Origin of the sequence: Pseudomonas sp. A-RE-22 (assembly GCF_019956035.1) — a bacterium.
GTDB classification, from domain to species: Bacteria; Pseudomonadota; Gammaproteobacteria; order Pseudomonadales; family Pseudomonadaceae; genus Aquipseudomonas; species Aquipseudomonas brassicacearum.
The window spans coordinates 1-56996 of the sequence record NZ_JAHBCZ010000031.1 but is presented as its reverse complement, the minus strand read 5'-3'; the positions used below and the strand labels follow the sequence as shown (position 1 = coordinate 56996).

Below are 56996 nucleotides of genomic sequence, written 5' to 3'. Positions count from 1 at the left end.
AGCTTTGTTCCCACAGGCTCGCTCCCACAGTTTTTTCAGAACTTCACTTCAGGGGCTTTTTCGGCATTGGGGCTGGTGGCCTCGAAGGTTTCGCGGATCGGCAGGTCGCTGTACATCACGCTGTGCCACAGGCGCCCCGGGAACGTGCGGATCTCGGTGTTGTACTTCTGCACAGCCAGGATGAAGTCGCGGCGGGCCACGGCGATGCGGTTCTCGGTGCCTTCAAGCTGCGATTGCAACGCCAGGAAGTTCTGGTTGGCCTTGAGGTCCGGGTAACGCTCGGACACCACCATCAGCCGGCTCAACGCGCCGGTCAGCTGGTCCTGGGCCTGCTGGAACTGCTTGAGTTTTTCCGGGTTGTCCAGGGTGCTGGCGTCGACCTGGATCGACGTCGCCTTGGCCCGCGCTTCAATCACTGCGGTCAGGGTTTCCTGCTCGTGCTGGGCGTAGCCCTTGACGGTTTCCACCAGGTTGGGAATCAGGTCGGCGCGGCGCTGGTACTGGTTCTGCACCTGGCCCCAGGCGGCCTTGGCCTGTTCGTCCAGGGTCGGGATGTTATTGATGCCGCAACCGGCCAGCAACGTAGTGAGCAGCATCAGGGCCAGCATCGGCAAGCTGCGAAGGTGGTTCAGTCGTGGATTCATCGGGTGGAGCTCTCCGTTGCATGACATTGGAAAAACACGGCCACCTATCTCACCGGCGCCTGGGGCATAATCTGCCGCCGCACTGGATTGAAACGGGTCGATGGGCTAAAAGATGCGCAGTGCGAAACTAAGTTCAGCCCAATGGGTTCGAAAGTGTGCTGCATTTAACTGAACAACAATAGCCGCTCCTCACATTTTGGCTGACCGGCGTGTCCTGATCACCGCCCTTTAGGCTTGCGAGAAAATTATTCATGAAGAAGCTGTGTTTGCTGGGCCTGTTTGTCAGTCTGGCCAGTCACCCCGTATTTGCCGACAACCTGCCAGCCCCCATAGAGAACAAGGACGCCTTCATCAGCAACCTGATGAAGCAGATGACCCTCGAAGAGAAGATCGGCCAATTGCGCCTGATCAGCATCGGCCCGGAAATGCCCCGGGAGATGATTCGCAAGGAAATCGCCGCCGGCAACATCGGTGGCACGTTCAACTCCATCACCCGCGATGAAAACCGTCCGATGCAGGACGCGGCCATGCGCAGCCGGTTGAAGATCCCGATGTTCTTCGCCTATGACGTGATCCACGGTCACCGCACGATTTTCCCGATTCCCCTGGCCCTGGCCTCGAGCTGGGACATGGACGCGATCTACCACTCCGGCCGCATCGCGGCCAAGGAAGCGGCCGCCGACAGCCTGGACATCACCTTCGCGCCGATGGTCGATATTTCCCGCGACCCGCGCTGGGGCCGCACCTCCGAAGGTTTCGGCGAAGACACCTACCTGGTGTCGCGCATCGCCGGGGTGATGGTCAAGGCGTTCCAGGGCAACGGCGCCAACGCGGCCGACAGCATCATGGCCAGCGTCAAGCACTTCGCCCTGTACGGCGCGGTGGAAGGCGGCCGGGACTACAACACCGTGGACATGAGTCCGCTGAAAATGTACCAGGACTACCTGCCCCCCTACCGCGCCGCCATCGACGCGGGTGCCGGTGGGGTGATGGTCGCGCTGAACTCCATCAACGGCGTGCCGGCCACGGCCAACACCTGGCTGATGAACGACCTGCTGCGCAAGGAATGGGGCTTCAAGGGCCTGGCGGTCAGTGACCACGGCGCCATCTTCGAACTGATCAAGCACGGCGTCGCCAAGGACGGTCGCGAAGCGGCGAAACTGGCGATCAAGGCCGGCATCGACATGAGCATGAACGACTCGCTCTATGGCAAGGAACTGCCAGGCTTGCTCAAGGCCGGTGAAATCGAGCAGAGCGACATCGACAACGCCGTGCGCGAAGTGCTCGCGGCCAAATACGACATGGGCCTGTTCAAGGACCCGTACCTGCGCATCGGCAAGGCCGAGGACGACCCGGCCGACACCTACGCCGAAAGCCGCCTGCACCGCTCCGATGCCCGTGACGTGGCGCGCCGCAGCCTGGTCCTGCTGGAAAACCGCAACCAGACCCTGCCCCTGAAGAAGACGGCGAAAATCGCCCTGGTCGGCCCGTTGGCCAAGGCACCGATCGACATGATGGGCAGTTGGGCTGCGGCCGGGCGGCCGGCGCAGTCGGTCACCCTGTTCGACGGCATGACCCGCGCCCTGGGCGCTGACTCGAAGCTGATCTACGCCCGTGGCGCCAACATCACCGGCGACAAGAAGGTGCTCGACTACCTGAACTTCCTCAACTTCGATGCCCCGGAAGTGGTAGACGACCCGCGTCCGGCCCAGGTGCTGATCGACGAAGCGGTAAAAGCCGCCAAGGATGCCGATGTGGTGGTGGCCGCCGTAGGCGAGTCCCGTGGCATGTCTCATGAATCGTCGAGCCGTACCGACCTGAACATCCCGGCCAGCCAACGCGAGCTGATCAAGGCCTTGAAGGCTACCGGCAAGCCTCTGGTGCTGGTGCTGATGAATGGCCGTCCGCTGGCGTTGCTGGACGAGAAGCAGCAGGCCGATGCGATCCTGGAAACCTGGTTCAGCGGCACCGAAGGCGGCAACGCCATCGCCGACGTGCTGTTCGGCGACTACAACCCATCGGGCAAACTGCCGATCACCTTCCCACGCTCGGTGGGGCAGATTCCGACCTACTACAACCACCTGAGCATCGGCCGGCCATTCACGCCGGGCAAGCCGGGCAACTACACCTCGCAGTATTTCGATGACACCACCGGCCCGCTCTATCCGTTCGGTTACGGCTTGAGCTACACCGAGTTCAGCCTGTCGGACATGGCCCTGTCGTCGACCACGCTGAACAAGACCGGCAAGCTCGATGCCAGCGTGACATTGGAAAACACCGGCAAGCGTGACGGCGAAACCGTGGTGCAGCTGTACATCCAGGATGTGACCGGCTCGATCATTCGCCCGGTGAAGGAACTGAAGAACTTCCGCAAGGTGATGCTCAAGGCCGGCGAGAAGAAAGTCATCCACTTCACCATCACCGAGGACGACCTGAAGTTCTTCAATGCCCAACTCAAGTACGCGGCGGAACCGGGCAAGTTCAACGTACAGATCGGCCTGGATTCCCAGGACGTGAAGCAGCAGAGTTTTGAGTTGCTCTGATCCCCAGGCAACACAAGAACCATGTGGGAGCGAGCTTGCTCGCGATAGCGGCTTAACATTCAACTCAGATGTTGAATATCAGACCGCCATCGCGAGCAAGCTCGCTCCCACAGTTGTATCTGGGTGTTCGGGCTAGCCGCGTCGATCCAGCAAGTTCACCACCACCCGATCCACCAACCCCCACACCCGCTGCTTGAAGCGCTTCCACAATGGCCGGCGCTGCCAGGCGTCGAGGCTGACTTGCAGGCTCTGGGTGAAGTCCCGCTCGAAACTGGCCGCCACTGCACTGCTGAGCCTGGAATCCAGGGCTTCGAGGTTGGCTTCCAGGTTGAAGCGCAGGTTCCAGTGATCGAAATTGCAGGAGCCGATGCTGACCCAGTCGTCCACCAGCACCATCTTCAGGTGCAGGAAACACGGCTGGTATTCGAAGATTTTCACGCCAGCCTTGAGCAATCGCGGGTAGTAACGGTGCCCGGCGTAGCGCACGGACGGGTGATCGGTGCGCGGGCCGGTCAGCAGCAGGCGCACGTCGATGCCGCGGGCGGCGGCCTTGCGCAAGGAACGGCGCACGTTCCAGGTCGGCAAAAAATACGGCGTCGCCATCCAGATGCGTTTCTGGCCGCTGTTCAATGCCCGCGACAGCGATTGCAGGATGTCGCGATGCTGGCGGGCGTCGGCATACGCCACCCGGCCCATGCCCTCACCCACCGGTGGTACGCGCGGCAGACGCGGCAAGCCGAAGTTGGACGCCGGTTTCCAGGCTCGCCGATGGCGGTTGGCGAGCCACTGGCGGTCGAACAGCAACTGCCAGTCGAGCACCAGCGGGCCGACTATTTCCACCATCACCTCGTGCCACTCACTGCGGTCGTCGAGGGGGTTCCAGAATTCATCGGTCACCCCGGTGCCGCCAACCACCGCCAAGCGTTGGTCCACCAACAACAGCTTGCGGTGATCCCGGTAAAGGTTGCGCACCCAGCGGCGCCAGCTCAGGCGATTGTAGAAACGCAACTCCACCCCAGCCTCGGTCAGACGCTTGCGCAGGGCCAGGGTAAACGCCAGGCTGCCGTAGTCATCGAACAGGCACCGCACGCGAACGCCACGCTCGGCGGCCTGCACCAGCGCCTGGACCATCGCCTCGGCGCAAGTACCCGCCTCCACCAGATAGAGTTCCAGCTCGACCTGTTCCTGGGCACGGGCGATTTCCACCAGCATGCGCGGGAAGAACTGCGGGCCATCGATCAACAGCTCGAAGCGATTGCCTTCTCGCCAGGGAAAAACCGCGCCGCTCATGTCAGCGCGCCGTGAAAATCAGCACCGCATTCACCGGCACCGAGAGGCTGATGGCCGACAACCCGGCCAGGTTTCGCAGCTTTTCCAGCCCCGGCGCCAGATCGAAATCCGCCGCGTTGAGCACCACCGGTTCCAGGGTCACCACTTGGAAGCGGCGTTCGTCCAGGCGCGTCGCCAGCAGTTCGACGTTGTATTCGTGCTGCTTGCCGTGCAGGTTCACCGTCAGCGGCAGGCGCAATTCCAACTGCGCGCCGCTGGCCAGGTCCTGGATCGGCGCCAGGTCGATCTTGGCGGTGACGGTGGCTTCGGCAAATTGTTTGATCTCGAACAGCTCGGCCCGCATGCGCTCATCGCGCAGAGGAATGCCGCTGTTGATGGATTCCAGCTCCACTTCCAGGCGCGCCAAGCCCTCGGGCTGGACTTGACCGTGCAGCACCAGGAAACGCTGGACCTCGGAAACATTGCCGTTTTTGCTGCTGATAAACGACAGCCGCGACGACTCGCCGTCCAGGTACCAGTCGGCCTGGGCTGGCAACGCGGCGCAGGCCAGCAGCAAGCTGGCGGCAGCGTGAGGGAAAAACCGCTTGAACATACACACTCGCAGGGCACATAAACCTGTGGCGAACCTTAACCGGGCCGAGGGCGCTTGCAAACTGTCTGTTTCAACAACTGCCCAGGAATACAGAGAACCTGGGGTGAAGGGGTTTATCTATGGGAGCAGGGCTTGCCAAAGGTTGGTTCAGGGCTCCAACCGACACCCCTGCCGCTCCCCCATCCACCGCGCGCTGTTGCTACGCCCCAACCCGCTGACGGTGATGCGTTTCGCTTCAGCGGTCTCGAGAAAGTCGCTGATGGGCACCGACTGCTTCACATAGCCACGGCAGTAGTCCGCCGATTGCTCCATCACGTAGCGGCACGAGCAGTATTCCTTGGCGGTGTAGGCACTGATGATGTCGGGGAAGGCCCGCAATGCCACCCGCTCCAGCCAGACCCAACTGAACAGGGCGATGAGCAGCACCGACAACAGGGTGAGCAACACTTTGCGCTTCATGGTTGCACCGTCCCGGCGAACGCCGCCATGGCGCGCTTGAGCAGTTCGTTATGGCGATAGCTGCCGTCGCGGTCGTCGCCGTAACGCACGATCACCAGTTTGGCGCTGGGGATGACGTATAGCGCCTGGCCCCAATGGCCCAGCGCAGCAAAGGTATCCGGCGGCGCATCGGGCCAGGGGTGGATTGCCGGATCGGCGGCGTGGTTGAGCCACCAATGCCCGCCGGGCACGGCTTCGTCCTGGCCGGCCTGGAAGTGGGCAAAAGGCTGGCGATTGAACGCGACCCACGCCTTGGGGATCAGTTGCCGTTCGCCCCAGCGACCGTCCCGTTGCATCAACAACCCGACACGCGCCAGGTCTCGCGCGGTGAGGTAGGCATAGGACGATCCCACGAACGTGCCGCTGGTATCGGTTTCCCAGGTGGCGTGGCGGATGCCGAGGGGCTCGAACAAGGCCGTCCAGGGGTAGTCGGGGTAGCGCACCGGGCCGACGATGGTTTTCAAGGCCACCGCCAGCAAGTTGCTGTCACCGCTGGAATAACGGAACGCCTGCCCCGGCGGACTGGCGCTTTCATGCTGCGCAGTGAACGCCGCCATGTCATGACGCCCACGGGTATAAAGCATCGCCACCACTGAAGAGTTGAGCGGCGCGTATTCGTAGTCTTCCTGCCAGTCCAGGCCTGAGGCCCAGTGGAAAAGATCGGCCAGGGTCAGGCCCGGGTGCCGGCTCAGTGGCGGGTAGTACTTGGCGGCCGGGTCTTGCAGGCCAAACAGTTTTTCACCGTAGGCCACGCCAAACACCGTCGCCAGCAGGCTTTTGCTGATGGACCAGGTCAGGTGCGGGGTCTGGGCGCTGGTCGGCCCGGCGTAGCGTTCGTAGACCAGCCGACCGTCCTGGATCACCAGCAGCGCGTCGGTGCGAATGCCCTCGCGGCTCGCATCGTCCCGGGGTGGGAAGGCGTATTGCTCCAGGGCTTCGATGGCTGGCCCGCTCGGGGTCGAGCCAATTGGCCATTGCTCGCCGGGCCAGTCTTCGGCGTGGGCGCCCAGGTTGAGCAACAGCAGCGGGATCAGGAACCAGCCTTTGGACATGCTTGGGGCTCGCAGGATTGAACCTTCAGAGCCTATTCAGACTTGATGACAATTTCGAGGCTTGTGTGCTCCCCTGTGGGGGCGAGCTTGCTCGCGATGGCGGTTTGTCAGTCGCCATATGCTTAGCTGACACTCCGCTATCGCGAGCAAGCTCGCTCCCACAGGGGGCAGTCGCTTGAGGGACTAGCCCAACGCCTTGGCCAGCCGCTTGGCCCGCGCCCCCGCCCCAATCTCCATCACGCCTTTATCCCGCGTCCACATCTCGCGCCACGCCGCAGGCCCGGCGGCCAGGGCAGCGTTGAGTTCGCCGTCGAGCCCCTGGAACTGGGCGAACAACCCGCCCAGCAGCACATGCCCGACCGCACTGGACGGGTTATGCCGACTCACCTCCGCGCAACCGGCGAGCAACGCCAGCAGGCGCAATTGCAACGCCTGGGGCCAGGCAGATTCCTGCCCGACGCCATACAACCAGGCAGTCATCGCACTGAGCACATAAAGGTCTTCCAGGGTGCGGAACGGTTTGACGTAGGCATCCCAACCGTCGCCTGCCAGCAACTCGCACAGCGCGCCGTCGAGCAGGACGCGGCCATGGCTGATGTCCGGCATCAGGGCAATGGCGGGCAGTTTTTCCAGGGTTACGCCGGGCTCACCCGCATAGGCCACTGCCAGGTTAAGCCGTGGCGTTTCACCGGGTGCTTCGCAGCGAGCGGCAATCAGCAGCCACTCGGCGGCATCTCCGGCGGTGACGAAATCCTTGCGTCCGCTCAGGCGCAAGTCGTCGAGACGGGTTTGCATGTCCGCCGGGCGCAGGCTGCGCTGTTCGGTGGCACACAAGGCGCCGAGGCTCTGGGGCGCGCTGGGCCAAAGCACCCGCAGCGCCGCCTGATACCCCACCAGAAACGCCAGCCCCGGTGTCGCCATCAACCGCGCCCCGGTTACGGCCAGTTCGAACGGCGTCACCGGCCCCAAGCGTTGCAACAACGCAGCATAACCTTCGGCCAGGTCCGGATGGGCGGGCAGGCGTTCGCCGCGTTCGATCAGGGTGTGCCAGGGCATGGGGGCTCCTCGAGGGCTGTCATATAAGCATCACCAAAGCTTCATGGCGATGACACCGGGGCTACATAGCCTGACTTTGCACAACATGGCTGCATAAAGAAAGTCGACAGGCTGCAACTGAACAGCCCGCACGGAGATTCGCTATGACCCAGATCGCCCGCATCAGCGACACCGGCAATGAACGCCGCCTGCAAGCCGAACGCCTGATCGGCGCCCAAGCCTTGCAAGAAGCACAGGCCCTGCGTTTCAACGTCTTCAGCGGCGAATTCAACGCCAAGCTCAAGGGCGCGGAAATGGGTCTGGACATGGATGACTATGATGTTCACTGCGCCCACATCGGCGTACGCGACCTGAACACCGGCCGCCTCGTGGCGACCACTCGCCTGCTCGACCACCAGGCCGCCAGCAGCCTGGGCCGGTTCTACAGCGAAGAAGAATTCAGCCTCCACGGCCTGGTCCACCTCAAGGGCCCAATCCTGGAAATCGGTCGTACCTGCGTCGACCCGGCCTACCGCAACGGCGGCACCATCGCGGTGCTCTGGGGCGAACTGGCCGAAGTCCTGAACGAAGGCGGCTACAGCTACCTGATGGGCTGCGCGAGCATTCCGATGCAGGACGGCGGTATCCAGGCCCAGGCGATCATGCAGCGCCTGCGCGAACGCTACCTGTGCACCGAACACCTGCAAGCCGTGCCGAAAAAACCCTTGCCGACCCTGGACGTGCCGTCCAACGTCATCGCCGAGATGCCACCGCTGCTCAAGGCCTACATGCGCCTGGGCGCGAAGATTTGCGGCGAACCGTGCTGGGACGAGGATTTCCAGGTGGCCGACGTGTTCATCCTGCTCAAGCGCGACGAGCTCTGCCCGCGCTACGCCCGCCACTTCAAGGCGGCGGTCTGATGAGCCGGCTGCGGGTGTACGCGCGAATCGCGCGAGTATTGCTGGTGGTGGCGCTGGGCCTGAGCATGGCCAGCGTGTTCGGCCTGTTCGAACGTGCAGGAATCGCCAACTCGATGGTCCGTCGCCAGCGCTGGTCACGGTTCTTCATGGCACGGCTGAGCCGTGCCCTGCCCTTTTCAGTCACCGTCCACGGTCAACTGCCGCAACGGCCGATGCTGTGGGTCAGCAACCATGTTTCCTGGACCGACATCCCGTTGCTGGGGATGCTCACGCCGCTGTCGTTCCTGTCCAAGGCCGAAGTGCGCACCTGGCCGGTCGCCGGATGGCTGGCAGCCAAGGCCGGCAGCCTGTTTATCCGGCGCGGTTCGGGTGACAGCCAATTGATTCGCAAGCAAATGAGCCGCCACCTGGAACAAGCCCATCCGCTGTTGATGTTCCCGGAAGGCACCACCACCGATGGCCGCACCCTGCGCACCTTCCACGGCCGCTTGTTGTCGGCGGCCATCGATGCCGATGTCGCGTTGCAGCCGGTGGCGATCCGTTACCTGCGCAACGGCGAGCCGGATTCGCTGGCGCCGTTCATTGGCGATGATGATTTGCTGTCGCACCTGATGCGCTTGTTTGCCAATGATCGGGGTGAGGTGGAAATCCATCTGCTGGAACCGATTGCCTGCCACGGCCAGGAACGCGCGGCACTGGCATTCCAGGCGCAGCAGGCGGTGCACAAGGCGTTGTTCGGGGCGCTTCCAGAGAAACAGCAAGCGCCGATGCGACCTGCTGCGATTGCGGCCTGATTCGGATCGCTACGCAGCCCCTTGTGGGAGCGAGCTTGCTCGCGATAGCGGCTTAACATTCAGCAGATGTGCTGGCTGATACACCGCTATCGCGAGCAAGCTCGCTCCCACAATTAGTCCTGCAGCGTGACTTGGTTTTGAGCAAAATCCTGCAGTTGCGGGTAGAACAACCGAAAATCTTCGCTCAACGGCTCATAGAGCCTGATCAACTCCGGCATCGCCCCGGCCAGTTCCTCGGGCCGGGACAAACGGCGGGAAATGCCGCGCAACACCTGCCCAAGCACCTCGAACTCTTGATAAGACCCCAGCCAGTCATCCGCCGCCATATGCGGCGCGATGTGCGCCAGGCGCCCCGGCAGCTGCGGTTCGGTGCCGAGTACCTGGTACACCCGGGAAGTGAACTCCAGCAGCGGCCCTTCGCTGTACAACGTCCAGTCCCGGGCCAGGCAGTGGTCGAAAAACACGTCGAGCACGATCCCGGCATAGCGCCGTCGCACGGTGGAAAAGCGCGACAGCGCGATGTCCACCACGGGATGGCGGTCGGTGTACATGTCAATGCGCCGATGCAGGGCAATCGCCGCTTCGATCCGTGGGTCGTAGAGCCCTTGCAGCGGTCCCTTGACGAAATCACCGTAGAGGCTGCCGAGCAGTTGTTCCCGGCCAGGGCCGCCGAGGTGCAGGTGCGCGAGATAGTTCATGGCCGCAGCTTAGCACCACCCTGCCAATATCGTTATAACCCGATATAGCGATTTGTTCGGCATTCAGATCAAATCCATATTTGTATATCGCGAAATAACGATTTAAGGTTCGCTCCATCGCGATATAGCGTTTTATCAACCCCGAGCTTGCCAACCATGACCCTCGACCTCGACGAAATAATAAAAGCCCTGGCGCACCCAGTACGGCGAGACATCCTCAACTGGCTCAAAGACCCCAAGGTCCAGTTCCCGGAACAGTTGCACAACCACGAATTCGGCATTTGCGCCGGACAGATCGACCAGCGTTGCGGCCTGTCGCAATCCACGGTGTCTGCGCACTTGGCGGTGTTGCAACGGGCGGGGCTGATCACCAGCCAGAAGGTCGGTCAATGGCACTTCTTCAAACGCAACGAGGAAGTGATCCAGCAGTTCCTCAAGCAAATGAGCCAAGAGCTCTGACCTGACAAGGACCTCATCATGCCCCTCTCACTCCTGATCCTGGCCCTGAGCGCCTTCGCCATCGGCACCACCGAGTTCGTCATCATGGGCCTGTTGCCCGACGTGGCGGCCGACCTGGGTGTGTCGATTCCTGGCGCCGGCTGGCTGGTGACCGGCTACGCCCTGGGCGTGGCCATCGGTGCGCCGTTCATGGCCCTGGCCACCGCCCGGCTGCCGCGCAAGGCCGCCCTGGTGGTGTTGATGGGGATTTTCATCGTCGGCAACCTGCTCTGCGCCATCGCCAGCGACTACAACGTGCTGATGTTCGCCCGGGTCGTCACGGCCCTGTGCCACGGTGCGTTCTTCGGTATCGGTTCGGTGGTGGCCGCCGGCCTGGTGGCACCCAACAAGCGCGCCTCGGCCGTGGCCTTGATGTTCACCGGCCTGACCCTGGCCAACGTGCTCGGCGTACCGCTGGGCACCGCACTGGGCCAGGAAGCCGGCTGGCGCTCGACCTTCTGGGCGGTGACTGTGATTGGCGTAATTGCGCTGATCGGCCTGATCCGCTTCCTGCCGGCCAAGCGCGATGAAGAAACACTCAACATGCGCTCGGAACTGGTAGCGCTCAAGGGGGCCGGCCTGTGGCTGTCCCTGAGCATGACCGCGCTGTTCTCCGCCTCGGTGTTCACCCTGTTCACCTATGTCGCCCCGCTGTTGGGTGAAGTGACCGGCGTATCGCCCCGCGGCGTGACCTGGACCCTGGTGCTGATCGGCCTGGGCCTGACCCTGGGCAACATCATCGGCGGCAAGCTGGCGGACAAGAGCCTGGCGAACACGCTGATGGGCGTCTTCCTCACCATGGCCGTGGTGTCCACCGTATTGAGCTGGACCAGCGTGGCGCTGATCCCCAGCGAAATCACCCTGTTCCTCTGGGCCACCGCCTGCTTCGCCGCCGTGCCGGCCCTGCAAGTCAACGTGGTGACCTTCGGCAAAGATGCGCCCAACCTGGTGTCCACCCTGAACATCGGCGCCTTCAACATCGGCAACGCCCTGGGCGCCTGGGTCGGCGGCAGTGTCATCGACCATGGCCTGGGCCTGACCTCCGTGCCCCTGGCCGCCAGCGCGCTGGCTGTGCTGGCGCTGCTGGTCACCCTGATCACTTTCCGCCAGGGCGGTAATGCCGACCTGGCGCCGGCAACTCACTGAGTTTTAACCCTTCCACTTTCGAGGTTGTATTTCATGGCGACTATTTTCGACCCCATCAAACTCGGCGACATCGAGTTGAAGAACCGCATCATCATGGCCCCGCTCACCCGCTGCCGCGCCGACGCAGGTCGCGTGCCCAACGCGCTGATGGCCGAGTACTACGTGCAACGCGCCTCCGCCGGCCTGATCCTCAGCGAAGCAACTTCGGTCACGCCGATGGGCGTGGGCTATCCGGACACCCCGGGCATCTGGTCCAACGACCAGGTACGCGGCTGGTCCAACGTCACCAAGGCGATCCACGGCGCTGGCGGCAAGATCTTCCTGCAACTGTGGCACGTGGGCCGGATCTCCCACCCGTCGTACCTGAACGGCGAAACCCCGGTGGCGCCCAGCGCGATCCAACCCAAGGGCCACGTGAGCCTGGTCCGTCCGCTGGCCGACTACCCGACCCCACGTGCACTGGAAACCGCTGAAATCGCCGACATCGTCGAGGCGTACCGCGTCGGTGCCGAGAATGCCAAGGCTGCCGGGTTCGATGGCGTGGAAATCCACGGCGCCAACGGCTACCTGCTCGACCAGTTCCTGCAAAGCAGCACCAACCAGCGCACCGACAGCTACGGGGGCTCCCTGGAAAACCGTGCCCGCCTGCTGTTGGAAGTGACCGACGCGGCCATTGAAGTCTGGGGCGCCGGCCGGGTTGGCGTGCACCTGGCACCGCGCGCCGACTCCCATGACATGGGTGACGAGAACCGCCTGGAAACCTTCAGCTACGTGGCTCGCGAGCTGGGCAAGCGTGGCATCGCCTTCATCTGCTCCCGTGAGAAGGAAGGCGACGACAGCATCGGCCCGCAACTCAAGCAGGCTTTCGGCGGCCCGTACATCGCCAATGAACGCTTTACCAAGGACAGCGCCAACGCCTGGCTGGCCGAGGGCAAGGCCGATGCCGTGGCCTTCGGAGTGCCGTTCATTGCCAACCCGGACCTGCCGGCACGCTTGAAAGCCGATGCACCACTGAACGAAGCGCATCCGGAAACCTTCTATGGCAAAGGGCCGGTGGGGTACATCGATTACCCTGTGCTCTAATTAATAGCCGGTAAAAAAGCCCTGCCTCGAAAGAGCCAGGGCTTTTTATTTACCTTTAAATATCCGGTCAAACTTCCAAACTTTCTAAAAACCGTTCAACTCATCATATTATCGCCAACAACAAAACAAACCGAGCTGTCGCAGCACAGCCACTAGCAACCAACATTGAAAAGGAATTCAAAGTGAACAACCTCACTGAAAACACTCAACCGGCCAGCAGCAGTATTTACGAAGACCTACTCTCCCAATTCAACTACGCGCCACTGACGACCCTGTATGAATACATCAAGTCGCTCGACACGCAAGACTATACCCAGATGCTCAAGGCCTTGATGGAAAAGGCCAGGCAGAACGACGATGTCAACAGGCAGCTTCAAGCCTGGAGACAGGAAAGCGTGCGCCCAAACCGCAGCCGTTTCCTGGTGAAGTTAATCAATCATACCGACCAGGCCCTTGAAGTCGGCGAAAACGATCTCAGCTTGAATGCCGACGAGCAAGCGTTCATGAATATTCTCCCCTGGGATATCCAAGCCCTGAAGTTCGACTTCTTTTATTCCAGACCACTGGGCAGTCGCAGCAAGGATATATTCAAGCGCTTTATTATATTTGGCGACCAGGCTCTCGGCTTTCGCTTCGACTTCGGTTTACGCGTCAATACTTCTTTCGGTGTTATTTCACCAACGCTGACACCCGTCCGAACAAACAAGGTGGCCTCTATCGGCACAACCCCCATCAAATGCGTGACCCGGATCATTCATTCGTCCAATGAGGAACCGTATGGTTTTACCGTGGAGATCACACTGAGCTGAACAGGCGACCCCGTCAGATCGGTCTGACGGGGCATCTACCTACCGCTTCAGACGCCCTTGCCTGAGCGGAATTTCCATCCGTTTTGACAGGCGCGAAACAAATTTCCTACAAAATTCGCCGCTGATTGCCTATCAACCGCGCCAGTGTCGGTTTATAAAAGCATCCTTACGTGGACGTATTGACACAAACCGACGCAATTACGCATTTTGTTTCATTTGCGCAGGCTAGGGCTCAAGTGCAGCATGTCCAGCCCGATCTCCACCCAGCGCTCGGCCTCAGCCGCCAGGGCGAAGCTGTCGGGGGCCAGTAGCCATTGGTACAAGATGCCGTCGATGTAGGCATGAATGGCAACTGCCGCCCTTTCGGGATCCAGATCATCCGGCAACTGGCCGCGTTTCATCGCATTGCGCAACGACAGGGCGATGCGCACATTGCAGTCGAGGCTGACCTCGCGTCGCTGCTGGCGCAAATCGCACATTTCATCGGTGAATTCACACTTATGGAACAGAATCTCATTAATGCGCCGGGTTTTCGGGTCCAGGGCCACCTGCTGGAACAACCGTACCAGCAGCTTGCGAATACAGCCCAGCGGATCAAGCTCCTCTTCATTCTCACTGGCACGGGCCAACTCATCGAGCGGCTCGTGCAGGGTATCGAGCATGGCCTGGAGCAGGTCCGCCTTGTTGCTGAAGTGCCAATAGATGGCGCCGCGCGTCACTCCGGCCAGTGTCGCGATGTCGGCCAGGGTCGTACGCGCCACGCCTCGCTCGAAAAACGCCCTTTCGGCGGCTTCGAGTATCTGGCTGCGAGTCTCCTGGGCTTCCTCTTTGGTACGACGGACCATGGCAGTAAACACCTCAATCAGGATGCGTCAGCAACGCGTCAGCAATGCGTAAGAATCAGTTGGACAAATATGAGGCGACGTCTCTTGGAACGCGTCCCCGATCTACGCTGGCCTTTGTCAGGCTTTTGTAAATCCGGATATTACGCAATTTGGCTGTTTACAAACAACCGTGTACGTAAGTATATTTCTTAGCATCCTACTAATTGAAATAGTGCGCCTTTTATCTTTCCACCTTTCGAGTGCGCCAGTTGCGCGCCTGGACCCGAGGATTTCCATGCAATTCAAGCCAGCTGTTACTGCCCTGGTTACTGCCATCGCCCTGGCATCGCTGCTCAGCGGATGCAAAAAGGAAGAGGCTGCACCTGCTCCTCCGCCTCCTCAGGTCGGCGTCGTAACCCTCAAGACCCAGCCTTTCACCCTGACGTCGGAGCTTCCGGGGCGCACCAGCGCATTCCGCGTCGCGGAAGTACGGCCACAGGTCAACGGCATCATTCTCAAGCGCCTGTTCAAGGAAGGCGCCGACGTCAAGGCCGGCCAGCAGTTGTACCAGATCGACCCGGCCGTCTATGAAGCGACCCTCAAGAGCGCCGAGGCCAACCTGCGTTCCACCAAGTCGATTGCCGACCGCTACAAGCAACTGGTGGACGAACAGGCGGTGAGCCGTCAGGAATACGACACCGCCGTGGCCAACCGCCTGGAGTCGGAAGCCAACCTGCAGACCGCCCAGATCAATGTGCGCTACACCAAGGTCTACGCGCCGATCTCCGGCCGTATCGGGCGTTCCTCGGTGACCGAAGGCGCGTTGGTAAGCAATGGTCAGACCGACGCCCTGGCGACCATCCAGCAACTGGACCCGATCTACGTCGACGTGACGCAGAGCTCGGTCGAGCTGCTGCAACTGCGCCGCGAGCTGCAGAGTGGTCGTTTGCAGAAGGCCGGTGACAATGCAGCCATGGTCAAGCTGACCCTGGAAGACGGCAGCCAATACCCACACGAAGGCAAGCTGGAATTTTCCGAAGTGTCGGTCGACCAGACCACCGGTTCGGTGACCTTGCGCGCCGTATTCCCCAACCCTGACCACACCCTGCTGCCGGGCATGTTCGTCCATGCGCAACTGCAGGCCGGCGTGAACAGCGCGGCGATCCTCGCCCCGCAACAAGGCGTGACCCGCGACCTCAAAGGCATGCCGACTGCCCTGGTGGTGGGCCCGGACAACAAGGTCGAGCTGCGTCAGCTCAAGGCCAGTCGCACCGTCGGCAGCCAGTGGCTGATCGAAGATGGGCTCAAGGCCGGCGACCGCCTGATCACCGAAGGGTTGCAATACGTACGGCCCGGAGTGGAAGTCAAAGCCACCGAAGCCACCAATGTCGATGCCAAGAACCCGGCCCCCGCTCAGGCAGCTGATAAAGCAGCCGGCGGCAAAGGGGAGTAAACCATGTCGAAATTTTTTATCGACCGTCCGATTTTCGCCTGGGTAATTGCCTTGGTGATCATGCTGGTCGGGGCTCTATCGATCCTCAAATTGCCGATCAACCAGTACCCGAGTATCGCGCCACCGGCCATTGCGATCCAGGTGACCTACCCGGGTGCGTCCGCGCAAACCGTGCAAGACACCGTGGTGCAGGTCATCGAGCAGCAACTCAACGGCATCGACAACCTGCGTTATGTGTCCTCGGAAAGTAACTCCGACGGCAGCATGACCATCACCGCGACCTTCGAACAGGGCACCAGCTCCGATACGGCGCAGGTCCAGGTCCAGAACAAGCTGAACCTGGCCACCCCGCTGCTGCCGCAAGAAGTGCAGCAGCAGGGTATCCGCGTGACCAAGGCCGTGAAGAACTTCCTGATGGTCATCGGCGTGGTGTCGCGCGACGGCAGCATGACCAAGGACGACTTGGCCAACTACATCGTGTCCAACCTGCAAGACCCTATCTCGCGTACCGCCGGTGTCGGTGACTTCCAGGTCTTCGGTGCCCAGTACGCCATGCGCATCTGGCTCGACCCGGCCAAGCTGAACAATTTCAACCTGACTCCGGTGGACGTCAAAAACGCCATTGCCGCGCAAAACGTCCAGATCTCGTCCGGCCAACTCGGCGGCTTGCCTGCCCTGCCCGGCCAGCAACTGAACGCCACCATCATCGGCAAGACTCGTTTGCAGACCGCCGAGCAGTTCAAGGCGATTCTGCTCAAGGTCAACCCGGACGGCTCGCAAGTGCGCGTCGGCGATGTTGCCGAAGTGGGTCTGGGTGGTGAGAACTACAGCGTCAGCGCCCAGTTCAACGGCGCCCCGGCGTCGGGCCTGGCGGTAAAACTGGCCAACGGTGCCAACGCCCTCGACACGGCCAAGGCCCTGCGCAAGACCATCGACGACCTCAAGCCGTTCTTCCCGCAAGGCGTGGAAGTGGTGTTCCCGTACGACACCACGCCGGTGGTGAGCGAATCGATCAAGGGTGTGGTTGAAACCCTGGTCGAAGCGGTCGTGCTGGTGTTCCTGGTGATGTTCCTGTTCCTGCAGAACTTCCGCGCGACCATCATCACCACGATGACGGTGCCGGTGGTGTTGCTGGGTACCTTCGGGATCCTCGCGGCGTTCGGCTTCAGCATCAACACCCTGACCATGTTCGGCATGGTGCTGGCCATCGGCTTGCTGGTGGACGACGCCATCGTCGTGGTGGAAAACGTCGAACGGGTGATGAGCGAAGAAGGCCTGTCACCCAAGGAAGCCACCAAGAAATCCATGGGCCAGATCCAGGGCGCCCTGGTAGGTATCGCCCTGGTGCTTTCGGCGGTACTGCTGCCGATGGCGTTCTTCAGTGGCTCCACGGGGGTGATCTACAAGCAGTTCTCCATCACCATCGTCTCGGCCATGGCCTTGTCGGTCATGGTGGCCTTGATCTTCACCCCGGCCCTGTGCGCCACCATGCTCAAGGCGATCCCCAAGGGTGAGCACGGCACGCCGAAACGCGGCTTCTTCGGCTGGTTCAACCGCAACTTCGACCGTGGCGTGCGCAGCTACGAGCGTGGTGTGGGCAATATGCTCAAGCACAAGGCCCCGTACCTGCTGGCCTACGTGCTCATCGTGGTTGGCATGATCTGGCTGTTCACCCGCATCCCGACTGCGTTCCTGCCCGAAGAAGACCAGGGCGTACTGTTCGCCCAGGTACAAACGCCGGCGGGCTCCAGTGCCGAGCGTACCCAGGTGGTGGTGGACAAGATGCGCGAGTTCCTGTTGCGCCCCAGCAAGGACGGCGGTGAAGGCGATGCGGTGGCCTCGGTATTTACCGTGACCGGCTTCAACTTCGCCGGTCGTGGCCAGAGCTCCGGCATGGCGTTCATCATGCTCAAGCCATGGGAAGAGCGTAACGCCGACAACAGCGTGTTCAAACTCGCGGCCCGCGCCCAGCAGCACTTCTTCACGTTCCGTGATGCGATGGTGTTCGCCTTTGCTCCGCCAGCGGTACTGGAGCTGGGTAACGCCACTGGTTTCGACGTGTTCCTGCAGGACCGTGCCGGCATTGGCCACGATAAGTTGATGCAAGCCCGTAACCAGTTCCTGGGAATGGCATCCCAAAGCAAGATCCTGTCCCAGGTGCGTCCAAACGGCCTGAACGACGAGCCGCAATACCAACTGGAAATCGATGACGAGAAGGCCAGCGCGCTGGGCATCACCTTGTCGGACATCAACAACACCCTGTCGATTGCCCTGGGCAGTAGCTACGTGAACGACTTCATCGACCGTGGTCGGGTGAAGAAGGTGTATGTACAGGGTCAACCCGGCGCTCGCATGAGCCCGGAAGACCTGAAGAAATGGTACGTGCGCAACAGCGCCGGGACCATGGTGCCGTTCACGGCATTCGCCAAGGGCGAGTGGGTCTATGGCTCGCCGAAACTGGCCCGATACAACGGCGTGGAAGCGATGGAAATACTTGGCGCCCCCGCCCCGGGCTACTCCACTGGCGAAGCCATGGCCGAAGTCGAAGCCATCGCCAAGAAGCTGCCGGCCGGGGTTGGTATTTCCTGGACGGGCCTGTCCTACGAGGAGCGCCTGTCGGGCTCCCAGGCACCTGCGTTGTACGCCCTGTCGCTGCTGATGGTGTTCCTGTGCCTGGCGGCGCTGTATGAAAGCTGGTCGATTCCGATCGCGGTCATGCTCGTGGTGCCGCTGGGGATCATCGGTGCCCTGATGGCGACCAGCCTGCGCGGCCTGTCCAACGACGTGTACTTCCAGGTGGGCTTGTTGACAACCATCGGTTTGGCGGCGAAAAACGCCATTCTGATCGTCGAGTTTGCCAAGGAACTTCATGAGCAGGGCCGCACGCTGATGGAAGCCGCGATCGAAGCCTGCAGGATGCGTCTGCGGCCGATCATCATGACGTCCCTGGCATTCATCCTCGGGGTAGTCCCGTTGGCCATCTCCACCGGTGCCGGTTCGGGCAGCCAGCACGCCATCGGTACCGGCGTGATTGGCGGTATGCTCACCGCTACCATCCTGGCAATCTTCTGGGTGCCATTGTTCTTCGTGACGGTGTCGTCAATGGGTCGTCGCAAACCTATCGACCAGGACGACACTCCTGAAACTTCTAAAGAGGCTGGCCAATGAGCAAGTCGCTACTCTCCCTGACCATCGCCGCCGTCGTGCTCAGCGGTTGCTCGCTGATCCCCGACTATCAGCGGCCCGAAACACCGGTCGCGGCGCAATACCCGCAAGGGCCGGCCTACGAGGCGGCCAATGCGCCCGGACAGGCCGCCGCCGAGCAAGGCTGGAAGCAGTTTTTCCATGATCCGACCCTGCAACAGCTGATCCAGGTCGCGCTGGAAAACAACCGCGACCTGCGCGTCGCGGCACTGAACATCGATGCCTATGCCGCGCAATACCGCATCCAGCGCGCGGACCTCTTCCCGGCGGTCTCGGCCACCGGCTCCGGCAGCCGCCAGCGGGTACCGGCACGGGCTTCGCAAAGCGGTGAAGCGGCCATCAGCAGCTCCTACTCGGCCACCCTGGGCATCAGCGCCTATGAACTGGACCTGTTCGGTCGGGTTCGCAGCCTGAGCGAGCAAGCGCTGCAAAGCTACTTCGCCACCGAAGAAGCCCGTCGCAGCACCCAGATCAGCCTGGTGGCCAACGTCGCCAATGCCTACCTGACCTGGCAAGCCGACAAGGAACTGCTCAAGCTGACCCAGGAAACCCTCGGAGCCTACGAGCAAAGCTTCAAGCTGACCTCGCGCAGCGCCGAAGTCGGCGTGTCCTCGGCCCTGGACCTGAGCCAGGCGCGCACCGCCGTGGAAAACGCCCGTGTGCAACTGGCCCGCTACACCCGCCAGGTCGCACAGGACGAAAACAGCCTGACCCTGCTGCTGGGCACCGGCCTACCGGCGAACCTGAGCTCGCAACCGTTGAACGATGACCTGCTCAGCGAAGTGCCGGCCGGGCTGCCGTCGGACCTGCTGCAACGTCGTCCGGACATCCTCCAGGCCGAACGCAACCTGCTGGCCGCCAACGCCAACATCGGCGCCGCGCGGGCCGCGTTCTTCCCGAGCATCAGCCTGACGGCCAACGCCGGCACCCTGAGCCCGGACCTGTCCGGCCTGTTCAAGGGTGGTTCGGGCACCTGGACCTTCGCGCCGCAAATCAACCTGCCGATCTTCAACGCCGGCAGTCTGCGTGCGAGCCTGGACTACGCCAAGATCCAGAAAGACATCAACGTCGCGCAGTACGAGAAGTCGATTCAGACGGCGTTCCAGGAAGTCTCCGACGGCCTGGCCGCGCGCCAGACCTATAACGAACAGTTGCAGGCCCAGACCGACTTCGTCGCCGCCAACCAGGATTACTACCGCCTGGCCGAGCGTCGCTATCGCATCGGCGTCGACAGCAACCTGACCTTCCTCGACGCCCAACGCCAGTTGTTCAGCGCGCAACAGTCGCTGATCACTGACCGTCTTGCGCAACTGACCAGTGAGGTCAATCTGTACAAGGCATTGGGCGGTGGTTGGAATGCCGAGACGGGCAAGAACGAACCGGTGAAAGAAGAAGCGCCGAAGATGAAGTTGTTCTGATTTGATGCCTGAAGACTGAAACACGAAGCCCACCGAAAGGTGGGCTTTTTGTTTGTGTGCGCTTTAACGCTGGCCTATGTGGGAGCAAGGCTTGCCCGCGATGAAGGCGATGCGGGCTTTCAGGAGCCGAGGCGCCTGTTTCGCGAGCAAGCTTTGCTCCCACAGCCCAGCGGGGCGATGCGACGCTTCGCTAAATCCCCTCGCCACACTTGGTTAACGCGGGTCGATGAGATCCAGCGCTCGATTGGCCAACAACTCACTCAAGTCAATCATCTGCGCCACGCCGAGCGCGACATGCCGCCGCGAGCCTTCCAGATCGAACGCCAGGTCGTTGACCATGGCACTGGCTGAGGCCAGGGTTTCGCTGAGGTTCGCCAGTAGACATTCGGTGTCGAGGGTATCGATGACGGTGAAAACTTGAGTTGAGGTTTTTGGCTTGGGATCAGGGTGGGTGCCCAGATGGTAATCGAGTGCTCGGTCTGCGGCCTCTTGGAGCTTTTCTGGATCGGGGTCGTTGTAGGGGAAGGTGCTCTCTGATGGCGAAGAAGGATGATGTTTTTTCATAACGGCGCTCCTGCATCAATTGGAGCCCGAGACATTAGGTCCGGGCGCTGGCGCCTAACGAATTCGGCGGGCTTGCAGTCCCGGTCGCTGAATGGGCAGCGACACGAACAAGCTAGAGATACCGCTTCCGAGCAGCAACCTTAAAACCTCGTCGGAAAAGTCGCCGCGTCTGTCAGACCGGCCACAAATCCTGTGGGAGCAAGGCTTGCCCGCGATGGCGGCCTTACGGCTGGCCAAGATTCTGTTGATCGGGTACATATCCATTGCTGCGGTCACGGCGGCTTAGGGTTCCGCCCTGACGGCGGCTCACTTTTGAGAAGCCCGGAAGCCGGCCCAGTCAAAAGTAAACAAAACGCTCCTGCCCCACCACTCGGTGCCTCGCCTAGGCTCGGCATGCCTGAACGAAGGCATTGCTCCGTGGGCCGCCGCGAAGGGCCATCGTGGTTAACGGGGCGCCCGAGATCAACGTCCACCACGAGGCGGCCTGGTAGCCGACCTGGTTCTTGGTGGGACCGCGTTCCTCCTGTGGGAGCGGGCTTGCTCGCGAAGAGGCCGGCAAATTCAACATCTCCACCGACTGTGATACCGCCTTCGCGAGCAAGCTCGCTCCCACACTTGGATTGAAGTACAGCCGCCAGAGCTAGGTCGGTTGTCAGGCCGCTTTCGCGAGCAGGTCGCTCCCACAGTTGGGTCGAAGTACAGCTGCCAGAACCCGGTCGTCTGTTAGGCCGCCATCGCGAGCAAGCTCGCTCCCACAGTGGAATGCGTCCATCCAATCAGTTGTTTTGCCGTTCGATAATCGCCCAAAACCCGCAAACGGCAATTGAACCGATCCCGGGCCGCCCTTCACCATCGCTCGCACAAAACCAATAACAACAGGTTCGACGCCATGCCCCTACGCCCCGCCTCACCCGGCTGATCCCCGATCGCCCTGATGCCCCTGGCTCCACCCTTAGCGCCTGCGCCTCAAACGTGCGGCAACAACTCGCTTCGTCCATAAAAAATAGAGACAACGCCCATGAAGCCCACACAGCACCTTTTCCCCAGCCTCATCGCCGTCGCCCTGACCAGCGCCGCCCTGCCCGTCCTGGCCGCGGAGTCGGGGTTTGTCGAGGATGCCAAGGTCAACCTCAATCTGCGCAACTTCTACATCAACCGCAACTTCACCAACTCGAACAATGCCCAAGGCAAAGCCGAGGAATGGACCCAGAGTTTCATTCTCGACGCCAAGTCCGGCTTCACCCAGGGCGTGGTCGGTTTCGGCGTGGACGTGCTGGGCCTGTACTCGGTCAAGCTCGACGGCGGTCGTGGCACGGCCGGTACGCAACTGCTGCCGGTGCATGATGACGGGCGCCCCGCCGATGACTTCGGTCGCCTGGGTGTCGCCCTCAAGGCCAAGGTGTCGAAGACCGAACTGAAAGTCGGTGAGTGGATGCCGGTACTGCCGATCCTGCGTTCCGACGATGGCCGTTCCCTGCCGCAAACCTTCCGTGGCGGCCAAGTGACCTCCACCGAAATCAGCGGCCTGACTCTCTACGGCGGCCAGTTCCGCGCCAACAGCCCGCGCAACGACGCGAGCATGGAAGACATGTCGATGAACGGCCGCGGTGCGTTCACCTCCGACCGTTTCAACTTCGGCGGCGGTGAATACGCCTTCAACGAAAAACGCACCCAGGTCGGCGTCTGGTACTCGGAACTGTCCGACATCTACCAGCAACAATATTTCAACCTGACCCACAGCCAGCCCATCGGCGACTGGACCCTGGGCGCCAACCTCGGCTACTTCATCGGCAAGGAAGACGGCAGCGCCCTGGCCGGCGACCTGGACAACAAAACCGCGTTCGCCATGCTTTCGGCCAAATACGGCGGCAACACTTTCTACGTCGGCCTGCAGAAAGTCGGCGGCGATGATGCCTGGATGCGCGTCAACGGCACCAGCGGCGGCACCCTGGCCAACGACAGCTACAACTCCAGCTACGACAACGCCAAGGAAAAATCCTGGCAAGTGCGCCACGACTTCAACTTCGCCGCTGTCGGCGTGCCGGGCCTGACCCTGATGAACCGCTACATCAGCGGTGACAACGTGCACACCGCCACCGTTGATGACGGCAAGGAATGGGGCCGTGAAAGTGAGCTGGCCTATACCGTGCAGAGCGGCGCGCTGAAGAGCCTCAATGTGAAGTGGCGCAACTCGACGATGCGTCGGGATTACAGCACCAATGAGTTCGATGAGAACAGGTTGATCATCAGCTATCCGATCAGCCTGCTGTAAAAACCCAACATGGAGGGAGGCAGTACCACCGTCATCGCGAGCAGGCTCGCTCCCACAAGGAATCGGTGCCGAGCACAAAATCAGTGCTCACTGAAGATCCCGTGTGGGAGCAAAGCTTGCTCGCGATAGCGGTGGGTCTGTGGCATTTCTGGTGAGTGTGGCATTGCATCGCGAGCAAGCTTTGCTCCCACAGTATTGACTCCCACAGGGATCGGCGGTGGTTCTCAAACCCGCGATTCGACGCCCAGTTCATCCCAGACGGATTCGGCCAGGTGGAAGGTCGCGTTGGCCGCCGGGATGCCGCAGTAGATGGCGCTCTGCATGATCACTTCCTTGATCTCGCTGCGGCTCACGCCGTTGTTGGCGGCGGCGCGCAGGTGCAGCTTGAGTTCTTCGTTGCGGTTCATGCCGATCAGCATGGCAATGGTAATCAGGCTGCGGGTGTGGCGCGGCAGGCCCGGGCGGGTCCAGATATCACCCCAGGCGTGGCGGGTGATCATCTCCTGGAATTCGCTGTTGAACTCGGTCAGGGCACTGAGGCTGCGATCGACGTGGGCATCGCCCAGGACCGCGCGGCGTACTTGCATGCCTTCGTCGTAACGTTGTTTCTCGTCCACAAAAAACTCCTCAGGCACGGCCAGAATCGAGCAGGAAATCCAACACCCGCGCGCTGAACGCGGCACCGGCCTGGACGTTGGACAGGTGCGCGGCGTAGAACTCGGCGTACTCGGCCCCACGGACCCGCTCCTGGATGAAGTGCCCACCCGACGGCGGCGTCACGGCATCTTCGGTGCCGGCGATCACCAGCAACGGGACGCGAATCGACGACAACTGCTCGCGGAAATCGGCATCACGCACCGCCGCACAGTTGGCCGCATAGCCCTGGGGCGAAGTGGCGGCGAGCATGTCGGTGATTTTTTTTGCCGTCGCAGGCTGGGCCTCGGCAAAGTCAGGGGTAAACCAACGGGCAATCGAGGCATCGCGCAACGCCACCATCGCCGCCTTGCCGTCACGCAGCACGGTTTCGATGCGCGGGTTCCACCCCGACGGATCGCCGATCTTGGCCGCGGTGTTGCACACCACCAGTTTGTGCAGACGCTCGCCGGCATTGATCCCCAGCCACTGGCCGATCAACCCGCCCATGGACAAGCCACAGAAATGCACCTTGTCGAGGTTCAACTGATCAAGCATCGCCAGCACATCGCGGCCCAGTTGTTCGATGCTGTAGGGGCCTTCGGTCACCAGCGACTGGCCATGTCCGCGCGTGTCGAAGCGCAGCACGCGAAAGTGTTCGCTGAAGGCCGCAACCTGCTCGTCCCACATGTGCAGATCGGTGCCCAGGGAATTGGAGAGCACCAACACCGGGGCGTCTTGCGGCCCATCAAAACGATAGTTCAGATCGCCCTCGGCGAGTTTGACGAATCCCACAACAATCTCCTTTCAGGCGTTCAAGAAAAGGTGTTCGGCCACGGCCCGGGCGACCCAGGTCTGGGCTTGTCCGAGGTAGTGCGCCGGGTTGAGCAGATGATCAAGCTCGGTCGCGGATAGCTGCGCAGTGACCTGGGGTTCATCCCCCAGCACATCACGCAAATGCCGTTGCTCGGCCACGGCGCGCTTGCAACATTGCTCCAGCAGATGGTGCGCCGTGTCGCGCCCCACACGCTGGGCCAGGACGATGCTCACCGCTTCGGCCAGCACCAATCCCTGGGTCAGTTCCAGGTTGCGGGCCATGCGCGCCGCGTCCACTTCCAGCCCTTCGGCCAGCAGCCGCGCCTGTTGCAAGGCACCGGACACCAGGCAGCAGATCTCCGGCAGGGTTTCCCATTCGGCGTGCCACAGGCCCAGGCTGCGCTCGTGTTCCTGGGGCATGGCGCTGAACAGCGTCGACAACAAGCCAGGTACTCGCGTCGCTGCGCCGATCAGCACTGCCGCGCCCACCGGGTTGCGTTTGTGCGGCATGGTCGACGAACCGCCCTTGCCCGGCGCCGACGGCTCGAACGCTTCGCCGGCTTCGGTCTGCATCAACAGGCTGATGTCGCGGCCCAGCTTGCCCAGGCTACCGGCGATCAAACCCAGCACCGCGCCGAACTCCACCAGGCGATCGCGCTGGGTGTGCCACGGCTGTTCCGGCAGGTTCAGTTGCAACTCGGCAGCCAGGGCTTCGGCGACAGGCAGCGCCTGCTCACCCAACGCGGCGAGCGTTCCGGAGGCGCCGCCGAATTGCAGTACCAGCAAGCGCGGCTTGAGTTCTTTCAAACGTTGGCGACTGCGGGTGATCGCCCCCAGCCAACCGGCGATTTTCATCCCCAGGGTCACCGGCGTCGCATGCTGCAACCAGGTGCGCCCGGCCAGCGGCGTGGCGGCGTAGCGTTCGGCTTGGCGGGCCAGGGTGCCGGCCAGTTGCGCCAGCTCCGCCTCGATCAAGCCCAACGCCTGGCGCAGTTGCAGCACCAGCCCGCTGTCCATCACGTCCTGGCTGGTCGCGCCCAGGTGCACATAGCGCTCGGCCTCGGCGCTCTCGGTGGCGATGCGCTTGCCCAATGCCTTGACCAACGGGATCGCCGAATTGCCGGCACTGGCAATCGCTTCGCTCAATGCCGAAAAATCGTACAACTGGGCACGGCAGGCGTTCTCGATCGGCGCCACCGCATCCTGGGGGATCAACCCTACCCGCGCCTCGGCCCGGGCCAGCGCGGCCTCGACATCCAGCATGGCCTGGACCCGCCCCGCATCGCAGAACACCTCGCGCATGTCGCGAGCCGTGAAGTAGGCATCGAACAGCTGATTGCCCGGTCGTTCGCTCATAAACAGTCCTTGGGTGCGCCGGCCTCACGGCCGGCGCGGTTGGGTCAAAGGTCGTGGTGCAAATACGCCGGCTGCTTGGGCAGGCGCAGGCTGAACAGGAACGCCACCACCATCATCACCGTGACATACCAGTAAAAAGTGTTCTCCATGCCCTGGGCCTTCAGGCTCAAGGCAACGTACTCCGCCGAGCCGCCAAAAATCGCATTGGCCACCGCGTAAGCCAACCCTACTCCCAGCGCCCGCACTTCAGGTGGAAACATTTCCGCTTTCACCAGGCCACTGATGGAGGTGTAGAAACTGACAATCGCCAGCGCCAACGTAATCAGGACAAACGCCAGGAACGGGCTGCTGATGCTTTTGAGGGTCAGCAGGATCGGCACCGTGCACAACGCCCCCAGGGCTCCGAACCAGAGCATGGAATTACGCCGGCCAATCTTGTCCGCCAGCATGCCGAACAACGGCTGCATGCACATATAGAGGAACAGCGCACCGGTCATGATGTAGCTGGCGGTCTTGGCGTGCAGGCCGGCGGTGTTCACCAGGTATTTCTGCATGTAAGTGGTGAAGGTGTAGAAAATCAGCGAACCACCGGCGGTGTAGCCCAGCACGGTGATGAACGCGGCCTTGTGATTGCGAAACAACGCCATAATGCTGCCGGCGTCCTTGTTCTCGCGCATTTCCTTGCTGCTGGTTTCCTTCAGGGAGCGCCGCAGGAACAGGGAAATCAACGCAGCCACGGCGCCCACCACGAATGGAATCCGCCAGCCATAGGCACGCAGCTCGTCTTCGCTGAGGAACTGTTGCAGGATCACCACCAGCGACACCGCCAGCAATTGCCCGCCGATCAGCGTCACGTATTGGAACGAGGCGAAAAAGCCGCGTTGGCCCTTGAGGGCGACTTCGCTCATGTAGGTGGCGGTGGTGCCGTATTCGCCACCCACCGACAGCCCCTGCAGCAAACGCGCGAACAACAGCAACAGCGGCGCCCAGACGCCGATGTCCTTGTAAGTGGGCAGGCAGGCGATGAGCAACGAGCCGAAGCACATCATCAGCACCGAGATCATCATCGAGTTCTTGCGCCCGTGACGGTCCGCCACCCGGCCGAAAATCCAACCGCCGATAGGCCGCATCAGGAAACCGGCGGCGAACACACCGGCCGTGTTGACCAGTTGCACCGTAGGGTTGTCCGAGGGGAAGAACGCCGGCGCGAAATAAATCGCGCAGAACGCGTAGACGTAGAAGTCGAACCATTCGACCAGGTTGCCGGATGAGGCACCGACGATGGCGAAGATGCGCTTGCTGCGTTCTTCACCGGTGTAGTGGCTGGTTGGGGTGGTCATGGGTTACTCGCTCGTTGGGGACTTAACAAAGTCTAGACACACTTAGTAACAGTCCCGTTCCACAGTATTGCATTGCCTGGACTGACGCTATCGCGGGCAAGCCTTGCTCCCACAGAGGTTGTTGCCATTGCCCATCGCATGTCGTGTACCCCTGTGGGAGCAAGGCTTGCCCGCGATGGCGCCAGTGTTGACTCACTCAGTAATCGAAGAACACCGTCTCGGCATCCGTGCCCTGCAGGATCACGTTCCATTGATACACACCCGACGCATCGGGCTTGCTCACGATCGTGGCGCGACGCTCCTCGGGTACGCAGGCCAGCAGCGGGTCGGTTTCGTTGGCCTGTTCGCCGTCGAAATAGATACGCGTCAGCAAATGCTTGACCAGCCCGCGAGCGAACACCAGCACCACCAGATGCGGTGCCTGGGTCGTACCGTTCAACCCTGGCACAGTGCCCGGCTTGATGGTGGTGAATCGGAAGCGCCCTTCGGCATCCACCGGCACCCGGCCAAAGCCTTCGAAGTGCGGGTCCAGGGGTTTGTCCTGGTCGTCTTCCGGGTGGGCGTATTTACCGGCAGCGTTGGCCTGCCAGACTTCCAGCATCGCGTCGTTGACGAACTGGCCATTGCCGTCGACCACCTGCCCGGTGATCGCCACGCGCTGACCGAGGGTTTGTGCGACGGTCAGGTCTTCGCGGTTCAGCCAGGTCAGGCCGATGTGGTAGTAAGGGCCAACGGTGTGGGACGTGGTGGCGGTGAGCGTCATCTTATTTCTCCATCGGCGTGGCATCGCGGCCGCGCAAGACGATGTCCCAGCGGTAACCGAGGGCGTAGTGAGGGACGGTTTTTTCCAGGTCGAAACTGGCGATCAAGCGTTCCTTGGCGCGGGTGTCCGGCACGCAGTTGTAGATCGGGTCGTATTCCAGCAACGGGTCGCCCGGAAAATACATCTGCGTCACCAGGCGCGTCAGAATGCTCGGCCCGAACAGTGAGAAATGGATGTGCGCCGGGCGCCAGGCATTGTGATGGTTGCCCCACGGATAGGCGCCAGGCTTGATGGTCTGGAACTGATACCAACCGTCGGCGTCGGTGACGGTGCGACCGGTGCCGGTGAAATTCGGGTCCAGTGGCGCGTCATGGTTGTCGCGGTCATGGTTGTAGCGACCGGCGGCGTTGGCCTGCCAGATCTCCACCAGGATGCCCGGCACCGGCTGGCCATGCTCGTCCAGCACGCGCCCGTGAATGATGATCCGCTCCCCCAGCGGCTCGCCGGCATGCTGGGCGGTCAGGTCGTGGTCCTTCTCTTGCACGCGGTCGGCACCGACAGTCGGGCCGGTAATTTCCGACAGCGAATGAGGCAGGAACACCAACGGCTTGGACGGCGAGCGCAGGTTGGTGGACTGGTACGGCGGGTGCAGATACTCCGGCTGGGTGCCCGCTTGGGGGCGACGATAACCAGGCTTGTCAGTCATGCAGCGTTCCTCGGATTCTTATTAGTAGAACGACGCGTCAGACGCGTTCGATCGCCAGCGCCAGCCCTTGGCCGACGCCGACGCACATGGTCGCCAAGCCTTTCTTGCCGCCGGTCTTTTCCAAGTGGTGCAGCGCCGTCATCACCAAGCGCGCCCCGCTCATGCCCAGGGGATGGCCGAGGGCGATGGCTCCGCCGTTCGGGTTGACCTGGGGCGCATCGTCCGCCAGCCCCAAATCGCGCAACACCGCCAGGCCCTGGCTGGCAAAAGCTTCGTTGAGTTCGATCACATCGAAATCCGCAACCGCCAGGCCCAGGCGCTCAATGAGCTTGCGCACCGCCGGCACCGGCCCGACGCCCATCACCCGCGGCGCCACGCCGGCACTGGCCATGCCCAGCACTTTGCCGCGCGGCGTCAGGCCGTGTTTTTTTACCGCTTCGGCCGACGCCAGGATCAGTGCAGCCGCGCCATCGTTGACACCCGAGGCGTTGCCGGCAGTGACGGTTTTGTCGGGACCATTGACCGGTTTGAGTTTGCTCAAGGTTTCCAGCGTGGTATCGGCGCGAGGATGCTCATCCTGCTCGACCACGGTTTCACCTTTCTTGTGGGTGATACGCACCGGAACGATTTCTTCGGCGAAAAAACCTGCCGCCTGGGCCGCTGCCGTGCGCTGTTGGCTGCGCAAGGCGAAAGCGTCCTGGTCGGCGCGGGACACGGCGTAGTCATCAGCCACGTTATCAGCGGTCTGCGGCATCGCGTCCACACCGTACTGGGCTTTCATCAATGGGTTGATGAAACGCCAGCCGATGGTCGTGTCTTCCAGCTTCATGTTGCGGGAAAACGCCGCGTCGGCCTTGCCCATCACAAACGGCGCACGGGACATTGACTCCACCCCACCGGCGATGGCCAGCTCCATCTCACCACTGGCGATGGCACGGAACGCCGTACCGATGGCGTCCATGCCCGAGGCGCAAAGGCGGTTGAGGGTCACGCCGGGAATGCTTTCCGGCAGGCCCGCCAGCAACAGCGCCATGCGCGCCACGTTGCGGTTGTCTTCGCCGGCCTGGTTGGCGCAGCCGAGAAACACTTCGTCCACTGCGCTCCAGTCCACCGATGGGTTGCGCTCCATCAGCGCCTTGATCGGCACGGCCGCCAGGTCGTCGGCGCGCACGGCGGACAAACCGCCGCCAAACCGACCGATGGGGGTTCGAATCGCATCACAGATATAAACGTCGCGCATCAGGCTTCTCCCGGTGTCTGACCGTGGGCCGCCGCAGTACGAGCTTCCAGGTCGCGCAGTGCGCTCAGCTCCAGCTCGGTCGGCTCGGCGGTGGTTTGCACCTGGTCGGCGAAACGGATCGCCCACCCGGTGGCCGCAATGACTTGCTCGCGGGTCACGCCGGGGTGCAGCGCAGTGACCACGAACTCATGGGTGTCGGCTTCCGGTTCCATGATGCACAGGTCGGTGATGATGCCCACGGGACCGGCGCCGGGCAGGCCCAGACGTTTGCGCGAATCGCCGCCTTCACCATGGCCGACCGAAGTGATGAAATCCAGCTTGTCGACAAACGAGCGAGCCGACTGCTTGAGGATGATCAACACGCTCTTGGCCGAACCGGCGATTTCCGGTGCGCCACCGGCACCCGGCAGGCGGACTTTCGGCTGATGGTAGTCGCCCACCACCGTTGTGTTGATGTTGCCGAAACGGTCGACCTGGGCTGCGCCGAGGAAACCGACGTCAATGCGCCCGCCCTGCAGCCAGTAGCGAAAAATCTCACCGGTCGGTACGACGGTATCGGCGGTTTCCGCCAGCTCACCGTCGCCGATGGACAGCGGCAGTACGCTGGGCTTGGCACCGATCGGGCCGGATTCGTAGATCAGCACGACGTCCGGCGACGACGTCAGCCGCGCCAGGTTGGCCGCTTTCGACGGCAGGCCGATGCCAACGAAGCACACGGCATTGTTCTTCAAGCGACGCGCCGCGGCGACGGTCATCATTTCGTTGGTGGAGTAAGTCATGGTTTCACCTGCGAAGCGGCTGCCAGTCTGGCCTGGAATTCACTGAAGTCTTTAGTGCCATGGATGTATTCGTTGATCCATGCGGTAAAGGTCTCACGGTCCCGGGCGATCGGATCCCACGCCTGGTAGAAACGGTTGTCACGCTCGGTGTAGCCGTGGGCGTAGGACGGATGGGCACCACCCGGCACGAGGCACACGGCGCTCAATGCCCAGGTCGGCAGTACGCAAGCGTTCATCGGCGCGTTCAGGTCGTCGACGATTTCTTCCACGGTGACGATGCAACGCTTGGCGGCCAGGGCCGCTTCTTTCTGCACGCCGAGAATGCCCCACAGCAGCACGTTGCCCTTGCGGTCGGCTTTCTGGGCGTGGATCACCGTGATGTCCGGGCGCACCGAAGGTACAGCGGCCAATACTTCACCGGTGAAGGGACAGGTCACGCTCTTGATCAGTGGGTTGACCTTCGGCAGGTCGGAACCGGCGTAGGCCCGCAGCACCGCGAACGGCAGGCCAGAGGCGCCGGCGACGTAGGCGTTGGCCAGGTCGGCGTGGCTGTGTTCCTCGATCTCCAGCGGGTGTGGCCACTGCTTCTCCACGGCATCGCGCAAGCGGTGCAACGACCCGACGCCAGGGTTGCCGCCCCAGGAGAAAATCAACTTGCGAGCACAACCGGCGCCGATCAACTGGTCATAGATCAGGTCAGGTGTCATGCGCACCAGGGTCAGGTCTTTCTTTCCCTGGCGAATGATTTCATGACCCGCCGCCGTAGGGATCAGGTGAGTGAAGCCTTCGAGCGCGACGGTATCGCCGTCGTTGACGAATTGCTTCACCGCGTCGTGCAGCGAAAGGATTTCAGCCATGGGGCAGGCTCCCGTGTTCCAGTAGACCGACATGAAGAAAAAGGCGCGAGGTTAAGCGCCGGAGTGACTGAAGATTAAGCCTGGGGGAAAAGCCAAACAATCCGATAATCGACTGAGTGTTCGTTTATCGAACAGATTGTTGTTTGGCTATCTATATTCGCCAAGCACACGGAGCCCCTGTGGAAGCAGACCCTGTGGGAGCCTGCATGCCCTCAGATTTGTCTTCCACAGGGGTTATGTCGTGGGCTCAGGTCGCATCCGCATGGCTGACCATGCCCTTGATCACCACCGCCGTGGTCGCCAGGGCCGCCGGGATCACCAGGGCGGTCAGGACTTGTTCGAAGTTCCAGCCCAGGCCCAACAGGGTCGCGCCCATCCAGGCGCCGAGGATCGCGCCGAAACGACCGATGCCCAGCATCCACGAGACACCGGTGGCCCTACCCTGGGTCGGGTAGAAACGCGCGGCCAGGGAAGGCATCGCCGATTGCGCACCGTTGACGCACATGCCGGCCACCAGCACCAGGGTGGCGAGCAAAGTGATGTTGCCCAGGCTCTGCCCCACTGCGTAGGCAAACAACCCGGCCATCAGGTAGAAAATGCCGATGACCTTGTGCGGATTGAACCGGTCCATCGCCCAACCCACCCCGACGGCGCTCAACACGCCGCCGAATTGGAACAGCGCACCGATAAACGCTGCCTGCTCCATGCTCGCGCCGCTGTCGCGCATCAGGGTCGGCAGCCAACTGGTCAACAGGTAGACGATCACCAGGCCCATGAAATAGGTCAGCCACAGCAGCAAGGTGCCAGCGCTGTAGGTGCCAGAGAAGATCACCGCCAGCACGTTGCGGGCTTTCACGGTTTTCTGTTCCGGCACACTGAAACTCGCCGCTTGGGCCACCGTGTTCGGTTCGATCGGCGCCAGGGTCTTGCGCACCTTGTCGGTGCCGCGATTGCGCACCACCAGATAACGCGCCGACTCTGGCAGCCAGAACAGCAACACGACCGCCAGGATCAACGGCAGGATCCCGCCAATCAGCAGCAGGCTGTGCCAACCGAACGCCGGTATCAGCTTGGCGGAGATGAACCCGCCGCCGGCCATGCCCAGGTTGAAGCCGCAGAACATGCTGGTCACCAACAGGGATTTCTTGCGTTCCGGGGTGTATTCCGAGAGCAAGGTGGTGGCGTTCGGCATCCCGGCGCCCAATCCCAGACCGGTCAGGAAACGCAGTACCAGCAATTGATCGACGTTGGTGCTGTAGGCCGACGCCAGGCTGAACGCGCCGAACAGCAGGACCGCGCCCACCAGTACGACTTTTCGTCCGAAGCGATCAGCCAGCGGCCCTGAACCCAATGCGCCAAACACCATGCCGATCAGCGCGGCGCTCATCACCGGGCCAAGGCTGGCGCGATCGATACCCCAGTCCTGGGACAGCGCCGGGGCGATGAAGCCCATGGCCGCTGTATCGAGGCCGTCGAGGAAAACAATCAGGAAACAAAGAATCACCACCCGCCACTGGTAGCGCGAAATGGGTTGGGCATTGATGAAGGACTGCACATCGAGGCAGTTGCCTACGGAGGTCTGGGGCTGATTCATTTTATTTTTATTCCACGCGATAAACGCAGGCGAACGATCAGGGACCGGCGAAACACGCCGGATGACGCTGCGCGACATTAATGAGGGCAGGCAAATACCGTCAATTCATCGCCGCCGACTGTGTGCGTTTATCGAACAGCTTAAGTGAACAGCTGCGCGCTCAAGTCGCGGCTGGCCCCCAGCAGGCCTGGCAGGAAACGCTGTTCCAGCTCATTGCGGCTGACCCGCCCGGCATGGGTACTGACGTTGAGCGCGGCCACCACTTGACCGGAAGCGTCATACACCGGCACGGCAATCGAACGCAGGCCCTGTTCCAGTTCCTGGTCGACGATACACCAGCCCTGCTGCCGCACCTGTTGCAGGCATTCAAGCAACGCCTCGGGGGTGTGCAAGGTGCGGCTGGTCTTGGCTTGCAGGTCGGCATGGTCCAGGTAGTCGCGCAACGAAGCATCATCCAGGGCCGCCAGGAGAATCCTGCCCATCGAAGTGCAATAGGCTGGCAGACGCCCTCCGACCGACAGATCGACCGAAATCAGGCGCTGGGTGGTGGCTGATCGAGCGATATAGAGGATGTCGTCGCCTTCGAGCGTCGCCATGTTGCAGGCTTCGTGCAGTTGCTCGCTCATGCGGTCCAGGTACGGCTGGGCAGAAACGGCCAGGGGTGTCGAGGACAGATAGGCGTGCCCCAGGGTCAGCACTTTGGGCAGCAGCGAATAAGTGCGCCCGTCCGTGGTGGCGTAGCCAAGCTTGATCAAGGTATGCAGGCAACGTCTGACGGCGGCGCGAGGGATTTCCGTGCGATGGCTGATCTGGGCGATGGTCAGGTGCCGCTTGCGTTCCTGGAAGGCCTGGACCACGGCCAATCCGCGGGCCAGGGACGTCATGAAATCAGGATCGCCAGTCAGGGCCTGGATCCGCTTGGCCGGCGAGGCGACGATCGGTGGCGCGACTGAAGTGAAAGCATTGCGCAATTGGTCGTTCATGTCTGGTCTTCCCCGGGAATGACGGCTATTACAAGCGGCTGTCCGACGGACAGACAAGGGTCGGACCGCCAACAGCGTTCGATTATCGAACCGGCAACCGATAATCGCAATCCTGCCCGGTGTCATGAGTTCGCCAGCCGTCGAACGCTCGATAACAAGTTGAGCGAGAGCAACAAGCGATTTGACGTGAGGGCGTGGGCGATATTGAACTTGTCGCCTTGAATGGCATCAGGACATCGGCACTAGCAAGCATCTTCTGAAACCTGATTGACACAAGTTTGCACATACAAACATCGTTTCACACAACAACAGGCCCCTTTAAATATTTCCCGATAGTGTTATTCAGCTGGACCGCTATAATGCAATTCAGCGACGGTACGGCCAATCGACCGCTCCCGTACGCAGGCACCTTGGTTAATACCCTGGCGCCCGAAGCACCTTTAGGGTCGCTTCCCCTGTATTGGCAACAACACGAAGCCCTGATGCTACGTCAGCTGTCAGCTCTGGTGCCGTGGCCGTCTGCATGTCTACATGCAGTGCGTATCACCAGATTCAATTTCAATTAATTAGGTACAACTGTGACGAAAGACGAACTGCGCGCGGAACTTGAGCGCCAGGAACAACGTTACAAGGAAGTTTACGGCGGGGAAATCACCACCTACGCCGCGCAGCCTGAACCGGAACGCAAACCCTGGCGTAAGCGCGCCACCGTTCAGGACCAGGCCTTCACCCAGGAACTCCAGAAAATGGAAAAAGAACTCAAAGCCGAAGAGCAGTGACGCTCAGGGCCTGATGTTCTTGTGAGGAGGTCTCCGGCCACTACCCAGGCCGGAAACCACAGCGCACGCCCGCCATGAGCGGGCCGCCATCCGCTCCCGTCCGACGGCCGGGGAAGGCTCATGGCCGACCATCTTTTCAGATATTTCATACAACCGCTCGAAGTGCTCTACAGCGGGCGACGATCAGGTTCCGGGACGCTTTGCGCCCCTGAATCAAAGGGTTACGCGCCCCACGGAAAACCTCGCGCCAGAGGCATTCCTGCAAATTATTTCGTTGAAGAATGTTGCCGACGAGCAGGCAATGCATCGATTGCCATGGTTTTCTGGCATAATCGCGCCCCCTTATGACCGGGTCAGAAAACCTTCATGATCGATTTATTCAGCGGACTGGATGCTTGGGTGCTTGTGAGCCTCTTGCTCGCCCTGGCTTTTGTCCTCGCCTTCGAGTTCATCAACGGCTTTCATGACACCGCTAACGCGGTTGCCACTGTTATCTACACCAAAGCCATGCCGCCTCATCTGGCGGTGTTCTTTTCCGGTGTGTTCAATTTCCTCGGTGTGCTGCTGGGCGGTGTGGGGGTGGCGTACGCCATCGTTCACTTGCTGCCCGTAGAGCTGCTGATCAATGTGAACACCGGACATGGACTGGCCATGGTGTTTTCGCTGCTCGCAGCGGCCATTACCTGGAACCTGGGCACCTGGTACTTCGGTATCCCGGCGTCCAGTTCCCACACGTTGATCGGCTCGATCCTCGGCGTGGGCCTGGCCAACGCGTTGATCAACGATATCCCGTTGGCCGACGGAGTGAACTGGCAGAAGGCGATCGATATCGGCGCCTCCCTGGTGTTCTCGCCCATGGCCGGTTTCCTGATCGCTGCCCTGGTGCTGATCGGCCTGAAATGGTGGCGTCCGCTGTCGAAGATGCACAAGACACCGGAACAGCGCCGCCAGATCGACGACAAGAAGCACCCGCCGTTCTGGAACCGCCTGGTACTGGTGATCTCGGCCATGGCCGTCAGCTTTGTCCACGGCTCCAACGATGGCCAGAAAGGCATCGGCCTGATCATGCTGGTACTGATCGGTATCGTGCCTTCGCAGTTCGTACTCGACCTGAGCAGCACCACGTATCAGATCGAGCGGACCCGCGACGCGACCCTGCACCTGAGCCAGTTCTACCAGCGCAACAGCGAATCCCTGGGTGAATTCCTGGCACTGGGCAAGAGCGTGGAAGGCGATCTGCCGGAAAAATTCCGGTGCAACCCGCAGCAGACCGAACCCACCATCGATGCCCTGCTCAACACCCTCAAGGGCGTCGCCGACTACCATTCGCTGCCGTCGGAAAGCCGTATCGAAGTGCGTCGCTACCTGCTCTGCCTGGACGACACGGCGAAGAAGGTCGGCAAGCTGCCAGGCCTGGCCGCCCGTGAGAAAGACGACCTGAACAAGCTGCGCAAGGACCTGACCGGCACCACCGAGTACGCCCCGTTCTGGGTGATCCTGGCGGTCGCCCTGGCACTGGGCCTGGGCACCATGGTCGGCTGGAAGCGTGTGGTACTGACCATCGGCGAGAAGATCGGCAAGCAAGGCATGACCTACGCCCAGGGCATGTCGGCGCAGATCACCACCGCGTGCATGATCGGCATGGCGAACATCTTCAGCCTGCCGGTTTCCACCACCCACGTACTGTCCTCGGGCGTGGCCGGTACCATGGTCGCGAACAAGAGCGGCCTGCAAGGTGGCACCGTGCGCAACATCCTGCTGGCCTGGGTGCTGACCCTGCCAGCCACGGTGGCGCTGTCGGCCGGGCTGTTCTGGCTGGCGTCCAAGGCTCTGGGTAGCTGATTCCAGCGACTCAAAAAAAGGTGCGATCCTTGCGGTTCGCACCTTTTTTTATGCCCTGACGCCAGACACCTGTGGGAGCGGGCTTGCTCACGATGGCGGTGGGTCAGTCAACACATGTATCTACAGACATACCACTATCGCGAGCAAGCTCGCTCCCACAGTTGATTGGGTATCTGGCTGGAGAATCACGAACAAAAAAAAGGGCGACCGAAGTCGCCCAAAATGCCTTGCGTGCTCGTTATAGCCGGAAAGACCTACGGTTTTTTCCGCTTGTGCGCGTCTTTCCAGATGAATAATCCAAAGCCTGCGAAAAACACGACCATGAGGCCGACCGTCAACACCCCGGCAAACACCACATTATCGAAAAACATGACTGGCCTCCTGGTCTTGCCCCTGTTGCGATGGGTTCAAGTTAACCAATCAGGCCTGGATGAAAATTGACTGGGGTCAATAACGCCCGCAACGGGGCGAAAAGGTGGGGAAATAACTGATCTGCATCAATGGATCGAGGGGGTTCAGCGCTTTTTCGGTTTGTTTTTCGACTTTTTCTTGGGCTTGCCCAACGGCATGGCCTGCTCGAAAGCCTGGCGGACTTCATTGAGGCGTTTTTCGTTGAGGTCGTGAACGCGCTTGGCGCGCTCGGCACTGAGGTCGATCAGCTTGTCGTCTTGGCTCATGGCGTGTGGGCATCGTGCAGTGAATTGCGGATGCGCCCATGATGCGGGCTGTTGGCGGAGTTGACCAGCCTGCGTACGTCGGCAAACACCTGGATCAGATCTGGATATCGACCCACAAGCCCTGGCGCGACTCTTCGTCTATCAGCGGCACCACCGGCACGGTGTTGTCGGCGTTGAGTTCGGTCCCCGGTACGGCCAGATGTTCTTCAGGGTCTTCATTGGCCTCGCGGTGGCGCTTGTCGCGCTCCTGCCGGCGACGCTGTTCCTCGCGCAACAGCAGCGCGGCCTCTTCCGGGTCGCGGTTTTGCAGGTCGATGGTGCTTTCGTTGGAGCTTGGCTGCACCGGGACCACGGGCGGTATGTCCGGTCGCTGGCGAACCGGATCCTGTTGAGCGGTGATGGGTACGGCGCTCAAAGGGAGCATGGGTGGCAACATAAAGGTCTCCTGTCTTCAGGTTGTCGGCTGGGAAAGTGGCAGCTTGAACCGCCGGTCTGAAACTTGTGACCCAGTTGGCATTGCAGCGATCCCCAGGGCCGAGCTTGTTTGATCGCTGGGCAAGCTTAAGTTCCGTGCCGTCAGTAACTAATCAGCGTACGTAAATCCTTTGGTCTGAGGGATCCTTCCGTTAAGATAACCGGCTTTTTCAAGGCGGGAGTCAGGCAGCATGGCGCAGCAGTATCAACCGGGGCAACGCTGGATCAGTGACAGCGAAGCCGAGCTGGGTTTAGGCACCGTTCTGGCACAGGACGGCCGCTTGTTGACCGTGCTCTATCCGGCCACTGGCGACACTCGCCAGTACGCGCTACGGAATGCGCCGCTCACCCGTGTACGGTTTTCGCCGGGCGATGTGATCACTCACTTCGAAGGCTGGAAAATGACCGTGCGCGAAGTCGATGACGTCGACGGGTTGCTGGTCTATCACGGCCTCAACGGGCAGAACGAAGTCGTCACCCTGCCGGAAACCCAACTGTCGAACTTTATCCAGTTCCGCCTGGCGAGCGACCGTCTGTTCGCCGGCCAGATCGACCCGTTGGCCTGGTTCTCCCTGCGCTACCACACCCTGGAACACACCAGCCGCCAGTTACAGTCTTCGCTTTGGGGCCTGGGCGGCGTTCGTGCCCAGCCTATCGCCCACCAATTGCACATTGCCCGTGAAGTGGCCGACCGCATTGCGCCGCGGGTATTGCTGGCGGACGAAGTGGGCCTGGGCAAGACCATCGAGGCCGGCCTGGTCATCCACCGTCAACTGCTGTCCGGCCGCGCCAACCGCGTCCTGATCCTGGTGCCGGAAAACCTCCAGCACCAATGGCTGGTGGAAATGCGCCGACGCTTCAACCTGCAGGTCGCGCTGTTCGACGAAGAACGCTTCATCGAAAGTGATGCCAGCAACCCGTTCGAAGACACTCAACTGGCCCTGGTGGCGCTGGAGTGGCTGGTGGACGACGAGAAGGCCCAGGACGCGCTGTTCGCCGCCGGCTGGGACCTGATGGTGGTCGACGAGGCTCATCACCTGGTGTGGCACGAAGATCAGGTCAGCCCGCAGTACGCGCTGGTCGAACAACTCGCCGAGACAATCCCGGGCGTGCTGCTGCTGACCGCAACCCCGGAACAACTGGGCCAGGACAGCCACTTTGCTCGTCTGCGCCTGTTGGACCCAAATCGCTTCCACGACCTCAAGGCCTTCCGCGCCGAGAGCGAAAACTATCGCCCGGTGGCCGAAGCCGTGCAGGAGCTGTTGGACAAAGGCCGTCTTTCGCCTGAGGCTCACAAGACCATCCAAGGCTTCCTGGGCAATGAAGGCGAAGCGTTGCTGACCGCGGTCAGTGATGGCGATGTCGAAGCCAGTGCTCGCCTGGTGCGTGAACTGCTGGACCGCCACGGCACCGGCCGCGTGCTGTTTCGAAACACCCGCGCAGCGGTGCAAGGCTTCCCCGAGCGCAAGCTGCACGCCTACCCGCTGCCGTGCCCGGACGAGTACCTCGAGCTGCCCCTGGGCGATCACCCCGAGCTGTACCCGGAAGTCAGCTTCCAGGCCCAGCCGGACGCCAGCGAAGAAGAACGCTGGTGGCGTTTCGACCCGCGGGTCGAGTGGCTGATCGACACCCTGAAGATGCTCAAGCGCACCAAAGTACTGGTGATCTGTGCCCACGCCGAAACCGCCATGGACCTGGAAGACGCCTTGCGCGTGCGCTCCGGTATCCCGGCCACGGTGTTCCACGAAGGCATGAACATTCTGGAGCGCGACCGCGCGGCGGCCTATTTCGCCGACGAAGAGTTCGGTGCCCAGGTGCTGATCTGTTCGGAAATCGGCAGCGAGGGCCGCAACTTCCAGTTCGCCCATCATCTGGTGCTGTTCGATCTGCCAGCGCACCCGGACTTGCTGGAGCAACGCATCGGCCGCCTGGACCGGATCGGCCAGAAGCACACCATCGAGCTGCATGCGCCGTACCTGGAAACCAGCCCGCAAGCGCGGCTGTTCCAGTGGTATCACGAAGCCCTGAATGCCTTCCTCAACACCTGCCCGACTGGCAACGCCTTGCAGCATCAGTTCGGCCCGCGCCTGCTGCCATTGCTGGAAGAAGCCGACGATGGCCAGTGGCAAGCGCTGATCGACGAAGCCCGCACCGAACGCGAGCGCCTGGAGGCCGAGCTGCACACCGGTCGCGACCGTTTGCTGGAGCTCAACTCCGGCGGCGCTGGTGAAGGCGATGCGCTGGTGGAAGCCATTCTCGAGCAGGACGACCAGTTCGCCCTGCCGATCTACATGGAAACCCTGTTCGACGCCTTTGGCATCGACAGCGAGGATCATTCGGAAAACGCGCTGATCCTCAAGCCGAGCGAAAAAATGCTCGACGCCAGCTTCCCGCTGGGCGACGACGAAGGCGTGACCATCACCTACGACCGCAACCAGGCGCTGTCGCGCGAAGACATGCAGTTCATCACCTGGGAGCACCCGATGGTGCAAGGCGGCATGGACCTGGTGCTGTCTGGTTCCATGGGCAACACCGCCGTGGCGCTGATCAAGAACAAGGCCCTCAAACCCGGCACCGTGTTGCTGGAGCTGCTCTACGTCAGTGAAGTAGTGGCCCCACGCTCGCTGCAACTGGGCCGCTACCTGCCGCCGGCCGCCCTGCGCTGCCTGCTGGACGCCAACGGCAACGACCTGGCCGCCCGGGTCTCGTTCGAAACCTTGAACGACCAGCTCGAAAGCGTGCCCCGTGCCAGCGCCAACAAGTTCATCCAGGCCCAGCGCGACCAGCTCACGCCACGGATCAATGCCGGCGAAGAAAAGATCGCCCCGCGTCACGCCGAACGCGTGGCCGAGGCCCAACGTCGCCTGGCCGCCGATACCGACGAGGAACTGGCCCGCCTGACCGCCCTGCAAGCGGTCAACCCGACCGTGCGCGACAGCGAACTGGTAGCCCTGCGCCAACAGCGCGAGCAAGGCCTGGCGATGCTTGAGAAGGCGGCGTTGCGTTTGGAGGCGATTCGGGTGTTGGTGGCGGGCTGAGATTGGCGGGGGGGCCCGATATGGGTCCCCGCTGTGGTGGTTTTATCGGGTGTATATCCGTTGCTGCGGTAACGGATATACACACCAAACGAAGCCCCCCTCAAGGACTGTAATACCCCACCGCCACCAGGAAATGCCCAACCTTCTTCAGGTAAGCATGCTTGTCCTCGACCTTGCCAGTCACCGGGTTCTTCCACCGATACTCATACTCCCCCACATCCTGCTTGCCGATCATGGTCAGGATCGGCTCCCCCACCGGTTTGCCATCCGGATCCTTGACCTTGGCAAAATCGGTATTGATCAAGCGCAGGTTGGTGCCATGGCCGACATACCGCCGGGTATCGAGGTCAACGACAAAGACATACAGGTCATCCTGCAGATAACCGCCCTTGAGGGAGTTGACCGCCGTCAGCGTGGCTTTCTCGTTTTTCAGCAGGTCGCTCGAGGCCTTGTCCAGCAACGCCTTGGCCTGTTCGGCGGAAGCCCGTGGCAGGTAGTAGCCGACGGCCAGGATTCGCTCGCCGACACGCTGGAAATACACATGCTTGCGCTCAACCTTGCCGTCCGACCAGTTCTGCCAACGGTACTCGGCTTGCTGGATGCCGCTGGCCTCGGGGGTTTTCAAGGCGTCCTTGAAGGCTTTGCGCAGGTCCGGGCCCAGCACTTCGGACACGTCTCGCCCGATCAGCGCTGAGGAAGGCCCGCCGCTGGCGAGCATCACACCCTGGGTATCCACCACGAATACGTAGCGATCCTTGTCGACGAAATCCCCCTGGCGACTGAAAGCGGCAAAGGCTTTGTCGCCGTTGTCATGGTAATAGGCCAAGGCCTTTTCCAGCAGCGAGCGGGCCGCCTGGCCGTCATCCGGTGTCGCGGCATGAACCGGTGCCAGCCCCAGCACAAGCATTGCGCCCAGCCAGGCCATCCTGTGAAAAAAAACCATATGCGCGCCCCTCGTTCTTGTTGGTGTTTCAAGAGCGTAGACGGCGTGGGGTGATGTTGGAGTATTCAGGGAATTGCTGGGGAGGCCTGGTGCATCAGTGGGTATTGATACTGACTGACAGGACGTTATCGCGAGCGAGCTTGCTCGCGATAACGGCGGCACATTCAGCATGATGCGCACTGACACGCCACTATCGCGAACAAACGCCAACAGGCTTATTGACTGCGGAGTTGCTGCTGCAAATTCTGGATCTGCGCCTGCAGGGTGTTGATATTACGGGTGACCTGGCCGCGGAAGGCGTCGAACTCGGCGGTGTTGCCGCCCTTGTCCTGCTGGCTCTTGAGCACGATCACATCCTGCTCCAGGCGATCGATAGCCGAGTTGGAGGTGGCTCTTTTCAGGGCGGTGATGTCAGCACCGATGCTCTTGAGCTGAGCATCCAGGGCACCACCCTCGCCTTGGCTTTTCAGGGCGGTAACTTCAGCTACCAGCGTCTTGACCTGGGCTTGGAGCTCCTTGTTGGAAGCTTGCAACTGAGTGTTGGTGTTCTGCTGTTCAGTGGCCTGGGCAATGAGCTGGGCCAGTTCCTTGTCCAAGTCGGCAGACGGACCGAAGGTAGCTTGCTGTTGCTTGTACTGCTCCAGCAGTTTGTTGTCGAATTGCTTGCCCTGATCCTGCAGCTTGCTTTCCAACTGCTTGATCTGCAGTTTCAAGGCCTCACTGTCGCTCATCACGTTGGACTGGCCGGCGACGACCTTGCCGGAAAACTCCTGCAGTCGTCCCGCCGCATCTTCACTGATCCGCGCGAAGCTCTCCTGGGTGGCCACCAGTTGCTGCTCCATCAGGGAAATCTGCTGGAAGCTCCACCAGGCCAGGAAACCGAACGCACACAGCAGCGCGCCGACCAATGCCCACAGCGGCCCGGTGCTGGGCCCCTTGACCTTGACCGCGGCTACGGGCGCCGGGCGCGCTTGCACATGAGGCTGGCGGTTGGGCAGGAAATCATCGTCATCGGGAATGTCGGCCCGCATCCGCAGGCTCGGTACATCATCGAAGTCGTCGTTGGCATCGTTACGCATGGGCATGGTTCAACCTTTGGGAAACCGGTGATGGCTTGATGCGGTGAGTATAACCCCCTCACCCGCCGCACCGATTGACCCCGAACCTGGCACTCGGTTCATGACGGGGCGATCAGCGGGCACTTTGGACCTTCCACCAGGCACAAAATTCATCGAGGGCGGTCCACAGGCTGACCTGCGGATCATAATCGAGATAATGCCGGGCCCGGCTGATGTCCAGGGTGAAATTTTTGTTCATGACCTGCATGCCCAGGCGCGACAGCGTCGGTTCGGGGCGGCCCGGCCACAATTTGCAGAAACCTTCATTCAGGGCCGCGACACTATAAGCCAAGCCGTAGGAACGATAACGCCGGACCTGTGGGACTTCCATCTGGCGCATCACATAATTGACCACATCCCACAGAGGAACCGGTGCCCCATTGCTGATGTTATAGGCCTTGCCCAACGCTGAATCGGTCGCCAGCAGGCTGCTGAGCAGCGCTTCGTTGAGGTTCTGCACGCTGGTGAAATCCACTTTGTTCAGCCCGTTGCCGACAATTGCCAGGCGCCCCTTGCGCTGCATTTTCAACAGCCGCGGAAAAATGCTCATGTCACCGGCGCCGGTCACGAAACGCGGGCGCAGGGCCAGCACTTCGAGGCCGAACTCCTGGGCGCCGAAGACTTTCTGCTCAGCCAGGTACTTGGTGGCGGCGTAAGGGTGCTTGAAGCGCTTGGGCACTTGTTCTTCAGTCAACCCGAGGTGGTCACGCCCGTCGAAGTAGATGGACGGCGAGGACAGATGAACCAGCCGGCGAACCTTTTGCTTGAGGCAGGCCTCAACGACATTTTCCGTGACCTGGACATTGCCCTGGTGGAAATCCTGATAGCGGCCCCAGAGCCCCACGGAGCCGGCGCAATGCACCACGGCTTCGACATCCAGGCACAAATCCCGGGCCAGCAGCGGGTCGTTCAGATCCCCTTGAACAAACTGTGCACCGCGACGCACCAGGTGCTCCACGCTCTCGGCCCGGCGACCGTTGACCCGTACATCCAGGCCTTGCTCCAGGGCGAAACGCGCGAAGCGCCCGCCGATGAAGCCGCTCGCGCCGGTGACCAGAATTTTCATGAATGCTCCTAAGAAATGCGGTTACGAGTCTCGCGCTACAACCTGCAAATTTATCTGTGCGCCGCTTTTACCAGCAGCTTGACGTCTACTGCGCCTCCCAAGGCACCAGCCACTGCCGGGAGGAGCGGATCAACTGTTCGGTCAACAAGCCGAGCAACTGCCCGCCATTGCGCCAATGATGCCAGTACAGCGGCACATCGATCGGTTTATCTGCCAGCAATTCCACCAGCACGCCTCGCTCCAGCTGTTCGCGCACTTGCAGCTCCGGCACGAGCCCCCAGCCCAGCCCGACTTCAGCAAGACGAATGAAACCTTCGGACGAGGGGCACAGATGGTGCTCGAAACCGCCCTCCACGCCCACGGACGCAAGGTAGCGGTGCTGCAGGAAGTCATCCGGGCCAAACACCAATGCCGGCGTATGGGCCAGTTGATCGGCCCGTACCCCGTCGGGGAAATGCCGGGCAATGAACGCCGGGCTGGCCAGCGCCCGGTAGCGCATCGCTCCCAGCAACACGCTGCGGGCGCCCGCCACCGGACGTTCGCTGGCGCAGACACACGCCGCCACTTCACCGGCGCGCATGCGCTTGAGGCCAACGGTCTGGTCCTCCACCACCAGGTCGAGCAACAGGTGATGCTCGGCGCAGAAATCGCCCACGGCTGCCGCCCACCAGGTTGCCAGGCTGTCGGCGTTCAAGGCGATGCGCAAACGTTCCGGCAGACCCTCTTCATCCAGGGCCGGCACCAGGCTTTGCAGGTCGCGCTCAAGCAGACGCACCTGTTGCACGTGATTGAGCAGCCGTCGGCCGATCTCCGTGGGTGCCGGCGGCGTGGCACGTACCAGCACGGGCTGGCCGATGCGCGCTTCCAACAGTTTGATCCGTTGGGAAATGGCCGATTGCGATAAACCCAACACCTGGGCCGCGCGTTCGAAACCGGCCTGCTCGACCACGGCAGCCAGGGCAGAAAGCAATTTGTAGTCGAACATCAGTTTTCCTAATGAGCAATCAGCAGGATTGGTTTTTCTTATACAACCCTTCCCCGGAGAATGGCCAGCATTCGTACACAAACCGGGGATCAAACCTATGTGGCAAAGTTATATGAACGGCCTGCTGGTAGCCCTTGGGCTGATCATGGCCATCGGCGCCCAGAACGCATTTGTGCTGGCCCAGAGCCTGCGCCGCGAACATCATCTGCCCGTGGCGGCGCTGTGCGTCACATTCGATGCGCTGCTGGTCGCCGCCGGGGTTTTCGGCTTGGCGACCTTGCTGGCCCAGAGTCCGTTGCTGCTGTCGATAGCCCGCTGGGGCGGTGCGGCTTTCCTGCTCTGGTACGGCAGCCTGGCACTGCGCCGGGCCTGCTCGAAGCAAAGCCTGCAACAGGGGGAAAACCAGGCCGTGCGCTCGCTGCGGGCGGTGCTGCTCAGCGCCCTGGCGGTGACGCTGCTCAACCCCCACGTCTACCTCGACACCGTGCTACTGATCGGCTCCCTCGGTGCCCAGCAGAGCGTGCCCGGCGCCTATGTCGTGGGCGCGGCCAGTGCCTCGCTGCTGTGGTTCTTCACCCTGGCCTTCGGCGCTGCGTGGCTGGCACCTTGGCTGGCTCGCCCAAGCACCTGGCGGATCCTCGACCTGCTCGTGGCGACGATGATGTTTACCGTGGCGGTGCAATTGATCGTGAACGGCTGATTATTCCAAACCGCTCTGGAACCTCTATTCCACACAGTTGTTGCGTGGTTATGCCGCACCCCCGGTGCTATGATCCGACTCCTGCGCCGCAAAGAGTACAAACTCCCCGGCGCTAGTCTGGCCGCCCGTGATCGGCCTTGCGCTCACCGCAACTGACCTGATTAGGAGAATCACCATGGCTTTCGAATTGCCGCCGCTGCCCTATCCACACGATGCACTGCAGCCGCACATCTCCAAAGAGACTCTGGAATACCACCACGACAAGCACCACAACACCTATGTCGTGAACCTGAACAACCTGGTGCCTGGCACCGAGTTCGAAGGCAAGACCCTGGAAGAAATCGTCAAGACTTCCTCGGGCGGTATCTTCAACAACGCCGCTCAGGTCTGGAACCACACCTTCTACTGGAACTGCCTGGCGCCAAACGCCGGCGGTCAACCAACCGGCGCGCTGGCTGAAGCCATCAACAAGGCCTTCGGTTCGTTCGACAAGTTCAAGGAAGAATTCAGCAAGACGTCCATCGGCACCTTCGGTTCCGGCTGGGGCTGGCTGGTGAAAAAGGCTGACGGTTCCCTGGCCCTGGCCAGCACCATCGGCGCCGGCAACCCGCTGACCAGCGGCGACACCCCGCTGCTGACCTGCGACGTGTGGGAACACGCCTACTACATCGACTACCGCAACGTTCGTCCGAAATACGTCGAAGCGTTCTGGAACCTGGTCAACTGGAAATTCGTCGCCGAGCAGTTCGAAGGCAAAGCCTTCACCGCCTAAGCGTCGATGCCAGACAAGAAAACCCGGCGTCGTGCCGGGTTTTTTTTGCCGGGCAAAAATGACCGCAGGCAAAATACCTCGGGTCTGGAACCCAAGAAAAAATCCCTGGAGGCCTCAAGTTGCGGCCCCTTCCAACCGACACAATGGTCGTAGAGCAATCACTCTGGAAAAAACGTACATCGGTGAGGTTTCAAGCGAAAACCCTTGTGTTTGATTGTCCCTTTGACTGACATCACAGGATTGCCAATACTCATGGCAACTTGACGCTACCCGCACGGAACAAGGAACCACTCTTTGAAGCTGGAACTCAAGAACAGCTTGTCTGTGAAGTTGCTCCGGGTCGTGCTCCTCTCGGCATTGATCGTTGGCATGGTCTTGAGCTGCGCCCAGATCGTGTACGATGCCTACAAAACCAACCAGGCCGTCGCCAGTGACGCCCAGCGGATCCTCGACATGTTCCGTGATCCTTCGACCCAGGCCGTCTACAGCCTGGACCGGGAGATGGGCATGCAAGTGATCGAGGGCCTGTTCCAGGACGAAGCCGTACGCATGGCTTCCATCGGCCATCCACGCGAAACCATGCTCGCCGAAAAAACCCGGCCCTTGCAGCACTCCGAAAGCCGCTGGCTGACCGACCTGATCCTGGGCAAGGAGCGCACCTTTACCACGCAACTGGTGGGACGCGGCCCCTATAGCGAATATTACGGCGACCTGAGCATTACCCTCGACACCGCCACCTACGGCGAAGGCTTCATCGTCAACTCGGTGATCATTTTCATTTCCGGGATGCTGCGAGCCCTGGCCATGGGCCTGGTGCTATACCTGGTCTATCACTGGCTGCTGACCAAACCATTGTCGCGGATCATCCAGCACCTGACCGAAATCAACCCCGATCGCCCCAGCGAGCACAAAATCCCGCAGTTGCGCGGTCACGAACAAAACGAGCTGGGCCTGTGGATCAATACGGCCAACCAACTGCTCGAATCCATCGAGCGCAACACGCACCTACGCCACGAAGCGGAAAACAGCCTGCTGCGCATGGCCCAGTACGACTTCCTCACCGGCCTGCCCAACCGCCAGCAGCTGCAACAGCAACTGGACAAGATCCTGGTGGACGCCGGGCGCCTGCAACGCCGGGTGGCGGTGCTGTGTGTGGGGCTGGATGACTTCAAGGGCATCAACGAACAGTTCAGCTATCAGACCGGCGACCAGTTGCTGCTGGCCCTGGCCGACCGACTGCGGGCCCACAGCGGCCGGCTCGGCGCACTGGCGCGGCTGGGGGGCGACCAGTTCGCCCTGGTCCAGGCCGACATCGAACAGCCTTACGAGGCCGCCGAACTGGCCCAGAGCATCCTCGATGACCTGGAAGCGCCGTTCGCCATCGACGATCAACAAATCCGCCTGCGGGCCACCATCGGCATCACCCTCTTCCCCGAAGACGGCGACAGCACCGAGAAACTGTTGCAGAAAGCCGAGCAGACCATGACCCTGGCCAAGAGCCGCTCGCGCAATCGCTACCAGTTCTACATCGCCAGCGTCGACAGCGAGATGCGCCGCCGTCGCGAACTGGAGAAAGACTTGCGCGAGGCCCTGGCCCGCGAGCAGTTCACCCTGGTGTACCAGCCGCAGATCAGCTACCGCGACCTGCGGGTGGTGGGCACCGAAGCCCTGATCCGCTGGCACCATCCCGAGCACGGCCTGGTGCCGCCGGATCTGTTCATTCCCCTGGCCGAGCAGAACGGCACCATTATCGCCATCGGTGAATGGGTGCTGGACCAGGCTTGCAGGCAATTGCGCGAATGGCACGACCAGGGCTTCCTCGACCTGCGCATGGCGGTCAACCTGTCGACGGTGCAACTGCACCACGCCGAACTGCCGCGGGTGGTGAACAATCTCCTGCAAATGTACCGGCTACCGCCGCGCAGCCTGGAGCTGGAGGTTACCGAAACCGGCCTGATGGAAGACATCACCACCGCTGCCCAGCATTTGCTGAGCCTGCGCCGCTCCGGGGCGCTGATTGCGATCGATGACTTCGGGACCGGCTATTCGTCCCTGAGCTACCTTAAGAGCCTGCCGCTGGACAAGATCAAGATCGACAAGAGCTTCGTCCAGGACCTGCTCGACGACGAGGACGATGCAACCATCGTCCGGGCCATCATCCAGTTGGGCAAGAGCCTGGGGATGCAGGTCATTGCCGAAGGCGTCGAGACGGTCGAACAGGAAGCCTACATCATCGCCGAGGGCTGCCACGAAGGTCAGGGGTATTACTACAGCAAACCGCTGCCGGCACGGGAATTGGGCCTTTACCTGAAGCAGGCCGAGCGCAGCAAGGTTTCCATCATCTGATTTCTCCCCCCGGCGCCAGGCCTTTGTAGGAGCTGGCGAAGCCTGCGATCTTCGGTTTGTTCGCCTGGGATTCAAGCATCAGTGAAAAGATCGCAGCCTCGCTTCGCTCGGCAGCTCCTACAGACGCTACCGAAGGCGGCAATCTCCCATCATTAAATAAGAAATATTTACACCTGCAACCCTTTACACATAATGCAAATCTTTCGCATTATGTCGCAGTTTTGCGCACCTCGCGCCTGTCCCGTCCATCATCGAAGCAGGATGTTTGCCATGATTCGTATGCCCCTGGCTACTGCCAGTCTGCTGGCTATCGCTATTTCCCTCGCCGGTTGCGGCGAAGGCAAAGACAAGGCCGCCGCGCCGCAAGCGCCAACGCCTGCCGCCAGCACCGCGGCACCGGTCGCCCCTGCTGCCGTCGGCAAAATCGACGAAGCTGCCGCCAAGGCCGTTGTCGCGCACTATGCCGACATCGTCTATGCCGTCTACAGCGATGCCGAATCCACGGCAAAAACCCTGCAAACCGCCGTCGACGCGTTCCTGGCCAAGCCGAACGCCGAGACCCTGAAGGCCGCCCGGACTGCCTGGGTCGCCGCACGCGTGCCTTACCTGCAAAGCGAAGTGTTCCGCTTCGGCAACACCATCATCGACGACTGGGAAGGCCAGGTGAACGCCTGGCCCCTGGACGAGGGCCTGATCGACTACGTCGACAAATCCTACGAGCACGCCTTGGGTAACCCGGGCGCCACCGCCAACATCATCGCCAACACCGAAGTCCAGGTCGGCGAAGACAAGGTCGATGTGAAGGACATCACCCCGGAAAAACTCGCCAGCCTCAATGAGCTGGGCGGTTCCGAGGCCAACGTCGCCACCGGCTACCACGCCATCGAATTCCTGCTGTGGGGCCAGGACCTCAACGGCACCGGCCCTGGCGCGGGTAACCGCCCGGCGTCGGACTACCTGCAAGGCGCTGGCGCCACCGGCGGTCACAACGACCGTCGTCGTGCCTACCTCAAGTCCGTGACCCAATTGCTGGTCAACGACCTCGAAGAGATGGTCGGCAACTGGAAGCCGAACGTGTCTGACAACTACCGCGCCACCCTGGAAGCCGAGCCCGCCGAAAGCGGCCTGCGCAAGATGCTGTTCGGCATGGGCAGCCTTTCCCTGGGGGAACTGGCGGGCGAACGCATGAAAGTGTCCCTGGAAGCCAACTCGCCAGAAGACGAGCAGGATTGCTTCAGCGACAACACCCATAACTCGCATTTCTACGATGCCAAGGGTGTACGTAACGTGTACCTGGGCGAATACACCCGCGTCGACGGCACCAAGATGACCGGCGCGAGCCTGTCGTCCCTGGTCGCCAAGGCCGATCCGACCGCGGACACCGCGCTCAAGGCCGACCTGGCCGACACCGAGGCCAAGATCCAGGTCATGGTCGATCACGCCAACAAAGGTGAGCACTACGACCAACTGATCGCCGCCGGCAACACCGCGGGCAACCAGATCGTGCGCGACGCCATCGCCGCACTGGTCAAGCAGACCGGTTCGATCGAACAGGCTGCGGGCAAACTGGGCATCAGCGACCTGAACCCGGACAACGCTGATCACGAGTTCTGATCAACGCCGGCTGGCTGACGGTTAACGCAGCCAGCCAAGCCACAAACCTGTGGGAGCGAGCCTGCTCGCGATTGGGGGCTATCAGTCGACATTGATGTTGGCCGGTCTACCGCCATCGCGAGCAAGCTCGCTCCCACAGGAATTTCGTTGCTTGTGATTCATCATTGCAACCCCGCAAGCCGCCCTTCGATAAACCGCCGTTCCGGCAATTGCTGCGTCAACTCAAGCGCGCGTCGATACGCCGACCTCGCCTCGTCCAAGCGTCCCAGTTGACGACAGAATTCCGCCTGCGCCGAGTAGGCCAGGTGATAGTCGAGTAATTCCCCACGCCCCAGGATCGCCTCGACCAGGCGCAAGCCGGCTTCCGGTCCATCGCGCTTGGCCAGGGCAGCGGCGCGGTTGAGTTCGATCACCGGCGATGGCACGGCGCGCAGCAGCACATCATAAAGCCCGACGATCTGCGGCCAGTCGGTCTCCTGCGCCGTCGGCGCTTCGGCATGCACCGCCGCAATCGCCGCTTGCAGGCAGTACGGCCCGAACCGGCGAGTTTTCAGCGCGGCTTCCACCAACGCACAGCCCTCGGCGATCAGCTCGGCATCCCATAAGGATCGCGTCTGTTCATCCAACAGGATCGGCTCACCGGTCGATGAAGTTCGCGCCGGACGCCGGGATTCGTGCAGCAGCATCAACGCCAGCAACCCCATGACCTCAGCCTCGGGCAGCAACTCCATCAGCAGGCGCCCGAGGCGGATGGCTTCGCGCGTCAGGTCTTCGCGGGTCAGCTCGGCGCCCATCGAGGCCGAATAACCTTCGTTGAACACCAGGTAGATCACCCGCAGCACGCTGTCCAGCCGTTCTGGCAGTTCCGCGCGGGACGGCACCTGGTAGGGGATCCTGGCATCGCGGATCTTCGCCTTGGCCCGTACGATGCGCTGGGCAATGGCCGCCGGGGCGGCGAGGAAAGCCCGGGCGATTTGCTCGGTGGTCAGGTCGCAGACTTCCCGCAGCGTCAGGGGCACCTGCGCGTCCGCCGCCAGGGCCGGGTGGCAACAGGTGAAAATCAGCCGCAGGCGATCGTCTTCCACGTCTTCGTCACTCCATTGGCCCTGCTCCAGCTCTTCGAGCTGGGCGATCAACATCGGCCGGGACGCGGCGAAACGCGCGCGCCGGCGCAAACTGTCGATGGCTTTGAAACGCCCGGCAGACACCAGCCAGGCCCGCGGGTTGTCCGGCACCCCGTCGCGCTGCCAGCGCTCGACCGCAATGAAGAAGGCCTCGTGCAAGGCTTCTTCGGCGAGATCGAAATCCCCCAGCAGGCGAATCAACGTCGCCAGGATCCGCCGCGAGTCTTGCCGATAAACCTGCTCGACCCGCGCCTTGACCGCTTCGACCGACATCAGTCGGGCATGCCTTGGGGGCCCCACCCTTGGCCTCGTAAGGCCGGCTCGCTCCGGGCGCGGAAAATCCTCTGACGCCGGGCGTCGATCATTCGGCTGATGGATAACGCGTAAGGGGCAGCTGCAAGGTTCATGAATGAAGTCCTGTTTGTATTTGTTGTTCAGGGGTTCAGTTGGCGTACCGGTCGCACTTCGACGCAGCCGACCCGGGCCGCCGGGATATTGCCAGCGACCTGGATGGCTTCGTTGAGGTCCTTGGCATCGATCAGGTAGAAGCCCGCCAGTTGCTCCTTGGTTTCGGCGAACGGGCCGTCGGTGATCGACAGCTTGCCGCCGCGCATGCGCACCGTGGTAGCGGTCTGCACCGACTCCAGGGCCTCGGCGGCCAGCATCCGCCCACTGCCCTGGATCGACTCGGCATAGGCCATGCACTCGGCGTCCTCCGGGCTGTCGGGCGAGTTGTGCAGCGTGTGTTCGTTGCTATACACCAGGCATAGGTACTTCATGGAAGGCTCCGTGATCGGACTGATCAACTATGGACGGCAGAATGAGGCTCAGCAAAAAAACCGACGATCAGGGTTGCAGGTCGAACAGCGTCGTACCGGCCATCGGGTCGAACGGCGCGGACCAATGCTCATGGATGATCCGCCATTGCCCGGCTACACGCCGGTAGCAAGCCGTCACGCGCATCCAGCAGGCCTGTTCCTCGCCTTTTTCGTTGGTGCCGCCGCAATAGGCCAGCCAGTGGGCGAAGGCAATGTTCTCGGCCGAGGTAATCTTGACCTGATGGAAGTCGAACTTGTGCGGGCCGGGGCACATCTCCATGCAGGCTTGCCAATGGGCCCGGTAAGCGGTCTTGCCCTTGAATTGCAAGGCCTGGATGGCATCGAACGAGACGATGTCTTCGTCATAGAGCGCCATGACCTTTTCGACGTCCTTGGCCATGACTGCTTGGCGATAGGTGTCGATCAGGGCCTGGATTTCGGTTTCAGTGGCTTGGGTATTCATGGTGATTCTCCGCAGTGTTTTTTTGTTGAAGACACCCTTTGTCGTTTGGAGAAACAGCGAATCGACAACCCAACAAAAATAATTCAAAGAAAAAATTCGCTAGAATCCAGGTCCTATTCTGCTGGTAAACAACGGATGTTTTTTGTGACCGCTCAGCTCGTACCCTACGAAGACCTGACCCCGCTGCAACGCGAACAGGTCAGCGCCATCGAAATCCACCCCGAACAGATCAAGTTCGCCGGCGATATCCACGGCGCCCTGCACACGCTGCTGTCCAAGCCCGGCCCCGGGGTCAAAGGGTTTGCGCTATTGGCTGAAGAGGTGCCGGTGGCCTTCCTGCTGCTCAAGCGCCCGCCGGTACTGCCCGCCTGGGCCAATGAACACAGCGCCACCCTGCATGCCCTGCAAGTCGATCACCGGGCCCAGGGCAAAGGTTATGGCAAGGCCTGCCTGCAGGCGCTGCCCGCCGTGGCGCGAGCCGCCTGGCCGGAAATCCGCGGGCTGGAGCTCTCGGTTGACGCCGATAACGACTCGGCCATCGGCCTGTACACCCGGCTGGGCTGGGTCGACAGTGGCGAGGCCTACAAGGGCCGCATCGGTTACGAGCGGCGAATGGGGTTGGCGTTTTGATGGACCTTGACCCATAGACTCAGGATGAATGGATGAATGGATGAATGGATGATGTTGACGTCGATTGAACAGCTGGAAGCGCTTTATGGCCTGCCCCACGAACGGGCAGTGCGCAAACAGATCCCCTTCCTGAACGAGGATTACCAGGCGATGGTCCGGGCCTCGCCGCTGGTGGTCATCGGTTCGGCAGGGCCCGACGGCCTTGATAGCTCGCCGCGGGGCGATGTGCCGGGTTTCGTGCAGGTCCTCGACGAGTGCACCCTGGCCTTGCCGGATCGTCCCGGCAACAACCGCATCGACACCCTGCGCAACGTCCTGCACGATCCGCGGGTATCGCTGCTGTTCCTCATTCCCGGGATTGGCGAAACCTTGCGGGTCAACGGTACGGCCCGGATCAGCGCCGAACCCGCGCTGCTGGAGCACTTTGCAGTCAACGGCAAGCCGGCTCGCACGGTGCTGCTGGTGACGGTCGAAGCGGCGTTTTTCCATTGCGCCAAAGCCATCGTGCGCTCAGACCTGTGGAATCCGGCTCGCCATCTCGAACGCTCGGCCCTGCCCAGCGCCGGGGCGATCCACAAGCGCTTGAATGATGGGCAGTTCGATGCCGAGACTTATGACCGTGAAGCACCTGCGCGGGTGCAGGCCAGCCTGTACTGAAGCAGCGACGATCAACTTGGCTTGAGCGGGATCCAGATCTCCAGGGTGCCTTCGCCGGTCCTGGGGTTGAAGTCCTCGCTGTAGCGCTCGAACTCCGGCAATTGCGCCGCCGTGTGACCGGAACGCGGCAGCCACTCCTTCCAGATGTATTGGAACGTGTCCGGCAGTTGTTTCAACGACCCCTTATGTTCGAAGACGGCGTAATACCCCGGCTGGATTTCGATCCAGCGGTATTGTTCCGGCAGATCGTCGAGCCGGCTGATTTCCACGCCAGCGATGTATTCGAACCCACCCTTCCCGTCCGGGTTGCAACACACGCCGTAGGTCACTTCATCTTTCTGCCCTGGCACCTTGCCGAGCCAGGGCAGGAACTTTTCCCAGAGCAAAGGAATATCTTGGGCAGTGTCCTGGGTAAACCGAGCACCAAAGCCGGCAATAAGCTGAAAACGTCCCTGTTCAAAGCGTGGTTCGGCTATGTAATCGCGTTTGGGCTTTTCCATGCGGCAACACTCCAGCAAACGTGAAGTCGGGCTTGGCAGTATAGAAGCCAAACCGTGATTGCCAGGGCCGTTTCGCTTGTCAGATTCCAGGCAAGGCGCTGGTGACGGCTTTTCCGACAAACTCGTTGTAGCCAGAAACAATCACGTACACCGCGAAATAGCAGAAGATCGCGGCGGATGCCCAATAGGAGTAACGCAGCAATTTATCCCCCAACAATTTGCCGCCCTGGGTCGCCGCCAGGCACAGGGCCGCGCACCACAACAACCCGGCACAGAGAAAACCACTGAGGAACAGCGCCGAGCTGAGCAAGGTGCCACCACCCGAACGCGCGATCAGTGTGCCGCCCACCGCAGCGAACCAGAGGATGGCACTGGGCGATGACATGGCCAGGAAAATCCCGCGAAAGAACTCCTGGCGCGGGGAGTTGCCCTGCACCTCCCCAGCCTCGGCCAGCACGGCGCTGTGATAGATCGCCGAATGGATCATCTTCGCCGCGAAATACAGCAACAGCACCGAGCCACCCAGCCACAGCACCCAGCGCACCGCTTCGTATTGCAGCAGGACAGTCATGCCCGCCAGGGCCAGGACGGCGTAGACCAGGTCGCCCACGCAGGTGCCCAGGCCCAGGGCGAAACCCTGGAAGTAACCGCGCTGCATCGCCAGGGTGATCATCGCGATATTGGCCACGCCTATGTCCAGGCACAGGGAGAGACTCAGCAGGAAACCGCTGGAAAATTCCATCATTCATTCCGTTCGATTGGGCTACAGCGAATTCAACTGCCCGCAGCCGGCGTTGATGGCTGCGTGGCGAGGTCGACAGTGTCGTCGAAAATAGTTGTGCGCGGCTACTGGACAATCCGACATCCGCCCGATTATCTTGCGCCGCAGGCCACCGCAGTGGCCAACGTCGCTCGGACGGTTCCGGGCGCTCACGTATCTCGAGGCAACAATGGCCGAACAAGGTTCGCCGCGCCGCTTTGCGCGTATCGATCGACTCCCCCCGTACGTATTCAATATCACTGCCGAGCTGAAGATGGCTGCGCGTCGGCGCGGCGAAGATATCATCGACTTGAGCATGGGTAACCCCGACGGCGCCACGCCCCCGCACATTGTGGAAAAGCTGGTCACCGTCGCCCAGCGGGAAGACACCCACGGCTATTCCACCTCCAAAGGCATCCCGCGCCTGCGCCGCGCCATTTCGCGCTGGTACAAGGACCGCTATGAGGTGGACATCGACCCGGAAACCGAAGCCATCGTCACCATCGGTTCCAAGGAAGGCCTGGCCCACCTGATGCTGGCAACCCTGGACCAGGGCGACACGGTGCTGGTGCCCAACCCCAGCTATCCGATCCACATCTACGGCGCGGTGATCGCCGGCGCCCAGGTGCGTTCGGTACCGCTGGTGCCAGGGGTGGATTTCTTCGCTGAACTGGAGCGGGCCATTCGCGGCTCGATTCCCAAGCCGAAGATGATGATCCTCGGCTTCCCCTCCAACCCCACCGCCCAGTGCGTGGAGCTGGATTTCTTCGAACGGGTCATCGCCCTGGCCAAGCAGTACGACGTCCTGGTGATCCACGACCTGGCCTACGCCGACATCGTCTACGACGGCTGGAAAGCCCCGTCGATCATGCAGGTGCCTGGCGCGAAAGACATCGCGGTGGAGTTCTTCACCCTGTCCAAGAGCTACAACATGGCCGGCTGGCGCATCGGTTTCATGGTGGGCAACCCGGAACTGGTCAACGCCCTGGCGCGGATCAAGAGCTACCACGACTACGGCACCTTCACCCCGCTGCAAGTGGCCGCCATCGCCGCCCTGGAAGGCGACCAGCAATGCGTGCGCGACATCGCCGAGCAGTACCGCCAGCGCCGCAACGTACTGGTCAAGGGCCTGCATGAACTGGGCTGGATGGTGGAAAACCCCAAGGCGTCGATGTACGTCTGGGCCAAGATTCCCGAAGCCTATGCCCATCTGGGCTCACTGGAATTTGCCAAGAAGCTGTTGGCCGAAGCCAAGGTCTGCGTCTCGCCGGGGGTGGGGTTCGGGG

The 56996-nt window shown here is 61.6% G+C and carries 53 protein-coding genes; 21 read left to right on the top strand and 32 right to left on the bottom strand.

Features of this window, described 5'->3' with window-relative positions:
* Positions 1–35: 35 nt before the first annotated feature.
* Positions 36–644, bottom strand: coding sequence for a LemA family protein (locus KGA89_RS16235; protein ID WP_003198691.1), 609 nt, complete (start codon positions 642–644; stop codon positions 36–38).
* A gap of 251 nt (positions 645–895) precedes the next feature.
* On the opposite strand from KGA89_RS16235, the gene bglX reads away from it, so the two are divergent.
* Positions 896–3187 (top strand): beta-glucosidase BglX, encoded by a 2292-nt coding sequence (bglX, locus tag KGA89_RS16230; RefSeq protein WP_003198689.1) that lies wholly within the window; start codon positions 896–898, stop codon positions 3185–3187.
* A gap of 132 nt (positions 3188–3319) precedes the next feature.
* Here the strand turns inward: bglX and KGA89_RS16225 are convergent, their stop codons facing one another.
* The 5 genes from KGA89_RS16225 to KGA89_RS16205 form a co-directional block, all read right to left on the bottom strand.
* Complete coding sequence (locus KGA89_RS16225) at positions 3320–4477, bottom strand: phospholipase D-like domain-containing protein (protein WP_003198687.1); 1158 nt, start codon at positions 4475–4477, stop codon at positions 3320–3322.
* Between the two features lies 1 nt (position 4478).
* Complete coding sequence (locus KGA89_RS16220) at positions 4479–5069, bottom strand: YceI family protein (RefSeq protein WP_003198685.1); 591 nt, start codon at positions 5067–5069, stop codon at positions 4479–4481.
* Between the two features lie 147 nt (positions 5070–5216).
* Positions 5217–5528, bottom strand: a complete 312-nt coding sequence (locus KGA89_RS16215) for a hypothetical protein (RefSeq protein WP_003198684.1) — start codon at positions 5526–5528, stop codon at positions 5217–5219.
* The gene (locus KGA89_RS16210) at positions 5525–6619 is read right to left on the bottom strand and encodes a serine hydrolase domain-containing protein (protein ID WP_223472035.1); all 1095 of its coding nucleotides are present in this window, start codon (positions 6617–6619) and stop codon (positions 5525–5527) included. Before KGA89_RS16210 ends, KGA89_RS16215 begins: the two co-directional genes overlap by 4 nt.
* A gap of 183 nt (positions 6620–6802) precedes the next feature.
* Complete coding sequence (locus tag KGA89_RS16205) at positions 6803–7675, bottom strand: acyl-CoA dehydrogenase family protein (protein WP_223472034.1); 873 nt, start codon at positions 7673–7675, stop codon at positions 6803–6805.
* Positions 7676–7818: 143 nt separating this feature from the next.
* Here KGA89_RS16205 and olsB point away from each other — a divergent pair, with 143 nt between their 5' ends.
* Positions 7819–8574, top strand: a complete 756-nt coding sequence (olsB, locus tag KGA89_RS16200) for an L-ornithine N(alpha)-acyltransferase (RefSeq protein ID WP_003198679.1) — start codon at positions 7819–7821, stop codon at positions 8572–8574.
* On the top strand, positions 8574–9368 hold the full coding sequence (locus tag KGA89_RS16195) for a lysophospholipid acyltransferase family protein (RefSeq protein ID WP_003198676.1): 795 nt from the start codon (positions 8574–8576) through the stop codon (positions 9366–9368). Before olsB ends, KGA89_RS16195 begins: the two co-directional genes overlap by 1 nt.
* Before the next feature lie 113 nt (positions 9369–9481).
* On the opposite strand, the gene KGA89_RS16190 is transcribed toward KGA89_RS16195, so the two are convergent.
* Positions 9482–10066 carry an ACP phosphodiesterase gene (locus tag KGA89_RS16190; RefSeq protein WP_003198674.1) on the bottom strand — a complete coding sequence of 195 codons (585 nt, stop codon included), beginning with the start codon at positions 10064–10066 and terminating at the stop codon, positions 9482–9484.
* 156 nt (positions 10067–10222) lie between these two features.
* On the opposite strand from KGA89_RS16190, the gene KGA89_RS16185 reads away from it, so the two are divergent.
* The 4 genes from KGA89_RS16185 (at position 10223) to KGA89_RS16170 (ending at position 13602) form a co-directional block, all read left to right on the top strand.
* Positions 10223–10525, top strand: coding sequence for an ArsR/SmtB family transcription factor (locus KGA89_RS16185; RefSeq protein ID WP_003198672.1), 303 nt, complete (start codon positions 10223–10225; stop codon positions 10523–10525).
* An 18-nt stretch (positions 10526–10543) separates the two neighbouring features.
* Positions 10544–11710 (top strand): MFS transporter, encoded by a 1167-nt coding sequence (locus KGA89_RS16180; protein WP_223472033.1) that lies wholly within the window; start codon positions 10544–10546, stop codon positions 11708–11710.
* Positions 11711–11743: 33 nt separating this feature from the next.
* The gene (locus KGA89_RS16175; RefSeq protein WP_003198668.1) at positions 11744–12793 is read left to right on the top strand and encodes an alkene reductase; all 1050 of its coding nucleotides are present in this window, start codon (positions 11744–11746) and stop codon (positions 12791–12793) included.
* 182 nt (positions 12794–12975) lie between these two features.
* A complete protein-coding gene (locus KGA89_RS16170) occupies positions 12976–13602 on the top strand; it encodes a hypothetical protein (protein ID WP_223472032.1) in 627 nt (208 codons plus the stop codon).
* Positions 13603–13814: 212 nt separating this feature from the next.
* Here the strand turns inward: KGA89_RS16170 and KGA89_RS16165 are convergent, their stop codons facing one another.
* The gene (locus KGA89_RS16165; protein WP_003198664.1) at positions 13815–14447 is read right to left on the bottom strand and encodes a TetR family transcriptional regulator; all 633 of its coding nucleotides are present in this window, start codon (positions 14445–14447) and stop codon (positions 13815–13817) included.
* A 274-nt stretch (positions 14448–14721) separates the two neighbouring features.
* Here KGA89_RS16165 and KGA89_RS16160 point away from each other — a divergent pair, with 274 nt between their 5' ends.
* The 3 genes from KGA89_RS16160 to adeC are packed head-to-tail and all read left to right on the top strand — an operon-like array spanning position 14722 to position 20501.
* Positions 14722–15879 carry an efflux RND transporter periplasmic adaptor subunit gene (locus KGA89_RS16160; RefSeq protein ID WP_003198662.1) on the top strand — a complete coding sequence of 386 codons (1158 nt, stop codon included), beginning with the start codon at positions 14722–14724 and terminating at the stop codon, positions 15877–15879.
* A 3-nt stretch (positions 15880–15882) separates the two neighbouring features.
* On the top strand, positions 15883–19047 hold the full coding sequence (gene emhB, locus KGA89_RS16155) for an efflux RND transporter permease subunit EmhB (protein WP_003198660.1): 3165 nt from the start codon (positions 15883–15885) through the stop codon (positions 19045–19047).
* A complete protein-coding gene (gene adeC / locus KGA89_RS16150; protein ID WP_003198658.1) occupies positions 19044–20501 on the top strand; it encodes an AdeC/AdeK/OprM family multidrug efflux complex outer membrane factor in 1458 nt (485 codons plus the stop codon). Before emhB ends, adeC begins: the two co-directional genes overlap by 4 nt.
* A 213-nt stretch (positions 20502–20714) precedes the next feature.
* Here the strand turns inward: adeC and KGA89_RS16145 are convergent, their stop codons facing one another.
* Complete coding sequence (locus tag KGA89_RS16145; RefSeq protein WP_223472031.1) at positions 20715–21065, bottom strand: DUF6124 family protein; 351 nt, start codon at positions 21063–21065, stop codon at positions 20715–20717.
* Between the two features lie 1018 nt (positions 21066–22083).
* On the opposite strand from KGA89_RS16145, the gene KGA89_RS16140 reads away from it, so the two are divergent.
* Positions 22084–23337 carry an OprD family porin gene (locus KGA89_RS16140; RefSeq protein WP_223472030.1) on the top strand — a complete coding sequence of 418 codons (1254 nt, stop codon included), beginning with the start codon at positions 22084–22086 and terminating at the stop codon, positions 23335–23337.
* Between the two features lie 224 nt (positions 23338–23561).
* Here KGA89_RS16140 and pcaC read toward each other — a convergent pair whose 3' ends face one another.
* The 11 genes from pcaC to pcaR all read right to left on the bottom strand — a co-directional run bounded on the left by pcaC (position 23562) and on the right by pcaR (position 34404).
* Positions 23562–23954 (bottom strand): 4-carboxymuconolactone decarboxylase, encoded by a 393-nt coding sequence (gene pcaC, locus KGA89_RS16135; protein WP_003198653.1) that lies wholly within the window; start codon positions 23952–23954, stop codon positions 23562–23564.
* A 10-nt stretch (positions 23955–23964) separates the two neighbouring features.
* Positions 23965–24765, bottom strand: a complete 801-nt coding sequence (gene pcaD, locus KGA89_RS16130) for a 3-oxoadipate enol-lactonase (RefSeq protein WP_013692454.1) — start codon at positions 24763–24765, stop codon at positions 23965–23967.
* A gap of 12 nt (positions 24766–24777) precedes the next feature.
* Positions 24778–26142 carry a 3-carboxy-cis,cis-muconate cycloisomerase gene (locus KGA89_RS16125; RefSeq protein ID WP_013692453.1) on the bottom strand — a complete coding sequence of 455 codons (1365 nt, stop codon included), beginning with the start codon at positions 26140–26142 and terminating at the stop codon, positions 24778–24780.
* Positions 26143–26186: 44 nt separating this feature from the next.
* Positions 26187–27482 (bottom strand): MFS family transporter, encoded by a 1296-nt coding sequence (locus KGA89_RS16120; RefSeq protein WP_003198647.1) that lies wholly within the window; start codon positions 27480–27482, stop codon positions 26187–26189.
* Positions 27483–27678: 196 nt separating this feature from the next.
* A complete protein-coding gene (pcaG, locus tag KGA89_RS16115) occupies positions 27679–28245 on the bottom strand; it encodes a protocatechuate 3,4-dioxygenase subunit alpha (protein WP_013692452.1) in 567 nt (188 codons plus the stop codon).
* 1 nt (position 28246) lies between these two features.
* On the bottom strand, positions 28247–28951 hold the full coding sequence (gene pcaH, locus KGA89_RS16110) for a protocatechuate 3,4-dioxygenase subunit beta (protein WP_003198643.1): 705 nt from the start codon (positions 28949–28951) through the stop codon (positions 28247–28249).
* Positions 28952–28988: 37 nt separating this feature from the next.
* Positions 28989–30194: a 3-oxoadipyl-CoA thiolase gene (pcaF, locus tag KGA89_RS16105; protein ID WP_172681394.1), complete on the bottom strand. Its 1206-nt coding sequence runs from the start codon at positions 30192–30194 to the stop codon at positions 28989–28991.
* Positions 30191–30970, bottom strand: coding sequence for a CoA-transferase subunit beta (locus tag KGA89_RS16100; protein WP_003198639.1), 780 nt, complete (start codon positions 30968–30970; stop codon positions 30191–30193). Before KGA89_RS16100 ends, pcaF begins: the two co-directional genes overlap by 4 nt.
* Positions 30967–31827, bottom strand: a complete 861-nt coding sequence (locus tag KGA89_RS16095) for a CoA transferase subunit A (RefSeq protein WP_003198638.1) — start codon at positions 31825–31827, stop codon at positions 30967–30969. Before KGA89_RS16095 ends, KGA89_RS16100 begins: the two co-directional genes overlap by 4 nt.
* Positions 31828–32074: 247 nt before the next feature.
* Complete coding sequence (locus KGA89_RS16090; protein ID WP_003198637.1) at positions 32075–33421, bottom strand: MFS transporter; 1347 nt, start codon at positions 33419–33421, stop codon at positions 32075–32077.
* A gap of 140 nt (positions 33422–33561) precedes the next feature.
* The gene (gene pcaR, locus KGA89_RS16085) at positions 33562–34404 is read right to left on the bottom strand and encodes a pca regulon transcriptional regulator PcaR (RefSeq protein WP_003184507.1); all 843 of its coding nucleotides are present in this window, start codon (positions 34402–34404) and stop codon (positions 33562–33564) included.
* A 578-nt stretch (positions 34405–34982) separates the two neighbouring features.
* Between pcaR and KGA89_RS16080 the strand changes: the two genes are divergently transcribed.
* Both KGA89_RS16080 and KGA89_RS16075 read left to right on the top strand, forming a co-directional pair.
* Positions 34983–35183: a hypothetical protein gene (locus KGA89_RS16080; protein ID WP_003198635.1), complete on the top strand. Its 201-nt coding sequence runs from the start codon at positions 34983–34985 to the stop codon at positions 35181–35183.
* A gap of 366 nt (positions 35184–35549) precedes the next feature.
* A complete protein-coding gene (locus tag KGA89_RS16075) occupies positions 35550–37025 on the top strand; it encodes an inorganic phosphate transporter (RefSeq protein ID WP_003198633.1) in 1476 nt (491 codons plus the stop codon).
* Between the two features lie 254 nt (positions 37026–37279).
* Here the strand turns inward: KGA89_RS16075 and ccoM are convergent, their stop codons facing one another.
* The 3 genes from ccoM to KGA89_RS16065 all read right to left on the bottom strand — a co-directional run bounded on the left by ccoM (position 37280) and on the right by KGA89_RS16065 (position 38138).
* The gene (gene ccoM / locus KGA89_RS30575) at positions 37280–37396 is read right to left on the bottom strand and encodes a cytochrome c oxidase subunit CcoM (protein ID WP_014336959.1); all 117 of its coding nucleotides are present in this window, start codon (positions 37394–37396) and stop codon (positions 37280–37282) included.
* A 144-nt stretch (positions 37397–37540) separates the two neighbouring features.
* Positions 37541–37702, bottom strand: a complete 162-nt coding sequence (locus KGA89_RS16070) for a hypothetical protein (protein ID WP_003198631.1) — start codon at positions 37700–37702, stop codon at positions 37541–37543.
* 94 nt (positions 37703–37796) lie between these two features.
* Positions 37797–38138 carry a hypothetical protein gene (locus KGA89_RS16065; RefSeq protein WP_003198629.1) on the bottom strand — a complete coding sequence of 114 codons (342 nt, stop codon included), beginning with the start codon at positions 38136–38138 and terminating at the stop codon, positions 37797–37799.
* A 229-nt stretch (positions 38139–38367) separates the two neighbouring features.
* Between KGA89_RS16065 and rapA the strand changes: the two genes are divergently transcribed.
* Positions 38368–41214: an RNA polymerase-associated protein RapA gene (gene rapA, locus KGA89_RS16060; RefSeq protein ID WP_057449677.1), complete on the top strand. Its 2847-nt coding sequence runs from the start codon at positions 38368–38370 to the stop codon at positions 41212–41214.
* Between the two features lie 100 nt (positions 41215–41314).
* Here rapA and KGA89_RS16055 read toward each other — a convergent pair whose 3' ends face one another.
* From KGA89_RS16055 to KGA89_RS16040, 4 genes are all read right to left on the bottom strand, one after another.
* Positions 41315–42157 carry a cache domain-containing protein gene (locus KGA89_RS16055; protein WP_223472029.1) on the bottom strand — a complete coding sequence of 281 codons (843 nt, stop codon included), beginning with the start codon at positions 42155–42157 and terminating at the stop codon, positions 41315–41317.
* 215 nt (positions 42158–42372) lie between these two features.
* A complete protein-coding gene (locus KGA89_RS16050) occupies positions 42373–43242 on the bottom strand; it encodes an ATPase (protein WP_223472028.1) in 870 nt (289 codons plus the stop codon).
* Between the two features lie 106 nt (positions 43243–43348).
* Positions 43349–44341, bottom strand: a complete 993-nt coding sequence (locus tag KGA89_RS16045; RefSeq protein WP_223472027.1) for an NAD-dependent epimerase/dehydratase family protein — start codon at positions 44339–44341, stop codon at positions 43349–43351.
* A gap of 85 nt (positions 44342–44426) precedes the next feature.
* Positions 44427–45326, bottom strand: a complete 900-nt coding sequence (locus KGA89_RS16040) for a LysR family transcriptional regulator ArgP (protein ID WP_003198619.1) — start codon at positions 45324–45326, stop codon at positions 44427–44429.
* A gap of 97 nt (positions 45327–45423) precedes the next feature.
* On the opposite strand from KGA89_RS16040, the gene KGA89_RS16035 reads away from it, so the two are divergent.
* The 4 genes from KGA89_RS16035 to KGA89_RS16020 all read left to right on the top strand — a co-directional run bounded on the left by KGA89_RS16035 (position 45424) and on the right by KGA89_RS16020 (position 50758).
* On the top strand, positions 45424–46026 hold the full coding sequence (locus tag KGA89_RS16035) for a LysE/ArgO family amino acid transporter (RefSeq protein ID WP_041931122.1): 603 nt from the start codon (positions 45424–45426) through the stop codon (positions 46024–46026).
* A 175-nt stretch (positions 46027–46201) separates the two neighbouring features.
* Positions 46202–46798, top strand: coding sequence for a superoxide dismutase (locus KGA89_RS16030; RefSeq protein ID WP_003198616.1), 597 nt, complete (start codon positions 46202–46204; stop codon positions 46796–46798).
* Between the two features lie 294 nt (positions 46799–47092).
* Positions 47093–49144 (top strand): putative bifunctional diguanylate cyclase/phosphodiesterase, encoded by a 2052-nt coding sequence (locus KGA89_RS16025; protein ID WP_003198614.1) that lies wholly within the window; start codon positions 47093–47095, stop codon positions 49142–49144.
* A 270-nt stretch (positions 49145–49414) separates the two neighbouring features.
* On the top strand, positions 49415–50758 hold the full coding sequence (locus KGA89_RS16020; RefSeq protein ID WP_223472026.1) for an imelysin family protein: 1344 nt from the start codon (positions 49415–49417) through the stop codon (positions 50756–50758).
* Between the two features lie 161 nt (positions 50759–50919).
* Here KGA89_RS16020 and KGA89_RS16015 read toward each other — a convergent pair whose 3' ends face one another.
* The 3 genes from KGA89_RS16015 to KGA89_RS16005 form a co-directional block, all read right to left on the bottom strand.
* Positions 50920–52155, bottom strand: a complete 1236-nt coding sequence (locus KGA89_RS16015; protein WP_223472025.1) for an RNA polymerase sigma factor — start codon at positions 52153–52155, stop codon at positions 50920–50922.
* Positions 52156–52316: 161 nt separating this feature from the next.
* A complete protein-coding gene (locus KGA89_RS16010) occupies positions 52317–52661 on the bottom strand; it encodes a YciI family protein (protein WP_003198606.1) in 345 nt (114 codons plus the stop codon).
* Positions 52662–52728: 67 nt separating this feature from the next.
* Positions 52729–53163: a YybH family protein gene (locus KGA89_RS16005; protein ID WP_223472024.1), complete on the bottom strand. Its 435-nt coding sequence runs from the start codon at positions 53161–53163 to the stop codon at positions 52729–52731.
* Positions 53164–53307: 144 nt separating this feature from the next.
* Here KGA89_RS16005 and KGA89_RS16000 point away from each other — a divergent pair, with 144 nt between their 5' ends.
* Entirely contained in the window at positions 53308–53793 is a 486-nt protein-coding gene (locus KGA89_RS16000; protein ID WP_003198602.1) for a GNAT family N-acetyltransferase, read from the top strand.
* A 51-nt stretch (positions 53794–53844) separates the two neighbouring features.
* The gene (locus KGA89_RS15995) at positions 53845–54450 is read left to right on the top strand and encodes a pyridoxamine 5'-phosphate oxidase family protein (protein ID WP_223472037.1); all 606 of its coding nucleotides are present in this window, start codon (positions 53845–53847) and stop codon (positions 54448–54450) included.
* Positions 54451–54461: 11 nt separating this feature from the next.
* Here KGA89_RS15995 and KGA89_RS15990 read toward each other — a convergent pair whose 3' ends face one another.
* Together KGA89_RS15990 and KGA89_RS15985 are read right to left on the bottom strand one after the other, a co-directional pair.
* The gene (locus KGA89_RS15990; protein WP_003198597.1) at positions 54462–54950 is read right to left on the bottom strand and encodes a GyrI-like domain-containing protein; all 489 of its coding nucleotides are present in this window, start codon (positions 54948–54950) and stop codon (positions 54462–54464) included.
* 79 nt (positions 54951–55029) lie between these two features.
* The gene (locus KGA89_RS15985; RefSeq protein ID WP_003198596.1) at positions 55030–55692 is read right to left on the bottom strand and encodes a LysE family translocator; all 663 of its coding nucleotides are present in this window, start codon (positions 55690–55692) and stop codon (positions 55030–55032) included.
* A gap of 208 nt (positions 55693–55900) precedes the next feature.
* Here KGA89_RS15985 and alaC point away from each other — a divergent pair.
* On the top strand, positions 55901–56996 hold a 1096-nt coding region (alaC, locus tag KGA89_RS15980; protein ID WP_223472023.1), incomplete at its 3' end, for an alanine transaminase.

Bases quoted from the DNA above. Each gene is read 5' to 3' on its own strand.
- KGA89_RS16235 (WP_003198691.1), bottom strand. From the start codon at position 644: ATGAATCCACGACTGAACCACCTTCGCAGCTTGCCGATGCTGGCCCTG.
- bglX (WP_003198689.1), top strand. From the start codon at position 896: ATGAAGAAGCTGTGTTTGCTGGGCCTGTTTGTCAGTCTGGCCAGTCAC.
- KGA89_RS16225 (WP_003198687.1), bottom strand. From the start codon at position 4,477: ATGAGCGGCGCGGTTTTTCCCTGGCGAGAAGGCAATCGCTTCGAGCTG.
- KGA89_RS16220 (WP_003198685.1), bottom strand. From the start codon at position 5,069: ATGTTCAAGCGGTTTTTCCCTCACGCTGCCGCCAGCTTGCTGCTGGCC.
- KGA89_RS16215 (WP_003198684.1), bottom strand. From the start codon at position 5,528: ATGAAGCGCAAAGTGTTGCTCACCCTGTTGTCGGTGCTGCTCATCGCC.
- KGA89_RS16210 (WP_223472035.1), bottom strand. From the start codon at position 6,619: ATGTCCAAAGGCTGGTTCCTGATCCCGCTGCTGTTGCTCAACCTGGGC.
- KGA89_RS16205 (WP_223472034.1), bottom strand. From the start codon at position 7,675: ATGCCCTGGCACACCCTGATCGAACGCGGCGAACGCCTGCCCGCCCAT.
- olsB (WP_003198679.1), top strand. From the start codon at position 7,819: ATGACCCAGATCGCCCGCATCAGCGACACCGGCAATGAACGCCGCCTG.
- KGA89_RS16195 (WP_003198676.1), top strand. From the start codon at position 8,574: ATGAGCCGGCTGCGGGTGTACGCGCGAATCGCGCGAGTATTGCTGGTG.
- KGA89_RS16190 (WP_003198674.1), bottom strand. From the start codon at position 10,066: ATGAACTATCTCGCGCACCTGCACCTCGGCGGCCCTGGCCGGGAACAA.
- KGA89_RS16185 (WP_003198672.1), top strand. From the start codon at position 10,223: ATGACCCTCGACCTCGACGAAATAATAAAAGCCCTGGCGCACCCAGTA.
- KGA89_RS16180 (WP_223472033.1), top strand. From the start codon at position 10,544: ATGCCCCTCTCACTCCTGATCCTGGCCCTGAGCGCCTTCGCCATCGGC.
- KGA89_RS16175 (WP_003198668.1), top strand. From the start codon at position 11,744: ATGGCGACTATTTTCGACCCCATCAAACTCGGCGACATCGAGTTGAAG.
- KGA89_RS16165 (WP_003198664.1), bottom strand. From the start codon at position 14,447: ATGGTCCGTCGTACCAAAGAGGAAGCCCAGGAGACTCGCAGCCAGATA.
- KGA89_RS16160 (WP_003198662.1), top strand. From the start codon at position 14,722: ATGCAATTCAAGCCAGCTGTTACTGCCCTGGTTACTGCCATCGCCCTG.
- emhB (WP_003198660.1), top strand. From the start codon at position 15,883: ATGTCGAAATTTTTTATCGACCGTCCGATTTTCGCCTGGGTAATTGCC.
- adeC (WP_003198658.1), top strand. From the start codon at position 19,044: ATGAGCAAGTCGCTACTCTCCCTGACCATCGCCGCCGTCGTGCTCAGC.
- KGA89_RS16145 (WP_223472031.1), bottom strand. From the start codon at position 21,065: ATGAAAAAACATCATCCTTCTTCGCCATCAGAGAGCACCTTCCCCTAC.
- KGA89_RS16140 (WP_223472030.1), top strand. From the start codon at position 22,084: ATGAAGCCCACACAGCACCTTTTCCCCAGCCTCATCGCCGTCGCCCTG.
- KGA89_RS16125 (WP_013692453.1), bottom strand. From the start codon at position 26,142: ATGAGCGAACGACCGGGCAATCAGCTGTTCGATGCCTACTTCACGGCT.
- KGA89_RS16120 (WP_003198647.1), bottom strand. From the start codon at position 27,482: ATGACCACCCCAACCAGCCACTACACCGGTGAAGAACGCAGCAAGCGC.
- pcaG (WP_013692452.1), bottom strand. From the start codon at position 28,245: ATGACGCTCACCGCCACCACGTCCCACACCGTTGGCCCTTACTACCAC.
- pcaH (WP_003198643.1), bottom strand. From the start codon at position 28,951: ATGACTGACAAGCCTGGTTATCGTCGCCCCCAAGCGGGCACCCAGCCG.
- KGA89_RS16100 (WP_003198639.1), bottom strand. From the start codon at position 30,970: ATGACTTACTCCACCAACGAAATGATGACCGTCGCCGCGGCGCGTCGC.
- KGA89_RS16095 (WP_003198638.1), bottom strand. From the start codon at position 31,827: ATGGCTGAAATCCTTTCGCTGCACGACGCGGTGAAGCAATTCGTCAAC.
- KGA89_RS16090 (WP_003198637.1), bottom strand. From the start codon at position 33,421: ATGAATCAGCCCCAGACCTCCGTAGGCAACTGCCTCGATGTGCAGTCC.
- pcaR (WP_003184507.1), bottom strand. From the start codon at position 34,404: ATGAACGACCAATTGCGCAATGCTTTCACTTCAGTCGCGCCACCGATC.
- KGA89_RS16075 (WP_003198633.1), top strand. From the start codon at position 35,550: ATGATCGATTTATTCAGCGGACTGGATGCTTGGGTGCTTGTGAGCCTC.
- ccoM (WP_014336959.1), bottom strand. From the start codon at position 37,396: ATGTTTTTCGATAATGTGGTGTTTGCCGGGGTGTTGACGGTCGGCCTC.
- KGA89_RS16070 (WP_003198631.1), bottom strand. From the start codon at position 37,702: ATGAGCCAAGACGACAAGCTGATCGACCTCAGTGCCGAGCGCGCCAAG.
- KGA89_RS16065 (WP_003198629.1), bottom strand. From the start codon at position 38,138: ATGTTGCCACCCATGCTCCCTTTGAGCGCCGTACCCATCACCGCTCAA.
- rapA (WP_057449677.1), top strand. From the start codon at position 38,368: ATGGCGCAGCAGTATCAACCGGGGCAACGCTGGATCAGTGACAGCGAA.
- KGA89_RS16055 (WP_223472029.1), bottom strand. From the start codon at position 42,157: ATGGTTTTTTTTCACAGGATGGCCTGGCTGGGCGCAATGCTTGTGCTG.
- KGA89_RS16050 (WP_223472028.1), bottom strand. From the start codon at position 43,242: ATGCCCATGCGTAACGATGCCAACGACGACTTCGATGATGTACCGAGC.
- KGA89_RS16045 (WP_223472027.1), bottom strand. From the start codon at position 44,341: ATGAAAATTCTGGTCACCGGCGCGAGCGGCTTCATCGGCGGGCGCTTC.
- KGA89_RS16040 (WP_003198619.1), bottom strand. From the start codon at position 45,326: ATGTTCGACTACAAATTGCTTTCTGCCCTGGCTGCCGTGGTCGAGCAG.
- KGA89_RS16035 (WP_041931122.1), top strand. From the start codon at position 45,424: ATGTGGCAAAGTTATATGAACGGCCTGCTGGTAGCCCTTGGGCTGATC.
- KGA89_RS16030 (WP_003198616.1), top strand. From the start codon at position 46,202: ATGGCTTTCGAATTGCCGCCGCTGCCCTATCCACACGATGCACTGCAG.
- KGA89_RS16020 (WP_223472026.1), top strand. From the start codon at position 49,415: ATGATTCGTATGCCCCTGGCTACTGCCAGTCTGCTGGCTATCGCTATT.
- KGA89_RS16015 (WP_223472025.1), bottom strand. From the start codon at position 52,155: ATGTCGGTCGAAGCGGTCAAGGCGCGGGTCGAGCAGGTTTATCGGCAA.
- KGA89_RS16010 (WP_003198606.1), bottom strand. From the start codon at position 52,661: ATGAAGTACCTATGCCTGGTGTATAGCAACGAACACACGCTGCACAAC.
- KGA89_RS16005 (WP_223472024.1), bottom strand. From the start codon at position 53,163: ATGAATACCCAAGCCACTGAAACCGAAATCCAGGCCCTGATCGACACC.
- KGA89_RS15995 (WP_223472037.1), top strand. From the start codon at position 53,845: ATGTTGACGTCGATTGAACAGCTGGAAGCGCTTTATGGCCTGCCCCAC.
- KGA89_RS15990 (WP_003198597.1), bottom strand. From the start codon at position 54,950: ATGGAAAAGCCCAAACGCGATTACATAGCCGAACCACGCTTTGAACAG.
- KGA89_RS15985 (WP_003198596.1), bottom strand. From the start codon at position 55,692: ATGGAATTTTCCAGCGGTTTCCTGCTGAGTCTCTCCCTGTGCCTGGAC.